56 protein-coding genes, 2 tRNA genes and 1 rRNA gene (1 of these 59 only partly in view) are annotated in these 53,949 nt (G+C 70.1%); 20 read left to right on the top strand and 39 right to left on the bottom strand.

From position 1 onward, the window contains the following. Positions 1-1,206 carry the 3' portion of a methyl-accepting chemotaxis protein gene (locus HNR51_RS22320; RefSeq protein ID WP_182556394.1) on the top strand. The gene continues 447 nt to the left of window position 1, outside the view, so 1,206 of the gene's 1,653 nt are visible here — the last part of the coding sequence; its start codon lies off the left edge, out of view; the stop codon is at positions 1,204-1,206. A 14-nt stretch (positions 1,207-1,220) separates the two neighbouring features. On the opposite strand, the gene ruvC is transcribed toward HNR51_RS22320, so the two are convergent. Together ruvC and HNR51_RS22310 are read right to left on the bottom strand one after the other, a co-directional pair. Continuing rightward, on the bottom strand, positions 1,221-1,790 hold the full coding sequence (ruvC, locus tag HNR51_RS22315; RefSeq protein WP_012452836.1) for a crossover junction endodeoxyribonuclease RuvC: 570 nt from the start codon (positions 1,788-1,790) through the stop codon (positions 1,221-1,223). 89 nt (positions 1,791-1,879) lie between these two features. Further along, positions 1,880-2,509 carry a YceI family protein gene (locus HNR51_RS22310; RefSeq protein WP_182556393.1) on the bottom strand — a complete coding sequence of 210 codons (630 nt, stop codon included), beginning with the start codon at positions 2,507-2,509 and terminating at the stop codon, positions 1,880-1,882. A gap of 87 nt (positions 2,510-2,596) precedes the next feature. On the opposite strand from HNR51_RS22310, the gene ruvA reads away from it, so the two are divergent. Continuing rightward, positions 2,597-3,223 (top strand): Holliday junction branch migration protein RuvA, encoded by a 627-nt coding sequence (gene ruvA, locus HNR51_RS22305; protein WP_012452838.1) that lies wholly within the window; start codon positions 2,597-2,599, stop codon positions 3,221-3,223. A 5-nt stretch (positions 3,224-3,228) separates the two neighbouring features. Here ruvA and HNR51_RS22300 read toward each other — a convergent pair whose 3' ends face one another. Beyond that, a complete protein-coding gene (locus tag HNR51_RS22300; RefSeq protein ID WP_012452839.1) occupies positions 3,229-3,525 on the bottom strand; it encodes a DUF3572 domain-containing protein in 297 nt (98 codons plus the stop codon). Between the two features lie 77 nt (positions 3,526-3,602). Between HNR51_RS22300 and HNR51_RS22295 the strand changes: the two genes are divergently transcribed. After that, positions 3,603-3,983: a response regulator gene (locus HNR51_RS22295; RefSeq protein WP_003599942.1), complete on the top strand. Its 381-nt coding sequence runs from the start codon at positions 3,603-3,605 to the stop codon at positions 3,981-3,983. Positions 3,984-4,038: 55 nt separating this feature from the next. Beyond that, positions 4,039-5,412, top strand: a complete 1,374-nt coding sequence (locus HNR51_RS22290; RefSeq protein ID WP_182556392.1) for a PleD family two-component system response regulator — start codon at positions 4,039-4,041, stop codon at positions 5,410-5,412. Between the two features lie 7 nt (positions 5,413-5,419). On the opposite strand, the gene HNR51_RS22285 is transcribed toward HNR51_RS22290, so the two are convergent. Then, on the bottom strand, positions 5,420-5,902 hold the full coding sequence (locus tag HNR51_RS22285) for an Rrf2 family transcriptional regulator (protein ID WP_012452841.1): 483 nt from the start codon (positions 5,900-5,902) through the stop codon (positions 5,420-5,422). 94 nt (positions 5,903-5,996) lie between these two features. Between HNR51_RS22285 and hmpA the strand changes: the two genes are divergently transcribed. Further along, on the top strand, positions 5,997-7,238 hold the full coding sequence (gene hmpA, locus HNR51_RS22280; RefSeq protein ID WP_182556391.1) for an NO-inducible flavohemoprotein: 1,242 nt from the start codon (positions 5,997-5,999) through the stop codon (positions 7,236-7,238). 28 nt (positions 7,239-7,266) lie between these two features. On the opposite strand, the gene HNR51_RS22275 is transcribed toward hmpA, so the two are convergent. The 6 genes from HNR51_RS22275 to HNR51_RS22250 form a co-directional block, all read right to left on the bottom strand. Next, positions 7,267-7,431, bottom strand: a complete 165-nt coding sequence (locus HNR51_RS22275) for a hypothetical protein (protein WP_182556390.1) — start codon at positions 7,429-7,431, stop codon at positions 7,267-7,269. A gap of 32 nt (positions 7,432-7,463) precedes the next feature. Further along, positions 7,464-7,793 carry a hypothetical protein gene (locus HNR51_RS22270; RefSeq protein WP_182556389.1) on the bottom strand — a complete coding sequence of 110 codons (330 nt, stop codon included), beginning with the start codon at positions 7,791-7,793 and terminating at the stop codon, positions 7,464-7,466. Further along, positions 7,783-8,166, bottom strand: coding sequence for a hypothetical protein (locus HNR51_RS22265; protein WP_152275983.1), 384 nt, complete (start codon positions 8,164-8,166; stop codon positions 7,783-7,785). Before HNR51_RS22265 ends, HNR51_RS22270 begins: the two co-directional genes overlap by 11 nt. Before the next feature lie 192 nt (positions 8,167-8,358). Then, on the bottom strand, positions 8,359-9,336 hold the full coding sequence (gene cysK, locus HNR51_RS22260) for a cysteine synthase A (protein ID WP_012452846.1): 978 nt from the start codon (positions 9,334-9,336) through the stop codon (positions 8,359-8,361). A gap of 338 nt (positions 9,337-9,674) precedes the next feature. Further along, positions 9,675-9,851, bottom strand: a complete 177-nt coding sequence (locus tag HNR51_RS22255) for a hypothetical protein (protein ID WP_012452847.1) — start codon at positions 9,849-9,851, stop codon at positions 9,675-9,677. A 178-nt stretch (positions 9,852-10,029) separates the two neighbouring features. Beyond that, positions 10,030-10,533 carry an META domain-containing protein gene (locus HNR51_RS22250; RefSeq protein WP_182556388.1) on the bottom strand — a complete coding sequence of 168 codons (504 nt, stop codon included), beginning with the start codon at positions 10,531-10,533 and terminating at the stop codon, positions 10,030-10,032. A 491-nt stretch (positions 10,534-11,024) separates the two neighbouring features. Between HNR51_RS22250 and HNR51_RS22245 the strand changes: the two genes are divergently transcribed. Next, a complete protein-coding gene (locus HNR51_RS22245; protein ID WP_182556515.1) occupies positions 11,025-11,303 on the top strand; it encodes a helix-turn-helix domain-containing protein in 279 nt (92 codons plus the stop codon). 9 nt (positions 11,304-11,312) lie between these two features. On the opposite strand, the gene HNR51_RS22240 is transcribed toward HNR51_RS22245, so the two are convergent. Both HNR51_RS22240 and HNR51_RS22235 read right to left on the bottom strand, forming a co-directional pair. Beyond that, positions 11,313-12,554 (bottom strand): NAD(P)/FAD-dependent oxidoreductase, encoded by a 1,242-nt coding sequence (locus HNR51_RS22240; RefSeq protein ID WP_182556387.1) that lies wholly within the window; start codon positions 12,552-12,554, stop codon positions 11,313-11,315. Then, the gene (locus tag HNR51_RS22235; RefSeq protein WP_141950498.1) at positions 12,551-13,540 is read right to left on the bottom strand and encodes a LysR family transcriptional regulator; all 990 of its coding nucleotides are present in this window, start codon (positions 13,538-13,540) and stop codon (positions 12,551-12,553) included. Before HNR51_RS22235 ends, HNR51_RS22240 begins: the two co-directional genes overlap by 4 nt. 207 nt (positions 13,541-13,747) lie before the next feature. Between HNR51_RS22235 and HNR51_RS22230 the strand changes: the two genes are divergently transcribed. Together HNR51_RS22230 and HNR51_RS22225 are read left to right on the top strand one after the other, a co-directional pair. Continuing rightward, positions 13,748-14,794, top strand: a complete 1,047-nt coding sequence (locus HNR51_RS22230) for a class 1 fructose-bisphosphatase (protein ID WP_182556386.1) — start codon at positions 13,748-13,750, stop codon at positions 14,792-14,794. A gap of 29 nt (positions 14,795-14,823) precedes the next feature. Continuing rightward, positions 14,824-15,684, top strand: a complete 861-nt coding sequence (locus HNR51_RS22225) for a phosphoribulokinase (protein ID WP_012452853.1) — start codon at positions 14,824-14,826, stop codon at positions 15,682-15,684. Positions 15,685-15,738: 54 nt separating this feature from the next. Here the strand turns inward: HNR51_RS22225 and HNR51_RS22220 are convergent, their stop codons facing one another. The 4 genes from HNR51_RS22220 to HNR51_RS22205 all read right to left on the bottom strand — a co-directional run bounded on the left by HNR51_RS22220 (position 15,739) and on the right by HNR51_RS22205 (position 19,012). Then, positions 15,739-16,635, bottom strand: coding sequence for a hypothetical protein (locus tag HNR51_RS22220; protein ID WP_182556385.1), 897 nt, complete (start codon positions 16,633-16,635; stop codon positions 15,739-15,741). Between the two features lie 263 nt (positions 16,636-16,898). Continuing rightward, entirely contained in the window at positions 16,899-17,645 is a 747-nt protein-coding gene (locus tag HNR51_RS22215; RefSeq protein ID WP_152275987.1) for a YebC/PmpR family DNA-binding transcriptional regulator, read from the bottom strand. 317 nt (positions 17,646-17,962) lie between these two features. Next, positions 17,963-18,775 (bottom strand): MBL fold metallo-hydrolase, encoded by an 813-nt coding sequence (locus HNR51_RS22210; RefSeq protein ID WP_012452856.1) that lies wholly within the window; start codon positions 18,773-18,775, stop codon positions 17,963-17,965. A gap of 27 nt (positions 18,776-18,802) precedes the next feature. Beyond that, positions 18,803-19,012, bottom strand: a complete 210-nt coding sequence (locus tag HNR51_RS22205; protein WP_182556384.1) for a hypothetical protein — start codon at positions 19,010-19,012, stop codon at positions 18,803-18,805. A gap of 190 nt (positions 19,013-19,202) precedes the next feature. On the opposite strand from HNR51_RS22205, the gene HNR51_RS22200 reads away from it, so the two are divergent. Then, the gene (locus tag HNR51_RS22200) at positions 19,203-19,511 is read left to right on the top strand and encodes a hypothetical protein (protein WP_012452857.1); all 309 of its coding nucleotides are present in this window, start codon (positions 19,203-19,205) and stop codon (positions 19,509-19,511) included. 10 nt (positions 19,512-19,521) lie between these two features. On the opposite strand, the gene HNR51_RS22195 is transcribed toward HNR51_RS22200, so the two are convergent. Together HNR51_RS22195 and HNR51_RS22190 are read right to left on the bottom strand one after the other, a co-directional pair. After that, a complete protein-coding gene (locus tag HNR51_RS22195; protein ID WP_182556514.1) occupies positions 19,522-20,676 on the bottom strand; it encodes a GNAT family N-acetyltransferase in 1,155 nt (384 codons plus the stop codon). Next, positions 20,676-22,052, bottom strand: a complete 1,377-nt coding sequence (locus HNR51_RS22190) for a lipopolysaccharide biosynthesis protein (protein ID WP_182556383.1) — start codon at positions 22,050-22,052, stop codon at positions 20,676-20,678. Before HNR51_RS22190 ends, HNR51_RS22195 begins: the two co-directional genes overlap by 1 nt. A gap of 189 nt (positions 22,053-22,241) precedes the next feature. Between HNR51_RS22190 and HNR51_RS22185 the strand changes: the two genes are divergently transcribed. Both HNR51_RS22185 and HNR51_RS22180 read left to right on the top strand, forming a co-directional pair. Then, positions 22,242-22,511: a BrnT family toxin gene (locus tag HNR51_RS22185; protein ID WP_012452860.1), complete on the top strand. Its 270-nt coding sequence runs from the start codon at positions 22,242-22,244 to the stop codon at positions 22,509-22,511. After that, complete coding sequence (locus HNR51_RS22180) at positions 22,493-22,876, top strand: helix-turn-helix domain-containing protein (RefSeq protein ID WP_141950504.1); 384 nt, start codon at positions 22,493-22,495, stop codon at positions 22,874-22,876. Before HNR51_RS22185 ends, HNR51_RS22180 begins: the two co-directional genes overlap by 19 nt. A 43-nt stretch (positions 22,877-22,919) precedes the next feature. On the opposite strand, the gene HNR51_RS22175 is transcribed toward HNR51_RS22180, so the two are convergent. The 8 genes from HNR51_RS22175 to moaB form a co-directional block, all read right to left on the bottom strand. Beyond that, on the bottom strand, positions 22,920-23,870 hold the full coding sequence (locus HNR51_RS22175; protein WP_239681549.1) for an SGNH/GDSL hydrolase family protein: 951 nt from the start codon (positions 23,868-23,870) through the stop codon (positions 22,920-22,922). Then, complete coding sequence (locus HNR51_RS22170) at positions 23,783-24,928, bottom strand: OpgC family protein (RefSeq protein WP_182556382.1); 1,146 nt, start codon at positions 24,926-24,928, stop codon at positions 23,783-23,785. Before HNR51_RS22170 ends, HNR51_RS22175 begins: the two co-directional genes overlap by 88 nt. Before the next feature lie 188 nt (positions 24,929-25,116). Next, positions 25,117-25,878: an HAD-IA family hydrolase gene (locus tag HNR51_RS22165; protein WP_141950505.1), complete on the bottom strand. Its 762-nt coding sequence runs from the start codon at positions 25,876-25,878 to the stop codon at positions 25,117-25,119. Further along, entirely contained in the window at positions 25,872-26,555 is a 684-nt protein-coding gene (rpe, locus tag HNR51_RS22160) for a ribulose-phosphate 3-epimerase (RefSeq protein WP_182556381.1), read from the bottom strand. Before rpe ends, HNR51_RS22165 begins: the two co-directional genes overlap by 7 nt. Before the next feature lie 204 nt (positions 26,556-26,759). After that, entirely contained in the window at positions 26,760-27,374 is a 615-nt protein-coding gene (locus HNR51_RS22155; protein ID WP_012452866.1) for a GNAT family N-acetyltransferase, read from the bottom strand. After that, the gene (locus HNR51_RS22150; protein ID WP_141950507.1) at positions 27,374-29,731 is read right to left on the bottom strand and encodes an Orn/Lys/Arg family decarboxylase; all 2,358 of its coding nucleotides are present in this window, start codon (positions 29,729-29,731) and stop codon (positions 27,374-27,376) included. The genes HNR51_RS22155 and HNR51_RS22150 overlap by 1 nt, the downstream gene beginning before the upstream one ends. An 84-nt stretch (positions 29,732-29,815) precedes the next feature. Continuing rightward, positions 29,816-30,178: a TonB family protein gene (locus HNR51_RS22145; RefSeq protein WP_152275994.1), complete on the bottom strand. Its 363-nt coding sequence runs from the start codon at positions 30,176-30,178 to the stop codon at positions 29,816-29,818. A gap of 271 nt (positions 30,179-30,449) precedes the next feature. Beyond that, complete coding sequence (gene moaB, locus HNR51_RS22140; RefSeq protein WP_182556380.1) at positions 30,450-31,007, bottom strand: molybdenum cofactor biosynthesis protein B; 558 nt, start codon at positions 31,005-31,007, stop codon at positions 30,450-30,452. A gap of 182 nt (positions 31,008-31,189) precedes the next feature. Here moaB and purB point away from each other — a divergent pair, with 182 nt between their 5' ends. From purB to HNR51_RS22115, 5 genes are all read left to right on the top strand, one after another. Continuing rightward, on the top strand, positions 31,190-32,497 hold the full coding sequence (gene purB / locus HNR51_RS22135) for an adenylosuccinate lyase (RefSeq protein WP_012452870.1): 1,308 nt from the start codon (positions 31,190-31,192) through the stop codon (positions 32,495-32,497). Positions 32,498-32,557: 60 nt separating this feature from the next. Further along, a complete protein-coding gene (locus tag HNR51_RS22130) occupies positions 32,558-33,415 on the top strand; it encodes a D-amino-acid transaminase (RefSeq protein WP_182556379.1) in 858 nt (285 codons plus the stop codon). A gap of 60 nt (positions 33,416-33,475) precedes the next feature. Beyond that, positions 33,476-33,790 (top strand): hypothetical protein, encoded by a 315-nt coding sequence (locus HNR51_RS22125; RefSeq protein WP_152275997.1) that lies wholly within the window; start codon positions 33,476-33,478, stop codon positions 33,788-33,790. A 183-nt stretch (positions 33,791-33,973) separates the two neighbouring features. Beyond that, on the top strand, positions 33,974-35,266 hold the full coding sequence (locus HNR51_RS22120) for an adenylosuccinate synthase (protein ID WP_012452873.1): 1,293 nt from the start codon (positions 33,974-33,976) through the stop codon (positions 35,264-35,266). A 40-nt stretch (positions 35,267-35,306) separates the two neighbouring features. Beyond that, complete coding sequence (locus tag HNR51_RS22115) at positions 35,307-36,788, top strand: histidine kinase (RefSeq protein WP_182556378.1); 1,482 nt, start codon at positions 35,307-35,309, stop codon at positions 36,786-36,788. Positions 36,789-36,926: 138 nt separating this feature from the next. Here HNR51_RS22115 and rpoH read toward each other — a convergent pair whose 3' ends face one another. Next, positions 36,927-37,820 (bottom strand): RNA polymerase sigma factor RpoH, encoded by an 894-nt coding sequence (gene rpoH / locus HNR51_RS22110; RefSeq protein ID WP_012452875.1) that lies wholly within the window; start codon positions 37,818-37,820, stop codon positions 36,927-36,929. A 263-nt stretch (positions 37,821-38,083) separates the two neighbouring features. Further along, entirely contained in the window at positions 38,084-40,093 is a 2,010-nt protein-coding gene (locus HNR51_RS22105; protein ID WP_182556377.1) for a putative bifunctional diguanylate cyclase/phosphodiesterase, read from the bottom strand. Positions 40,094-40,559: 466 nt separating this feature from the next. On the opposite strand from HNR51_RS22105, the gene HNR51_RS22100 reads away from it, so the two are divergent. After that, positions 40,560-40,772: a hypothetical protein gene (locus HNR51_RS22100; protein ID WP_063987184.1), complete on the top strand. Its 213-nt coding sequence runs from the start codon at positions 40,560-40,562 to the stop codon at positions 40,770-40,772. A gap of 72 nt (positions 40,773-40,844) precedes the next feature. Here HNR51_RS22100 and HNR51_RS22095 read toward each other — a convergent pair whose 3' ends face one another. Together HNR51_RS22095 and HNR51_RS22090 are read right to left on the bottom strand one after the other, a co-directional pair. Then, the gene (locus HNR51_RS22095) at positions 40,845-41,294 is read right to left on the bottom strand and encodes a GNAT family N-acetyltransferase (RefSeq protein ID WP_182556376.1); all 450 of its coding nucleotides are present in this window, start codon (positions 41,292-41,294) and stop codon (positions 40,845-40,847) included. A 123-nt stretch (positions 41,295-41,417) separates the two neighbouring features. Beyond that, a complete protein-coding gene (locus HNR51_RS22090; protein WP_373325213.1) occupies positions 41,418-42,419 on the bottom strand; it encodes an RluA family pseudouridine synthase in 1,002 nt (333 codons plus the stop codon). 107 nt (positions 42,420-42,526) lie between these two features. Here HNR51_RS22090 and HNR51_RS22085 point away from each other — a divergent pair. The 3 genes from HNR51_RS22085 to HNR51_RS22075 all read left to right on the top strand — a co-directional run bounded on the left by HNR51_RS22085 (position 42,527) and on the right by HNR51_RS22075 (position 44,808). Continuing rightward, positions 42,527-42,602, top strand: a tRNA-Glu gene (locus HNR51_RS22085). 588 nt (positions 42,603-43,190) lie between these two features. Next, on the top strand, positions 43,191-43,502 hold the full coding sequence (locus HNR51_RS22080) for a hypothetical protein (RefSeq protein ID WP_182556374.1): 312 nt from the start codon (positions 43,191-43,193) through the stop codon (positions 43,500-43,502). A gap of 367 nt (positions 43,503-43,869) precedes the next feature. Continuing rightward, positions 43,870-44,808, top strand: a complete 939-nt coding sequence (locus HNR51_RS22075) for a nucleoside hydrolase (RefSeq protein WP_182556373.1) — start codon at positions 43,870-43,872, stop codon at positions 44,806-44,808. Positions 44,809-44,865: 57 nt separating this feature from the next. Here HNR51_RS22075 and HNR51_RS22070 read toward each other — a convergent pair whose 3' ends face one another. The 9 genes from HNR51_RS22070 to rrf form a co-directional block, all read right to left on the bottom strand. Further along, a complete protein-coding gene (locus HNR51_RS22070) occupies positions 44,866-45,555 on the bottom strand; it encodes a response regulator (protein WP_012452880.1) in 690 nt (229 codons plus the stop codon). A 24-nt stretch (positions 45,556-45,579) separates the two neighbouring features. Beyond that, positions 45,580-48,288 (bottom strand): DUF4118 domain-containing protein, encoded by a 2,709-nt coding sequence (locus HNR51_RS22065; RefSeq protein WP_182556372.1) that lies wholly within the window; start codon positions 48,286-48,288, stop codon positions 45,580-45,582. 20 nt (positions 48,289-48,308) lie between these two features. Then, positions 48,309-48,914, bottom strand: a complete 606-nt coding sequence (locus tag HNR51_RS22060) for a K(+)-transporting ATPase subunit C (RefSeq protein WP_182556371.1) — start codon at positions 48,912-48,914, stop codon at positions 48,309-48,311. Positions 48,915-48,931: 17 nt separating this feature from the next. After that, positions 48,932-51,031: a potassium-transporting ATPase subunit KdpB gene (kdpB, locus tag HNR51_RS22055; RefSeq protein WP_182556370.1), complete on the bottom strand. Its 2,100-nt coding sequence runs from the start codon at positions 51,029-51,031 to the stop codon at positions 48,932-48,934. A gap of 69 nt (positions 51,032-51,100) precedes the next feature. Beyond that, positions 51,101-51,301: a hypothetical protein gene (locus HNR51_RS22050; protein WP_012452884.1), complete on the bottom strand. Its 201-nt coding sequence runs from the start codon at positions 51,299-51,301 to the stop codon at positions 51,101-51,103. A 1-nt stretch (position 51,302) separates the two neighbouring features. After that, the gene (gene kdpA, locus HNR51_RS22045; RefSeq protein ID WP_182556369.1) at positions 51,303-53,018 is read right to left on the bottom strand and encodes a potassium-transporting ATPase subunit KdpA; all 1,716 of its coding nucleotides are present in this window, start codon (positions 53,016-53,018) and stop codon (positions 51,303-51,305) included. Between the two features lie 19 nt (positions 53,019-53,037). Then, positions 53,038-53,127: a K(+)-transporting ATPase subunit F gene (locus HNR51_RS22040; RefSeq protein WP_063987182.1), complete on the bottom strand. Its 90-nt coding sequence runs from the start codon at positions 53,125-53,127 to the stop codon at positions 53,038-53,040. Positions 53,128-53,519: 392 nt separating this feature from the next. Next, positions 53,520-53,596 (bottom strand) — tRNA-Met (locus tag HNR51_RS22035). Positions 53,597-53,649: 53 nt separating this feature from the next. Further along, positions 53,650-53,765 (bottom strand): 5S ribosomal RNA (gene rrf, locus HNR51_RS22030). Positions 53,766-53,949 lie beyond the last annotated feature (184 nt).

The following is a 53,949-nucleotide window of genomic DNA, read 5'->3' as shown; positions in this document are numbered from 1 at the left end:
GGCCGCGACCTCGACGAGGCCGTGACGCTCGCCGCCCAGGAGGCGCAGGCGCAGATCGGGGCCACCGGCGCGGCGATGACGCGGAAGATCTGGCTGATGCTCGCGCTCTCCGCCGCGACCATCGTCGCCGGCTCGGGCGCGGCATGGTGGCTGGCGGGCACCCTCTCGAAGCCCCTCGTCCGGCTGGCCGGCGACACCAGCCGGCTGGCGGGCGGCGACCTCGACGTGGCCTTGCCGGCCACGGAGCGCCGGGACGAGATCGGCGCGATGATCGCCGCGGTCCAGGTGTTCAAGGACAACCTCATCCGCAGCCGCGCCCTCGAAGCCGAGACGGCCTCGGCGGGTGCGGCCGCCGAGCGCCGGGCGATGGTGCGCAGCCTCGCCGACGGCTTCGAGGCGTCGGTCGGGCGCATCGTCGGCACGGTCGGCACCTCGGCCGCCCAGCTCCGGGAGACCGCGCGGACGATGAGCCTCACCGCGCAGCACACCGCCGAGCGCTCCGCCCGGATGAGCGCCGCGGCCGGCGAGGCGGCCGCCAACGTCGATGCCGTGGCGGCGGCGACCGAGGAACTCGGCGCCTCGGTCTCGGAGATCGGTCGCCAGATGCAGGAATCGGCGGCCCTCGCCAACGGGGCGGTGCAGGACGCCGACCGCACCGCCGGCGTGGTGCGGGAACTCAGTGCCGCCACCGCGCAGATCGGCGAGATGGTCGCCCTGATCTCGAGTATCGCCAGCCAGACCAACCTGCTGGCGCTGAATGCGACCATCGAGGCCGCCCGTGCCGGCTCGGCCGGGCGGGGCTTCGCGGTGGTGGCCTCCGAGGTGAAGGCGCTGGCCACGCAGACGACCCGGGTGACCGACGAGATCACGGGGCAGATCGCGCGCATCCAGGGGGTGACGGGTCAGGCGGTGGCGGCGATCGGCGGCATCACCGCCCGTATCGGCGAGATCGACGCGGTGGCGGCCTCGATCACCGGCGCCGTCGGCGAGCAGGGCTCGGCCACGAACGAGATCGTGCACCGCGTCGGCCGGACCGCGCAGGGCACCCGCGCCGTGACCGGCCATGTCGCCGAGGTCGCCGAGGCCGCGGAGCGGACGGGCGCGGCCGCCGAGCACGTGCTGCAGGCGGCCTCCGACATGACCGGTCAGGCCGAGACGCTGCGGCAGGAGGTCGCGCGCTTCCTCGTCAACGTCAGGGCCGCCTGACCGGGCGGCCCACCCTAGCGGTCGAGCCGGGCCAGCGCCGCGGCGATCCGTGCCGCTCCCGGCCCGCTGCCGGCGGCGACGGCGTGGCGGCGGTCGAGGGCGATGGCGCCGCGGTGGCTCGCATGGGTGATGGCGATCGCGAGCGCGTCCGCCGCGTCGGCGAGCTTGAACTCGGCCTTCGGCAGCAGGAACTTCACCATCGCCTGGATCTGGACCTTCTCGGCGTGGCCGTTGCCCGCCACGGTCTTCTTCACGAGGTTGGCGGCGTATTCCGCCACGGGCAGGCCGGCGAGCGCCGGCACCAGCAGGGCCACGGCGCGGGCATGGCCGAGCTTGAGCGTCGCCTGCGCGTCCTTGTTGACGAAGGTCTCCTCCACCGAGACCTCGTCGGGCGCGTGGGTCGTGAGGACGCGGGTCAGGCCCTCGTGCAGCTCGCGCAGGCGCAGCGCCAGCGGCAGGTCGCCGTCGGAGGTGACCACGCCGCAGGCGAGGTAGGACAGCTTGGTGCCCCGCGCGGTGATCAGCCCCCAGCCGGTGCGGCGCAGGCCGGGATCGATGCCGAGGATGCGGACGTCCGTGGTCATGGCCTCGGCCTCCTTCAAACCCGCGATCCGGTACGGCACGTATCGTGAACGGAGCGTTGCCGTAAACCCGCGGCTTGCGCCGCCGCCGCTCACTGAAGCTTGAATTCGCCCTCCAGCCGCAGGGCCACCTCGTCGCCCAGCAGCGGCAGGAAGGCGTTCACGCCGAATTCGGAGCGCTTGATCACCGTCCAGCCGTCGAAGCCGACGGAGTAGATCTTGTCGACCGGGTTGACGCCCGCCTGGTTGAAGGTGGCGTCGAACGAGACCGGCTTCGACACGCCGCGCAGGGTGAGCGTGCCGTTGACCCGCGCCGTGGTCGGGCTCGTCGGCTCGATCGACTGACTCACGAAGGTGGCCTCGGGAAACTTCTCGACGTCGAGGAAGTCGGGCTGCTTGAGGTGGGCGTTGAGCTTCTCGTTGAGCCCGTTGGCGCTGCCGGTGCCGATCTTGACGGACAGGCTGCTCTTGGCCGGCGCGGCGGGATCGAGGACGAGTTCGCCCGACACCTCCGTGAACTGGCCGTAATAGGTCGAGAAGCCGAGATGGCTGAGCGACCACGTGATCTTGCCGTGCACCGGATCGAGCCGGTAGCGCCCGGCCTTCACCTGCCCCGGATCCTTGGTCAGCGCGGGCGCCGCCTCCTGAGCATGGGAACCGCCGGGCGCGGCGAGGGCGAGACCCGCCAGCAGGAGGGCGGCGAGGGCGAGCGTGCGCTTCATGCGGTCACCTTGTCGGTTGTGCCGCCAAGACGGATATGGCCTTAGGCCGGTGGCGGCAACGGACCCTTCGAGGATCGACAGTATCAGATGATCGGCAAGCTCAAGGGGATCGTCGATTCCTACGGAGAGGACTTCGTCATCCTCGACGTGAACGGCGTCGGCTACGTCGTGCACTGCTCCGCCCGCACCCTGCAGCGCCTGCCCAAGCCCGGCGAGGCGACGGATCTCGCCATCGAGACGCATGTGCGCGAGGACATGATTCGCCTCTATGGCTTCCGCTCGGACGCCGAGCGGGAGTGGTTCCGCCTGCTCCAGACGGTGCAGGGGGTCGGCACCCGCGTGGCCCTCGGCGTCCTCTCCGTGCTGGAGCCGGCCCAGCTCGCCACCGCCATCGCCACCGGCGACAAGGGCGCCGTCGCCCGCGCCCCCGGGGTCGGCCCGCGCCTCGCCGCCCGCCTCGTGGCGGAACTCAAGGACAAGGCGCCCGCTTTCGCTCCCGTCGATCCCGCGCTCGTCGCCCTGACCGGGGCCGTCGAGGACAGGACCGCGCCGCAGCCCGTCGCCGACGCGATCTCGGCGCTCGTCAATCTGGGTTATCCCCAGGTTCAGGCCTCTGCCGCCATCGCCGCCGCCCTGAAGGGTTTGGGCGACGGTGCCGAGACCGTGGAGGCCAAGACGCTGATCCGGCTCGGGCTGCGGGAGCTGGCGCGGTAGAAGGCTCAGCCGCCCTCGTCGAAGGGCGGCGGCTGCAGCCGCTGCCAGGCGGATGCGATCCGCTCGGGCTTCACGTCGAGGGCCTCGGCACAGGCCAGCAGCGACGGTTCGTCGCTCATCACGTGATCGAGAACGGCGCCGAGAAACCCCGGATCGTGCAGGCTCTCGCGCAGCGTTCCGGGCTCCAGGCCGCTTGCGGCGACGAATCGGAACAGCCGTTCCTCGTCGGCGGCAAGCCATCCGAGCACCTCGATCGCGAGACGTTCGCTCGCGCCATCACTATGATCAAGTTTGCGTTTCATCAACGAGTGGCAGTTTAAGAGAGTACGAGGGCCGGGCCACGGGGTGGAACGCCATCGCGACCGCGCCGGAGCAGGTCATGAAGAAAACCGTTCTCATCGTTGAAGACAACGAGCTGAACATGAAGCTCTTCAACGATCTGCTGGAGGCGCACGGCTACGCCACGCTCAAGACCGCCAACGGCATTGAGGCGATTGAACTTGCGCGCGCCCACCACCCAGACTTGATCCTGATGGACATCCAGCTTCCCGAAGTCTCGGGCCTGGAGGTGACAAAGTGGCTCAAGGATGACGACGACCTTCGTAACATTCCCGTGATCGCTATCACGGCTTTTGCAATGAAGGGCGACGAGGAACGCATTCGTGAAGGCGGATGCGAGGCCTATTTGTCCAAACCGATCTCGGTTGCCAAGTTTTTGGCAACGGTCCGTCGCTACATTGGCGATGACGGCGCTCCCTGAGACCACTTCGGACTGAATGCCGTCGCGGTCGTGAAGGCCGCGCATCGGAGGAACGATGTCCGCTCGCGTCCTGATCGTGGATGATCTCTACCCCAACGTCCGATTGCTCGAGACGAAGCTGTCTCTCGAGTATTTCGACGTGGCCGTGGCGATGAACGGGCCCGACGCCCTGGCGATCTGCGAGAAGGGTGCCTGCGACGTCGTGCTCCTCGACGTGATGATGCCGGGCATGGACGGGTTCGAGGTCTGCCGCCGGCTGAAGTCGAACCCCGTGACCGCCCACCTGCCGGTGGTGATCGTCACCGCCCTCGACCAGCCCGCCGACCGGCTGCGTGGCCTCGACGCCGGGGCCGACGACTTCCTGACCAAGCCCATCGACGACACCGCGCTGCTGACGCGGGTGCGCAGCCTCGTGCGGCTGAAGGCGGTCACCGACGAGTTGCGCTCGCGCGCCCTGGCGACGCGGGAGATCGGCGGGCCCGATCCCCTGGCGCTGGCTGCCGCCGATACCGGCGAAGGCGCGCGCATCCTCCTCGTGGAGGATCGGCCGAGCGCCATCGACCGCATCGGCACGGCGCTCTCGCAGCACCATCAGGTCACCGTGGAGACCGATCCGCACCGGGCCCTGGTGCGGGCGCCGGAGGGCGGGTTCGACCTCGCCCTGGTGAGCCTCGACCTCGAAGGATTCGACGGCCTGCGCCTGTGCAGCCAGATCCGCTCGCTGGAGCGGACCCGCAACATGGCGCTGATCATGATCGGCGAAATGCACGAGAAGGCCCGCATCACCCGCGGCCTGGATTTCGGCGTCAACGACTACCTGTTGCGCCCGATCGACCGCAACGAACTGATCGCGCGGGTGCGCACGCAGGTGCGGCGGCGCCGCTTCTCGGAGACCCTGCGCGGGGCGCTCCAGGCCTCGATGGAACTGGCGATCACCGACGACCTGACGGGGCTGCACAACCGGCGCTACCTCGACCGGCATCTCGGCCCCGTCTTCGGCGAGGCGGCGCTGCAGCAGAAGGGCCTCGCCTGCCTGCTCCTCGACATCGACCGCTTCAAGTCGATCAACGACACCTACGGCCACGAGGCCGGCGACGAGGTGCTGCGCGCCTTCGCCGAGCGCATCCGCCAGTACGTGCGGCCGATGGACATCCTGGCCCGCTACGGCGGCGAGGAGATCGTGATGGTGGTGCCCGGCGCCGAACTGCCCGATGCCCGCGCCATCGCCGAGCGCATCCGCGAGCGGATCGAGGCGACGCCCTTCGCGATCGACGGGGGAACCCGCGACATCGGCGTGACCGTCTCGGTCGGCGTCTCCGTGCGCCGCACCACCGATACCGGCCCGGCCGACCTGCTCAAGCGCGCCGACACCGCCCTCTACCGCGCCAAGTCCTCGGGCCGGAACCGGGTCGAGGCGGCGGCGGCGTAGCACGACCTCAAACCGATTTTTCCTCGGGCTCGAGCGCCGCCGCGACGCCCGTCGGCGGCGACAGGCCGAGCAAGCGCGCAATCTCGTCACCCTCCGATCCTCCGAGGAGGTCAGCCAGGGTGTAGCGGTCCAGCACCGCCAGGAACGCCGCCAGCGCCTCGCCCAGGGCCCGCCGCAGGCGACAGGGCGCGGTGATCGCGCAGGATCCCGCAGAGAAGCACTCGACCAGCGCAAGGTCGTCCTCGGTCTCGCGCACCACGGCGCCGACGACGATCTCACCCGGCGGCTTGGCGAGGCGCAGGCCCCCGCCCCGCCCCCGGATCGTCTGGATCAGCCCGAGCCGGCCGAGTTGGTGCACCACCTTGGTGAGGTGGCTTTCAGAGATCCCGTAGGCCCGTGCGATCTCGGCGATCGAGCTCTGCTTCGGCTCGCGCAGGCCGACATAGATCAGGGTCCGCAGGGCGTAGTCGGTGTAGCGGGTCAGGCGCATGGCGGTTCCGGGCTGCCCTTAAGATGCATTCCATTTGCATGTTTTCGAGAGGTGCCTTAAAAGATTCATGTCGAATGAATCTTTGGATCCGCCGATGCCCGCACCGCTCTCGCCCCATACCGTTGCCATCATCAAAGCCACCGTTCCGGCCCTCGAAACGCACGGGCTCGCCATCACCCGGCGCATGTACGAGCGGTTGTTCGAGAACGCCGACATCCGCGACCTCTTCAATCAGTCGCACCACGGCGAGACCGGCTCGCAGCCCAAGGCGCTCGCCCTCGCCGTACTGGCCTATGCCCGCAACATCGACAATCTCGGCGCGCTGACGGGCGCCGTGGAACGCATCGCCCAGAAGCACGTCGCGCTCAACATCCTGCCGGAGCACTACCCCCACGTCGCCGATGCCCTGCTCGCGGCGATCCGCGACGTTCTCGGCGAGGCGGCAACGCCCGAGATCGTCACGGCCTGGGGCGAGGCCTACTGGTTCCTGGCCGAACTCCTGATCGGCCGCGAGGCCACGATCTACCGTGATCTCGCCGCCCGCACCGGCGGTTGGAACGGGTGGCGCGACTTCGTCGTGGAGAGCGTCACCTCGGAAAGCGAGACGATCCGCTCCTTCGTGCTGGTTCCGGCCGACGGCGGTCCGGTGATGCGCCACGAGCCCGGGCAGTATCTCGGCTTTCTCGTCGATCTGCCGGGCCGGGGCGTGCTGAAGCGGAACTATTCGATCTCCTGCGCTCCCAACGCGCGCGCCTACCGCATCACGGTCAAGCGCGAGGATGCGGCGGCCCATCCCGCCGGCCTCGTCTCGAACTGGCTGCACGGGTCGGCCCGGCCTGGAACCGTGCTGAAGGTCGCCGCCCCCGCGGGCGACTTCTTCCTCGACCGGCAGACTACCGAACCGGTGGTCCTCGTCTCCGGCGGCGTCGGCCTCACCCCGATGGTCAGCATGCTGGAGAGCATCGCGGCGGAGACACCGGAGCGGCCGACCTGGTTCGTCCACGGTGCCCTCAACGGGCGGGTCCACGCCATGCGCGGGCACGTCCAGGGCCTCGTGGCAAACCGGGACGCCCTCTCGACCCGTACCTTCTACGCCGAGCCGGAGCCGCAGGATCGGCCCGGCGAGCATTTCGACGAGGCCGGGATGATCACGGCTGAGTGGCTCGTCGCGAACACGCCCTCAGCGCGCGCGACCTACTACCTGTGCGGACCCAAGCCCTTTTTGGCCGCTCTGACGAACGGCCTTGCCCGCGCCGGCATCCCGGCGGAGCGGGTCCGGTTCGAGTTCTTCGGTCCCGCCGACGAGCTTCTCGAAGAGCCGAAACAGGCGGCCTGAACGGCGAAGCGCCGATCCCGGCGGCGGCTCAGCCCGCCCCCGGATCGGTCTCGTCGCCCTGCGCCGGCGCGCCGGGCTTGCCGTCGGTCTTCTCGTTCGGGTCCTTGACCGCATCGGGTGCGCTGTTGGCGGGCTTGGTCCCGTCCCGGCGCTCCCGATCCGTGTCGCGATCGTCCCTGTCCTGCCCGCCCATCGTCGCAGCTCCCTCGGAAATCCGCTCGCTCTTCAGGACCGCTTGGCCCGGTCGGGCTCGCCCGCGACGGGCTCTCCTTCCCGCGGGCCGGCCGAGGCCTTGCGGTCGGAATGGCCCCCGGAGGAGCCACCGAGCGCCGGAGGCGTCCGTCCCGCCGCGCCGCTTCCCTGGCCCTCGCCGCCCCACTCGCCGCGCCGCTCGGCATCCGAGCGCCCGCCCGAACCCTGGCCGGTAATCGCCGCCTGCTCCGGCGTCTGATGCCCGCCGCCCGTCGGGTGCGGGCCGCGGGAGCCGACCGCCTCATCGGGCTTGCGGGTCCCGGTGTTGCTCAGATCCTCGTCGGGCCGGTTCTCATTTCCCATCGGACTCTCCCTGAGACGACCCGTGGCGCGGCGCCTCCTCCTGACCGACGGCGGCGGTGGCGCGCTCGATCGCCTCCTGCGCCGCCGCGTCGGGCTGCGTCCGGGAGGACGGATCGGAGATCCGGCGCAGGTTTTCCGGAGGGGTCTCGGCCTCGGTCTGGTCGACCGCGTCCCGGGCTGCGGCGGAGCGATCCGTGCCGGAGGCGATGCGTGCGGTCTCGGCCGTGCCGTCGGGATGGCTCTTCAGATCGCCTTGCGTCCGCGCGGGCACGCCCACGTCGAGGGGCGAGGCGGTGCCGAAATCCTGGCCGTTGCGATCCGCGTCGGCGTCGAACTCCTTGAGCGACGGCCGGGTGCGGGGGGTATCCGTCATCATCATCCTCCCAATCTGACCGGGACAACAATCCGGGACCGGAGGAGTTGCGGCGCGGGACCGTCGCAGGCCCGCGCCGCATCGGAAGACTAGAGCCGTGTCCGACCTGATGGCATCAGGTCGGCGTCTCTAGGTTTTTGTTTTGACGCGCATTCTTTCGACGAACCGGTTTCCACGTCGTCGGAATGCGCTCTAGCCGATGCCCTCGAACAGCACCGAGGAGATGTAGCGCTCGGCGAACGAGCAGGCGACGGTGACGATGCGCTTGCCCTGGAACTCGGGGCGGCCCGCCAGCTCCAGCGCCGCGGCGACGTTGCCGCCGGTCGAGATGCCGCCGGGGATGCCCTCGAACTTGGCGAGGTCGCGCGCCGTGTCGATCGCCTGCTGGTTCGTCACCTTGAGCACGCCGTCGAGGATGTCGGTGTGCAGGTTGTCGGGGATGAAGCCCGCGCCGATGCCTTGGATCTTGTGCGGGCCGGGCTGGCCGCCGGAGATCACGGGGCTGTCCACCGGCTCCACCGCGAACACCTTGAGGCCGGGCAGACGGGGCTTGAGCACCTCGCCGACGCCGGTCACCGTGCCACCGGTGCCGACACCGGCCACGAAGGCGTCGAGCTGCCCTTGCGTGTCGTTCCAGATCTCTTCCGCCGTGGTCTTGCGGTGGATCTCGGGGTTGGCCGGGTTGGAGAATTGCTGCGGCATCACCGCGCCGTCGATCTCGCGCAGCAATTCCTCGGCACGGCCGATGGCACCCTTCATGCCCTGCGGGCCGGGGGTCAGTTCGAGCTGCGCGCCGAGGAAGGCGAGCATCTTGCGCCGCTCCAGCGACATCGTCTCCGGCATGACGAGGATCAGGCGATAGCCGCGGGCGGCGGCGACGAAGGCGAGCGCGATGCCGGTATTGCCCGAGGTCGGCTCGACCAGCGTCCCACCGGGCTTGAGCCGGCCGGAGGCTTCGAGCGCGTCGATCATGTTGACGCCGATGCGGTCCTTCACGGACGAGATCGGGTTGAAGAATTCGAGCTTGAGCAGGATCTCGGCATCGACGCCCCGCTCCTTGGTGAGCCGGTTGAGGCGCACGAGCGGCGTGTTGCCGATGGTCTCGGTGATCGAGCCGTAGACGCGGCCGTGTCCGGGCTTCCGGACGTCCGGGGTCGAGGTGTCTGTCATCGTCTGTCCGCTCCCTGAGCATCCCCGCGCCGGCCCGGCACGGGAGCGCGCCAATACGAAAGGCTTCGGCATCGGTCCGGAGGATGACCGGCATTCGGCAAAGCCGATGCGAAACCAGAAACTTAGCACTCCCGCCATGGCAGGAGCCGCTGCGGCGACGCGTAGCTGATTTCGCAAGCTCCGTCGAGCTTCCCGCCCGGCGGATACCAGCCTTTACACGGAGACCGCACGGCTGAGCTTAAAGGGAGAATTTTATTTTCCTTTTTCGCGCCCGAACGACAGTATTGTCATCCTCGACGCGCCGCCAGGACAGTGCGGTTACGGACCGGGGCCGTGCGTCAGGCCGTGAGCAGGCGGGTCGCGAGAATCAGGATGGCGATGCCTGAGCTGGTCGCAAGGACGGCCAGGGTCGCGGCGCCGTCGTGGTGGGCGCGGAGGAAGTCGTAGCGCGCCGCGGCGGAAGCCGCCGGCCGCACCTTCGGGACGACGCGCTGGTGAACCCGGCCGATCCGCATTCCGTCTCTCCGCCTGAGCGGCCGCGCGGGGCGCGACCGAGGAGGGCGAGAAAACGGCGCAGGGGCCTGACGGAGGGTGAATCCGGATCCGCCTCCGCGAATCGTCGTCAACGGGGTGTTAAAGCGGGGCCGCGCCGGCGCGTTCGAACGGCCGGCGCGCGGTCCGGAAGGCCAGCTGTTACAGGGCCCGGTCAAAGCGCAGTTCGCCGTTCTGGCTGCGGATCACGAGCTGCGAGCCGTCGAGATCCCATTTGCCCGCCGTGCGCAGGGCGATGAGGAAGGCCTGCTCGGACGCCGCCAGCGCCTTGTCGCAGGTCTTCTTGGTCAGCGCCAAGGGGCCGACGGCGAGGTGCTGCTCGCGCAGGGGGAAGGCGGTGGCGGTGAAGGTGTTGCAGCCGCCGTAACCGCGGGCGCGGTACTGGGCATCGATGATGAAGCTCGGGCGGTCCGCGCCGGTGAACGGCTTGCCGTTCATGCTCACCGCGGTCCACATCGAGCCGAGGGGAAACATCTTCTCCGTCGGCTTGGCGCCGGGGACGTATTGCGGCTTCTTCTCCGGCTGCTTGCCGGCGCCGAAGCCGGACGGATTACCGCCCATGCCCATCTGCGCTGCGGCGGGCACGGTCGCGAGCATGCTCGCGGCAACCGCGCAGGCCAGCGTAGCGGTCAGCATCCTGTTCATCGTTCAGCCCCCTTTCCTGCTCGGCTGCTTCACCCCGGAGCCGTCCTTAGGCCGCATGCGCGCGGACACGGCTCTCGACTCTTCGCCCGGGACGACACGGGCGCCGGTCTGAGCGGGCCACGCATCCGAATCCTGGGCGCTAGGGGGAATCGGCACAGATTCAAGCACAATTATGGTCGAGACCGGATCGAGGCCCGGTTCGGCTGCGATCCTGTCGGTTTCCACGCTTCGTCAACCTTGTGCGTCAGGACTCTCCCGCGGGGGAACCGCGCGCGGCGGGCAAAACGCCGTTTCGCACAAGCTTTGCCGAAACGATCCGGCCCCTCGCGCGGTTGAAAGATCGTCGTTGAATGAACGATCGGGGTCGAACGCCCCCTTGCTGCCCTGCGCTGCCCTGTGCTGCGCGGCATGGGGGTGCCGTCACAAGGATCGAGGAGAGCAGTTTGACGGGATCGGACGAAGGAGCGTCGAGCGGCGCCTCGCCCAACACGATGACGGCCGCCCAGTGCCGGGGCGCCCGCGGCCTGCTCGGCTGGTCGGAGGCGGAGCTCGCCCGCCGCTCAGGGCTGGACGAGGGCTTCATCAAGGGTTTCGAGGCCGGCACGGGCGATCCCGCCTCCGGCCAGGTCGAGGCCCTGCGCAGCGCCCTGATGCAGGGCGGCGTCGTCCTCACCAACGGCGCCACGCCGGGCGTCAGGCTCTCGGAGGAGCAGCGCGGCGGCAACGAGGGCACGCGGGTCGATCAGCTCACCACCGAGAACGATCGCTGACGCCCGCCGTCACGCCGTCGCCAGGGCCTTGAGGTCGAAGCCGGGATCGGAGGCCTGTTCGGGCGTCAGGGTCCTGCCGGCGGCCAACAGGCGCCGGGCAGCCATGTGGTCGGCGGCGCGGTCCACCGACTCGACGGCGCTGAGCCTACCGTCGCGGAAGCGGAACACCGAGAAGCCGGCGCTGGCGCGCCGCAGGACGCTGGCGTCGTCCGGCGCGGCGAGCCCGGCGATCTGAAGCTTGCGCGGGCCCTGGTCGCTCCAGAACCACGGCACCGCGTCGTAGGCGGCGGGCCGCCCGATGAGTCGCGCGGCGAGGCAGCGGCCCTGATCGACCGCGTTCTGCACCGATTCGATCCGCACCCGGTCGCCGCCGGGCAGGCCGGCCGCGAAGCGGGTCGGGAAGCGTACGCAGTCGCCGATGGCCGAGATCGCCGGATCGCTCGTCGCGAGGAAGGCATCGACCTCGATGCCGTCGCGCACCGCGAGCCCTGCGTCCTCCGCGAGTTCCTGGTTCGGCACCACGCCGATGCCGACGACGACGAGGTCGGCGGGCAGGCTCTGGCCATCGGCGGTACGCACGGCAGCGACCCGCCCCCCCTCGCCTTCGATGGCGGTGACACCCGCCCCGAACAGGAAGGCGACGCCGGCCTCCTCGTGGAAGGCGCGGAACGCCTGCGAGGTCTCGGGCGAAACCGCCCGCGCCATGACCCGCTCGGCCGCCTCGATCACGGTGACGGAGAGGCCGCGAGCGGCGCAGACCGCCGCGAATTCGAGCCCGATGAAGCCCGCCCCCACTACGACGATCCGGCGGATGCCCTCGATCGCCGCGCGCAGGGCGTCGGCGTCGTCGAGGGAGCGCAGCTGGCGAACGCCCGCGAGATCGGCTCCCGGCACCGGCAGCGTCCGGTTGCGGGTGCCGGTGGCGAGGATGAGGTGGTCGTAGCCGAGCGACCCACCGTCCGAGAGCCGCACCTGGCGCGCGCCGCGGTCGAGAGCCGTCACCCGCGTTCCGGCCCGGTGATCGATGCGGTGCTCGGCGAAGAAACTCTCCTGCCGCAGCAGCAAGCCGCGGGCGTCGGTCTTGCCGGCGAGATAGGCCTTCGACAGCGGCGGGCGCTGATAGGGCAGCGCCGCCTCGTCACCGACCAGGATCAGGCTCCCGGAAAAACCCGCTTCCCGCAGCGAGGCGGCGGCTTGAAATCCCGCCTGCCCCGCTCCGACGATGACGATGCGGTCCATCGCCTCGCTCATTCGCCCGCCTCGGCCGGGCTGCGGATGGCCTTGAGCGACCGACCCGCCGCCGGCTCGTCGGCGAAGAAGCCGCCGGGAATGCTCGGCAGGAAGCGGCGCCCCTCCTGCGCGAGGTAGTCCCAGAACGCGTCGGAGGCGGGCCCGAGCACCTTGTCGGCGCGGCGCACCACGTACCAGTCGCGCCGGATCGGCAGCCCCTCGACGTCGAGAAGGACGAGGCGCCCGCTCGCCACCTCCGCCGCCACCGAGTGTCCGGACAGGAGCGCGATGCCGAGGCCCGCCATCACCGCCTGTTTCAGCGTCTCGTTCGAGCCCGAATCGATCCCGAGCTTGGCCCGGCGGATCATCACGCCGCTCATGAATTCCTCGAACACCGAGCGGGTACCCGAGCCCTCCTCGCGCACGAGGAAGGACTCCTCCGCCAGATCCGCGCGCGTCAGGCCGCGCCGTCCGGCCATCGGGTGGTCGGGCGCGGCGATCAGAACCAGGGGATGGGGCCCGAACGTCTCCGCCTCGATGGCGAAGTCCCGCGGCGGGCGGCCCATGATCGCGAAATCGATGTCGTAGTTGCGCAGCGCCTCGATCGTGTCCTGGCGGTTGCCGACGGTGAGCGAGATCTCGACCTTCGGGTGGCTCTCCATGAACCCGGCGATCACCTGCGGCGCGAAGTACTTGGCCGTCGAGACCACGCCGAGGCCGACCCGCCCGCCGCCGCCGCCCTTGAGCGTCCGCAGCCGGTCGGTGCAGGTTTCCAGCACGGTGTTGATGCTGTTGATCGCCCACAGCATCTCGCGGCCGGCATCGGTCGGCTTGAGGCCGGTCGGCGTGCGGTCGAACAGGAGGAGGCCGGCCTCCTCCTCGAGCTGGCGGATGCGGGCGTAGAGCGCGGCGGAGGTGACGTTCAGCTCCTGCGCGGCCCGCGTCATGGTGCCGAGCCGCGCCACCGCGGCCACCGCCTGAAGCTGCTTGAGCGAGAGATTGCGCATGCCTCGGTTTTAGTTTTTTTGCGGGGCACCACAAGTTTTTTTAGAAAACCTTCGACAGCACTCCCCTGCCGTCTGGCGCTGCCGCCTCGCCACAGCGTATCATAGCTCGGAACAGGCCTGCACGCCTCCGGGCACGCATGGCCGGCAAGAACGCTGCGCAGGACCTCAGGATGTCCCGCGGCCTCGACGGGAGCGAGCCTTAGACCGATGACGAAGCCCAACGGGTCATCCCTCGACGATCATCTCGACGCCGAGGTTGCGCGGGACGCCTCGCTCGCCGACACCGCCGCCACGATCCGGGCGCTGGCCGCCGCCGCGATCGACGTGAGCGAGACCGTGGGCCGCGGGGCGCTGGCCGGCGACCTCGCCGCCCAGGGCGAGCATAACAGCGACGGCGACGTGCAGAAGGCGCTCGACGTGATCGCCCACAAGCGCTTCATGCAGGCGCTGGAAGAGGCTCCCGTGGCGCAGGTCGCCTCGGAGGAGGCGGAGGACGTGGTCTCGCTCAAGCCCGGCGCGCCGCTCGCCGTGGCGATCGACCCGCTCGACGGCTCCTCCAACATCGGCGTCGGCATGGTGGTCGGCACCATCTTCGGCATCCGTCCGGTGACGCCGGGCACGGATGTGAACGCCTCGTTCCTGACGCCCGGCACCACGCAGACCGCCGCCGGCTTCGTCGTCTACGGTCCGGCCACGACCTTCGTCGTCACGCTGGGCAACGGCACCCGCATCTTCACCCTCGATCGCGCGGAAAAGGTCTTCCGCCTGACCCACGACGCGCTGCAGATCGTGCCCTCCGCCAACGAGTATGCGATCAACGCCTCGAACGTCCGGCACTGGGACGGGCCGGTAAAATCCTTCATCGAGGATTGCCTGCGCGGCACCGAAGGCCCGCGCGACCGCGACTTCAACATGCGCTGGACCGCGGCCCTGGTGGCGGATGCGCAGCGCGTCCTGATCCGCGGCGGCGTGTTCCTGTATCCGGGCGACAACCGGAAGGGCTACGCGCAGGGGCGCCTGCGCCTCCTCTACGAGACCGCTCCCATCGCCTTCCTGATCGAGCAGGCGGGCGGCGCCGCGACCGACGGGCAGGCCCGTATCATGGAGCGGGTCGCCACCAAGATCCACGAGCGCTCGCCGCTGGTGTTCGGCTCCACCGAGGAGGTCGAGTGCGTGGCCAAGTACTATGACGGGCGCCAGCCCAGCGCCGGCCGCTCGCCCCTGTTCGGCCAGCGCGGCCTGATGCGCAGCTAGAGCCTCAGCCCCTCGACATCATCCCATCCATGTCGGCGCGTCATCCCATCATCTCGGTCACCGGCTCCTCGGGGGCCGGGACCACCTCTGTCCGCAACACCTTCGAGCAGATCTTTCGCCGGGAGGACGTGAGCGCCGTCTATATCGAGGGCGACGGCTTCCACGCCTACGACCGCGACACCATGCGGTCGATGATGGCGCGCGAGCCGACGCTGAGCCACTTCGCGCCGCGGGCCAACCTCCTGCCGGAGCTGGAGGAGGTGTTCCGCAGCTACAGCGAATCCGGCACCGGCCGCACCCGGCACTACGCCCACGACGACGCGGACGCCGCCCGCTACGGCGTGCCGGTGGGCGCCTTCACGCCGTGGGAGCCGTTCCAGCCGGGCTCGGACCTGCTGTTCTACGAAGGGCTGCACGGCTGCGTCGTCGACAACAACGTCGATCTCGCCCGCTATCCCGATCTCAAGATCGGGGTGGTGCCGGTGATCAACCTCGAATGGATCCAGAAGCTGCACCGGGACCGCTCGACCCGCGGCTACTCGACGGAAGCCGTCACCGACGTGATCCTGCGCCGGATGCCGGACTACGTGCAGACGATCTGCCCGCAATTCTCGTGGACGGACATCAACTTCCAGCGGGTGCCGACGGTCGACACCTCGAACCCGTTCATCGCCCGCTGGATCCCGACCGCCGACGAGTCGATGGTGGTGATCCGCTTCAAGGATCCGAAGGGGATCGACTTTTCCTATCTGGTGTCGATGATCCACGACAGCTTCATGAGCCGGGCCAATTCCATCGTGATCCCCGGCGGCAAGCTCGATCTGGCGATGCAGCTCATCCTGACGCCGATCATCATGCAGCTGGTGGAGCGGCGGCGGCGGCTGGCGTGAGCCTTTCCGTCATCGCAGGCATCAGCGAAGCGACGACGGGAACAAGCACGACATTCAAGCGCCCTCGGCGTCCGACATCTCGACCGATGCGACCGCCCCGTCGCCGTCGAGAAACGCGGCCACGGCTTCCGAGAATTCCGGCGTGCGCAGGTAGCCGTAGGACTTGTGGTGGTTCACGCCGCCGCGCGGGCGCCGGTAGGCGTTGATCACCGGGCGGTCGGTCACGGCGACGCCGGCCGCGTTCGGGGCGTAGGCCTCGGCGAGGGTGGTGCCGACGGTCGCCACATCCTCGCGGTCGCCGAGATTGCTCCAGCGGGCCACGGCGTAGGGCACGCGCAGAGAGCCATGCTCCTCGGCGAGCCGATGCTTGATCTCGGCGAGCCCCAGGGGGGCGCCCATGGTGACGAGATGGTCGATCGGCGGGCATCGACCGTCGCGCTCCAACTGCCGCAGCACGTCGTAGGCGATCAGCGAGCCCATGGAATGGGCGGCGATCAGCAGCGGCCGGCCGGCATGCTGCATCAGCGCGTCCCGCAGCCGGCCGCGGGCGGCCTCGCGGAACGTGCTGTCCTCATAATAGCCCCACAGGTCGTCGAGCCGGTGTTCGATGATGAGGTCGTCGAGGACGAGGTGTCCCGTCTTCTCCTGCGCCCACTCGACGATGCGGTAGAGCCGGTCGGTCAGGGTCGGGGCGCAGATGCCGTCGGCGGTCGGGAACGGCCCTCGCCCCCGTGCCGGATAATACGGCTCCCGGTTATGGTCCTCGGAGAGCGGCGTGTCGTAGCGCAGGTCGGCCCAGTACACGAACTCGAAGGAGAGATCCCGAGGGTCTTCGCCGAGGTTGCGCCGCAGACCCTCGCGGATCGCCGCGGCCCACCATGCCTGCTTCTCCTCCTTCGGCGGCTTGTTGGCGAGGCCGTGGATGCCGAGGATGAGCGGGCGGGCCTGCATCGGTCGCGGAGGGGAGCCTAGCGGTTCGTCGTTCGCCGGCTCGGGACCGGCATCATCGGTCATATAGTGCGCGCGCCTATTCGGCCCGCGCGACAAATCGGCAGCCGGGTTCTCAGAGCCGGAAATCTCCTCCCCGCTTCTCGGAAGCGGAGAGGGCCGGGGGACGAGGCGGGGCGCCGCCTTGGTGTCTCTCACGAGACGCCCGCCGCGCCGTCGCGCCCGGAAGGCAAACGGTCGGTGTCCGGGCGTATTGCGTGGCGCTCTCAGGCGCCCATCTTCTCCACCAGCGCGTCGGACAGGGCGAAGTTGACGTAGACGTTCTGGACGTCGTCCTGGTCCTCGATCACCTCGACGAGGCGGATCAGCTTCTCGCCGGTCTCGTCGTCGACGTCGATGGTGTTCTGCGCCTTCCAGATCAGGCCGGTGCGGCGCGGCTCGCCGAAGCGGGCCTCCAGCGCCTTCGAGACCTCGCCGTAGGCATCCTGGGCGCAGGTGATCTCGTGGCCGTCGGCATCCGAGCGCACGTCGTCGGCGCCGGCCTCGATGGCGGCCTCCAGCATCGTATCGGCATCGGCGACGTCGGCCGCGAAGGCGATCACGCCGACGCGGTCGAATAGGAAGGCGACGGCGCCGGTCTCGGCGAGGCTGCCGCCGGACTTGGTGAAGGCCGAGCGCACGTCGGAGGCGGTGCGGTTGCGGTTGTCGGTCTGCGCCTCGACGATGAGCGCGGCGCCGCCGGGGCCGTAGCCCTCGTAGCGGATCTCCTCGTAGTTCTCGCCGTCGTTGCCCACCGCCTTCTTGATGGCGCGCTCGATGTTGTCCTTGGGCATGTTCTCGGCGCGGGCCGCGAGGATGGCGGCGCGCAGGCGCGGATTCATCGAGGGGTCGGGCGTGCCGAGCTTGGCCGCCACCGTGATTTCGCGGGCGAGCTTGCTGAACACCTTCGAGCGGACCGCATCGACGCGGCCCTTGCGGTGCATGATGTTCTTGAACTGGGAATGCCCGGCCATGGCGGGATGGTCTTCTCGTTCGTGCGGGCGGAGGGCTCCTTCACGGCTGAAGGATCCTCGACGTCGCGCGGGATGTGTCGGGGGCTCCGCTTATAGGCCGCCGCCGCCCCCCGAGGCAACGCGGGGCATGTCTCGGCGAACCGGACCGGCCCGCCGGCGTTCGGTGAGGATGAGGATGGAGCCGCGCAGGCACGACGACAGGGCGGCCGGGCGCCGGAGCGGGGGCGGCTGGCGGTTCGGCCTCGCCGCGCTGCTGGGCGCGCTCGCCGGGGCGACGCTGTTCCCGCGCCCCGCCAAGGGCCGCGACCGAGACGATCTCAGGGCTGATCCTGCTCCAAGAGCGCCCGGTAGCGCGCCGCCGAGCGGCTGACGACGGCGCTCGCATCCTCCGCGATGTGCAGGCCGAAGGCACCGTAGAGGCGTGCGAAGGCCCGTCCCTCCAGACGCGCCGCGATCCGCGCCACGGTGGCTCCCGAGAGCGGCAGCCAGTTCGGATAGCTCCACAGGAAGGAAACGCTCTTCCGATCCGCGCCGGGCTGCACGATGTCGCCCGCGAGCAGCGCGCCGCGCCCCTCCGCCGCGTCCCGCCAATGCAGGACGGTTCCCCCGGGAAAATGGCCGCCGAGCCGCAGGAGGTCGAGGCCAGGGAGGATCGTCCGCTCGTCCTCCTCCCAGAACACCACGCGGTCGTCGGGGCGCATCACCCAGTCGCGGTCGCGGGCGTGAAGGTAGACCGGCGCGTCGAACGCCGCCGCCCAATCGGGCATGGTCGTATAGTAGTGGGGATGCGAGATGGCGATGCCGGCAAGGCCGCCCAGCGCCCGCACCAGTTCCACCGTCGCCGGATCAAGCAGTGCGACGCAGTCCCACAGCACGTTTCCATGCGGCGTGCGCAGCAGGAAGGCGCGCTGGCCGATGCCGAAGCGGGGATGGGTCTCGATCTCGAACAGCCCCGGCTCGACCTGCCGCCACGCATTGGCATGGCTCGCCGCGAGCGCATCCGGCGTGGTCCAACTCTGGCCCGAGGCCGGCACGTATTGCCGCTCCTCGTCGCAGATCGGGCAGCGCGGCGGCGGGGCCGGCCTGTCGGGAAAGCTGGTTCCGCAAGTGACGCAGATCGGGGTCGCCACGGGCCCTCCTCCCGCTCCGCTCCTCGCTCAGCCGCCGCGATAGCCCTGGCCACCTTCGGAGGCCGGCCCCTCGCGCGAAGGGACCTCCTCGTCTCGCTCGCCACCCATGTTTCCCGGCTCGGTCGGCGCCGGGGAACGGTGCCCCGGCACGGGCGCGGAGACCGGTCGCGGCTCGTAGCTGCGGGCGCTCGGGGTCTCGGCGGGATCGTCGGGTCGGGTCGCGTCGGTCGGGCTCAAGGGGCGTCTCCGAAGGCTTTCCCGGGGAAGAGCCGGATGGCGCGGACGGTTCCCGCGGACGGCCTGCCGATGCAGGAACCGGTGTCACAGGTCGGAACCGGTGACGGAGACCGAGAACCGATCTGGCATCCGCGCGGTTCAACGGGCAGAACCAGGGGCACGCCCTCTGGCCCGGACAGGCCCCAAAACGATGCAGCGCCCGCTCTCCCTCCTCAGCCTCGGTCTTTGCCTCGCCGTCGCGGCAAGCCCGGCCTTCGCACAGCAGCGCCCCTTCACCCCGTCGCTCACCTGCAGCGCGGTGCAGGCCCTGGTCGCGCGGGAGCGCCGCGTCGTGCTCGCCACGAGTCCGAACGCCTACGAGGCGGTGCATCTCGACAGCGGCGATTGCCGCAACGAGGTGACCGCACGACCCGCCTTCGAGCCGACCCTCGACGACCCGAACTGCTTCGCCGGCTATCGCTGCGTTCAGCGCAACAACGGCGAGAACTCGGCGCGCTGACGCCGCAGCCTCACCCCCGCCGCAGCAGGCGCTTCGCTTCGGCCCGGGCGCGATGCTCGAACCGGGCGAGGCGCAGGCGCCGCTCCAGGGAGATCCGCCCGGCCCCCGGCGGCAGTGCGATAATCTCGGCGATCGTCTCGCGCTCGGGGTAAAGGCTCTCCAGCGCCGAGCCCGGCATCGTCGCCGAGTCGAGCCGTTCGGCGAAGCCCTCCGCATGGACCGCGCGGACGATGGCATCCTCCAGGACGAGGCCGGGGGCCTGGGCGCGCAGGGTCTCGTCGTAGGCGGTCTTGAGCAGATAGGCGGTCCCGCCGGAGACGAGGGCGAGGCTCGCCGCGACCGTGCGCCCGTCGAGGCGCAGCAGGTCGGCCCGGACGGTCACGGTGCCGCGCTTCCCGCCTCCTTCCGGCCGGAACAGGGCCCGGGCACAGGCCTCTCTTCGCGGGCGGCTCCGCAGGGCCGTGCCGGCCTCGCCCTTCCAGCCGGCCACTTCAAGGGCGAGGAAGTCTTCAAGCGCCCGCTCCAGTTCCAGACCTTCCGTCGCGCTCTCGACGGTGAGCGTGCCCGCTTCCTCCAGCCGGCGGCGGCGGCGGCGCAGATCCTTGAGGCGGCTCTTGTGCGGGTGGCCGGCGAGGAAGGCGTCGTAATCGCTCCGGCGGTCGAGGACCGGGCGCGCGAACGCCACCACGGCGCCGACCTGCCAGCCGGCCCGCGCCATGGCGGCGAGAAGCCCGGTCCCGAGGCGGGTTTCGGTCGCGAGCCATGGCCAGCGCCAGGCCCGTCCGCCGGAGGCGAGGGCGAGCCCGGCCACCAGGGCGTCGAGCCGGTCGACCAGGCCGGGACCGTCGGCGACGAGGGGGGTGGTCTCCGTCACGTAAGGCGAGAGGAAGGGCTGCGCGAGCGTCGCGCCGAGCCCGGCGATATCGGGGCGCAGGCTGAAGGGCAGCAGGGCGGCGATGGCGTCGCCCTCGCGGACGACCAACGCGGCGAGGCGGGGATGGGCGAACCCGTGATCGCGGTGCGCCGCGACGACCGCCCGCGTGTAGAACGGATGCGGCGCGACGGCCCGGAACGCCAGCGCGTCCCAGGCGGCGGCCTCCGCCGCGAGATCGGCGACAGGCTCGACGGAGGTGCGGAGAAGTCCGGTTCCGGCAAGGGCGCGCATCATCGGGCGGCACTCCGCTGGGCAAATCCGACGACCGGCGTCGAGAGGCCGTGAAGGCGCCGCGCACCGAGCGCCAGAACGAGGCCGCGCAGGGTCGTGGCGAGCGCGACCGCCAGGGCCGCCCCGGCGCCCCCGAGCCAGGGCACCAGGACGAAGCAGAGCGCCGCGGCGAGAACCAGCATCGCCAACGTGATGCCGGCGCAGAGCCGCTCGCCGCCGAGCATGGTCAGCACGTCCTCGGCCGGGCCGAACAGGCTCGCCGCGACGCTTCCGCCGACGAGGATCGCCAGCACCGGCAGGCTGGCGCGGAAGCCCTCGCCGAACAGGCCGAGCAGGAGCGGCGCGACGGCGAGGATGCCGAGGCCGACCGCGGCGGTGGCCAGGAAGGTCCAGCGGGCCTGCATGCGGACGAGATGGCCGAGCCCCGCCTCGTCGCCGCGCGCCCGCGACGCGGCGAGGCGCTGGGCGGTGGTGGCGGAGGCCGCGTAATGCACGAAGGCGACGAATTGCTGGATGCGCGTGGCGGCGAAGTACAGGCCGACCGCCTCCGGGGCTGCGAGGAAGCCGAGGATCACCACATCGACGAAGCCGAAGGCGCTGGCGGCGAGGTCGCCCGCCGCGATCGGCAGGCAGGCGGCCAGCCAGAACCGCCAGCGGTATTGGCGCGGGCCCGCCGGCAGGTGGCGGCGCAGGCGTGCCAACAGGAGCCCCGCCTGCACCGCCGCCGCGAGGCCGGTCGCGGCGAGCGTGCAGGCGATGGCGACCCACGCCTCGGCCGGTGCCCCCGAGAGCACGGCGACGACCATGGCCGCCATGATCAGGGCCTGACGCAGCAGGTAGGGCGGCGCGATGGCGAGCAGCGGCCAGCCCTGGCTGCGGGCCACGCCCTCGAGATAGTCCTGAAACGCGAAGAGCGGCACGACAAGGGCGGCGACCAGGATCGGCGTGCCGTAGGGACCGGCGAGGAGGCCGCCCTGCAGCAGGGCTACGGCGAGGCCGGCGAGCGACAGGGCCAGCCCGCCGCCGAGGCTCGCCAGGGCTCCGCCGAGCAGAAAGCCGCGCACGCTGTCGAGCCGGCCCGTGGCCTGGTCGGCGGGCAGGAAGCGGCAGGCGCCCTGGGACAGGCCGAAGGTCGCGCTATGGCCGAGGATGGCGATCCAGACCCAGACGGTGGCGAAGATCCCGTACTCGCCGCCGCCCATCATGCGCGCCATCAGGACCTGCGCCCCGTAGGCGAAGCCGGCCGCGCCGATGCGGACCGCGAACACGCCGAGCGCCGAGACCGCCGCCGTCGCGCGCAGGGCCCGAATCCGGAGCAGGAGGGTGTCGAAGGGGGATGACGGGAGGCCCCCCGCGATCACCTTGTCCGCTGCCATGGGCGCCATCCAAGAGATGCCGTTCGCCCGAATGGCCGACAGGCTTCCCCTCTGCCTATCGGCTCGGCGTTTCGAAGCGGTAAAGTGGATCCGACAAGGCCGGTGGCTCACCACTTCAGAGTTCACGAACGACGCTGTCAGCGTACTTTCCGCTTGCGTCGGGTACGCTGACAGCGCACGTCCTCGTGCATGGACTTCGAGTTCGATCCCGCGAAGGACGCCAGGGTTCGCGCACAGCGCGGATTCGGTTTCGCCGACGCCGTAGCGATCTTCGCCGGCCCGGTGCTGGAGCGGCGCGACACGCGTCAAGAGTACGGGGAAGTCCGCATCATCGCCACCGGTCAGGCGCGCGGCGTCTTCTACACGGTGGTCTACACGGATCGCGGTGCGGTGCGCCGGATCATCACGGCATGGCCCGCCAACGAGAAGGAGCGCGCGGCATGGCACGCATCACGTTAGAGGAAGCGCTGGCACGTTCCTCCACCGTCGATCGCGAGAAACTGGCGACGACATCCGAGGCCGAGATCCGCAACTACATGCGCGACGACGGCTACGATCCCGATGCCCCGATCGAGCCCGGCCGGGTCGTCTATCCGCCGCGCGCCGTACGAGAGCAGTTCGGCCTGACGCAAGCGGCCTTCGCGGCGTGGATCGGCGTTCCGCTGGCGACGCTGCGCAACTGGGAGCAGGGGCGCACGAGCCCCGATCCTTCGGCGCGTGCGCTGATGCGCATGATGGCGCGCGAGCCCGAGGCAGCGCGGCGCGCGCTCGGAAGCGTCACGCCCGATCTGAGACGGTCGCGCGGCCATCGCCCAGAATCGTAGCCTCCGTGCGGGCGGATCGTGCCCGCCCGGCTCGGGGATCGTGTCACTTCCGATCCGCTGTCGAAGCTCCCTCGGACGGACCCTTGGCAGGCGCAGACAGATCCGTCTTCACGGCATCCGCCTTGCCCGTCTCCCTGCCCGCCTCCGGCTGAAGCAGCGACAGGGTGATCGCCCGCGTCGCGTGCTCGGCCATGCAGCGCAGGCCGAGGTCGTTCAGCCGAAAATGACGCCCGAGCATGTGCGCCTCGGTGGTGCGCTGGGTCGAGAGGAAGCGCATCGCCGCGTAGCGGTGCACCAGCGGCACCGCCTCGCGGCGGGCCACGTCCTGCACGGTGCGCACCATCTGCGTGTAGTAGGCGTCGTCGGCCAGACTCTGGGTGAAGACGGGATCGATCAGCACGATGTCGATGCCGTGGGACTTCACCCATTGCACCGAATCGTCGAGCGCCTCGCCGAAGGCCTCGATATCGACGCGGGCGAGGGCGTCGTTGGTGCCGACCTGCCAGACCACGAGGTCCGGCTCCACCTCGGCGACCATGGAGCGGAGCCGCTCGCCCGCCCCGCTCGCCACCTCGCCGGGCAGGCTGCGGGCCTCGACCTCGACCTGAACGTCGGGCAGCGCCTGCTCCAGGGCGTTTTCCAGCTTCACCGGATAGCTCGCGGAGGCGCCGAGCCCCGCCGAGGACGAACCGATCGACAGGACGTGGATCGGCCGCTTCTCCTTGAGCGCGGCCTTGACCGCCTTGAGCCGGGCCAGGGTGTAAAGCTTCGAGCCCGGCACCCGGCATTCGGGCGACAGGCTCTGGTCGAGCGCCTCCACCGGGGATGAGGGCGAAGGGGACGGCGCGGCCGGCATCGGCGCGGCGCCCGATGTCTCGCCGAGCGCGGGCGCGGCGAGAGCGAGGCTCAGGCCGAGCGAGAGGAGGACGGCGTGTCGGCGGGCGCGGCGGCGTCGGGTGCCTTGCGCGTCGGCCGCGGCCTGCGGGAACGCCATTCGACGAACCATGCGGTGAAACCCAGTGCGATCAGGCCGGAGCCTACGACCGAAATGTCAACGAAGATACCGCCACCGGTCTGGAAGCGCACGAACTGTCCGGCGAGGCTCAGCAGCGAACCCATCGAGAACACGGCGAGCGAGTTGCGCCCCAAACCCGACAGAAAGCGGGCGAGCCGCCCGACATGCGGGGCGATGAGGGCGTAGACGCCCTGGAACGCCAGCACCATGCCGCAGAAATGGATCAGCCGGGCGGGCGAAAGGTAGGTCTTGTCGAAGGTGAAGACGAGGCGCGGCTCGGGCGCCAGCATCGGATCGGGCCGCCATTCGAGCACCGCGAGGACGACGCCGACGATGACGATGACGACGCCCAGCGGCATCAGGCGCCGCCACAGCCGCCGCAGCCGCTCGGATTCCCGGCTCGCCTCGTTGGCGAGGAAGCCCAGCACCAGCAGGAGCTGCCAGCAGAGCGGATCGAAGAACCAGTCGCCCTCGCCGGGCCAGGAGGGGAAGTTCCACTCGAAGACGAGGCTCGCCCCGTAGAGCGCGAGCGAGAGCGCCAGCAGCAGGGTCCGGCTCACCCGGCCGATCAGCACCACCGCCGGGGCGATGGCGATCAGCACCACGTAGAGCGGCAGGATGTTGAAGAAGCCGAGCTGGTGGGTGAGCAGCACGACGCCGACCATGGTCTGGATCGGGTCGGCGAAGAAGCCGCCGGCATTGTGCCATTCGAGGATCAGCGGGTTGTCGAGATACAGCGCGCAGCCGGCGATCATCGCCAGCGCGAGCGCCATGATCGTGATCTGCGCCCGGTACACCTCGATGGTGCGCGACAGGAGCCGCAGCACGGTGGTGAGCCGCGGCTCCGGCGTGCCATCGCGCCCGCGGGTGGCGAGCCCGATCGACCAGCCCGCCAGGAACACGAACAGCTCGGCGGCGTCCGAGATGCCGTATTGCGAGAAGGTGTAGCGCTCGAACAGGTTGCCGGGGATGTGGTTGATGAAAATCGTCACCAGCGCGAAGCCGCGCCAGAAATCGATCGCGTTCGGCTCGCGCATCAGGCTCCACGGTCCGGCGGTGTGACGTCGAAGCGGCAGGGTCCCGGCCTCCCGCACGGCGCGCGAGGCGACCGGTGCGGCGCCGTTCCGGGACCCGCGACCCGGAGCGGAAGGCGGCCGTCCTGATAGACTGCGCCGCGGTGGATTGGAAAGCGGCGGTGCGGTGACGAGGGCGCGATGAGCGCGCTTCAAGCCGCGCCGCGCAGATGCCCCGCATGCCAGGTGCGGAGCGCGTCGAGGGTGACGACGCCGTCGGGCCAGACATGGCCCTGAAGATGCTCGTGCGGCGCGCCCGGCTCGCCGAGATCGGAGACGGCGGAGAAGGCGCCGTCGAGCCGGTGGCTCTTCGTGTAGCGGCTGCGGGTGGCGAGCACCGGCAGCCCGGCGGCGAGCGCCGAGCGGATGCCGGCCGCCGAATCCTCGAAGGCGATCGCCTCGGACGGGTCGATGCCGAGGCGGTGGACGGCCAGCGCGAAGATGTCCGGAGCGGGCTTCTTCTGCGCCGCCTCGTCACCGGCGGCGATCACGGCGAAGGGCTGCGCGCCGTCCGGGAAGTTGAGACGGAGCAGGAGGTCGATGTTCGGCCGGCTCGTGGTGGTGGCCACCGCCAGCCGCACGCCGCCGTCCCGCGCCTGCTCGACGAGGCGCCGCACGCCGGGGCGCAACGACAGGCCGCCGCTCTGCGCCAGCTCGCCGTAGAAGCGCGTCTTGAGATCGTGGATCTCCGGCATCCGCGCCTTGAGCGCCTCCGCCTCCTCCGGATGGAAGCGCTCGATGTAGTGGACGAGCCGCTCCTTGCCGCCCATCACCTTGAGGAGTTCGGCATAGAATTCCGGCGACCAGTGCCAGGGCAGGTCCAGCGCCTGAAAAGCGCGGTTGAAGCCCTGGCGGTGGAGGTCTTCGGTCTCGGCCAGCGTCCCGTCGACGTCGAAGATCAGCGCCTTCAGCATCGCACGCCGTCCCGCCCGCCGGCGGCGTCGGCCGCCGCGCGGATCGCCGCGACGTTTTTCGCGTAGTGGTCCGGCCCGCCCTTGAAGGCCGCCGAACCCGCAACGAGGATGTTGGCGCCGGCCTGCGCGGCGGGGCCGGCGGTCTCCGGGGTGATGCCGCCATCGACGGAGATGTCGATGTCTCGGCCAGCCGTCATCGCTTTGACGCGCGCGATCGTTTCCAGCGCCGAACCGATAAAACTCTGGCCGCCGAAGCCGGGATTGACCGTCATCACCAGCACGAGATCGACCATGTCGAGCACCGGTTCGATCATCGAGGCCGGCGTGCCGGGGTTCAGCGCCACGCCCGCGCGCTTACCGAGGCCCCGGATCGTCTGGAGCGAGCGGTGGATATGCGGGCCGGCCTCGACATGAACCGTGATCGCATCGGCCCCGGCCTCGGCGAAGGCCGCGAGGTAGGGGTCGGCCGGGGCGATCATCAGGTGGACGTCGAAGACCTTGTCGGTCCAGGGCCGCAGCGCCTTCACCACCGCCGGGCCGAAGCTGATATTGGGCACGAAATGCCCGTCCATCACGTCGAGATGGATCCAGTCGGCGCCGGCTTGCGCGATCGCCCGCGTCTCCTCGCCGAGCCTGGAGAAGTCGGCGGCGAGAATCGAGGGTGCAAGAAGGGTCATGGAACGGCTCGAAGCGAACAGGGCGCCGCCCCGCGCGAAAACGCGGGCGGCCCTGAGACGGGAGGGCTTTCTGCAACCGATCTAGTGCATCGGGTGGAAAGTTGCGCGCTGCCTTCACGCAAAAAAGCCGGCACGGATGAGGCCGGCCGGCCCACGCCGCCGATTTTTCCCAGGGCAGCGCGCCCGAAACGTCAGGCCGAGCCGTCAGGATGTCGACGAGAACCGCGAGGCGCGCATCCGCTCCGGCCGGTTCCAGGCGGAGGGCTGGTCCTCCGCCCCCGTCCCCAGGGGGCATTGCACGATGACGCTGTCGCTCCAGCGCCCGTACTTGTAGCCGATCGCCGGCAGGTAGCCGACGCGGGCGAACCCGCAAGCCTCGTGCAGGCGCAACGAGGCCTCGTTGCTCGCGTCGATATAGCCGATCATCTGCCGGTAGCCGCCCGCGGCGCAGGCCTCGATCAGCGCCGGCAGCAGTCGGCGCCCGATGCCCGCGTGCAGGTGATCGGGATGGACGTAGATCGAGTGCTTGAGGGCGTAGCGGTAGGCCGGCCGCTTGCGGAACGGCACGGCGTAGGCATAGCCGGCGATCTGCCCGTCCCGCTCGGCGACGAGGTGGGGCAGGCGCTTGCTGCGCATGGTCTTGCGCCGCCGCCGCAGCTCCTCGGGCAGCAGGCGCTCCTCCTCGAAGTCGCCGGTATCGCCGACGCCCTTTCGGATGTGGCGCTCGTAGATCGCGATCATCGCGGCCACGTCGGCATCCGACGAGGGCCGGATCACCACCTCCGCGTGGGACGAGACGGCCGCCGCGCCCTCCGCCATCAGGCGCCCTCGCGCACGACGTAGGTGTGGAAGCGGATGCGCCCGTCCGGGTCGGTCTCGCGGTAGACGCCCTGGATCTCGGCCTCGAAGCCGGGGAACAGGTTGGCGGCGGCCTCGAACATCTTGAAGTAGTCGAGCATGGGTTTCGCCCGCTCATCCAGACGCTCGCCCGGCAGCACGGTGCCGATGCCCGGCGGGTAGACCAGCATCAGGGTCGTGGCGATGCGCCCCTCAGCCTCGGCGATCGGCACGTAGTCGACCCGGTTGCGGGTCAGCATCTGCGCCGCGGCCTTGGGCGCCATCACCATCTCCGGCAGGTGCTCGGGCATGAACTGCTTGCGCTGCAGCGCCGAGGTGCCCGCTTCGCGGTGGAAGCCGTGATAGTCGGCGCAGAGGTCGCGCAGGCCGACGCCGCGGTAGCGCTTGGGCCGCCGGGCCACGAATTCCGGCATCGCCTCTTCGAGGGGCACGTTGTCGTCATGCAGCCGCTTGAAGGCGACGAGGCCGGAGATCAGCGTGCCGGCCTTGGACGATTCGACGCCCGGCGTCAGCAGGAAGAGCAGCGAGTTGAGGTCGTTCTTCTCCGGCACGATCCGGTTCTCGCGCAGGTACTGCGCGACGATCGGCGCCGGCACGCCGTGCTGGGTATAGGCGCCGGTCTTGCGGTCGAAGCCGGGGGTCAGAACCGTGAGCTTGTTCGGATCGGTGATGGCGAAGCCCGGCGCGGAACTTGGTCCGACATGGGTGAAGCCGTGCCAGGACGCGCCCGGGGTCAGCTCCCAGTAGCGGGCATCGGACGCCAGCGCGTCGGTCGGGATCGACTCCCACGGGGTCTCGGCACCGTCGGGACCGGTCACCACGTCGGGCACGAAGGGGTCGAAGAACCAGCGCCGCTTCGGATCGGCCTCGCGCTCCTCGAACTCCTTGCGGATGGCGCGGGCCTTCTTCCGCCACTCGATGCCGAGCCGGATCGTGTCGTCCCACAGCACCACGCCGGAGCGGCCCTTCATCATCTGCGCGCCGACATCGAGCGAGGCGAAGAGCGGGTAGAACGGCGAGGTCGAGGCGTGGACGAGGAAGCTCTCGTTGAGGCGCTTGTGCTCGACGCGACGGGTCTGGCCGCGGATATGGCCGTCGCGGGTGTGGATCTGCGAGGCCTGGGAGAAGCTGGCCAACTGCTTGTGGGTCGATTGCGTGGCGATGATGCCCGGCGAGGTCTCGTCGAGCCCGGTCAGGCCCATGGCGAAGCGGCGCTGGTAGAGCGGGTGGAACTTCATGAAGCCCGCCCAGGCCTCGTCGAACAGGATGTAGTCGCACAGGTGGCCGATCCGCTCGACGATCGCCTGCGCGTCGTAGATCGTGCCGTCATAGGTGCATTGCTCGATCACCGCGCAGCGGAACGGGCGCTCCCTGCGCCACGCCTCCCGGTCCTTCACCAGCGGATTGTCGCGGATCTTCTCGCGGATGCGCCCCTCGTCGAGCGCCTCGTGGTAGATCGGCCCGATCAGCCCGTAGGCGTTGCGGTCCGTCTCCAGAAAGATCGGGATGCCGCCGGCGAGCAGCAGCGCGCCGTGATGGGCGGCCTTGTGGTTGTTGCGGTCGAACAGGACGAGGTCGTCCTCGGCCACCAGCGAGCCTAGCACGACCTTGTTCGAGGCCGAGGTGCCGTTGAGGACGAAGTAGGTCTTCTCCGCCCCGAAGATCTTGGCGGCTTCCTTCTGCGCCTTCAGGGCCGGGCCCTCGTGGGTCAGGAGGTCGCCGAGATCGAGCACCGAGTTGTCGAGGTCGTCGCGAAAGATCGCCTCGCCGAGATGCTCGACGAAGATGCGGCCGATCGGCGAGCGGTTGTAGAAGATGCCGCCGTTATGGCCGGGGCAGGTCCAGAGCTGGTTGCCCTCCTCGGCGTAATCGACCAGCGCGCCGAAGAACGGCGTCTTCAGCGTGTCGGCATACTGCGTCACGCGGGAGACGAGGCCGCGGGCGATGAATTCCGGGGTCTCTTCCGCCAGGAAGATGTAGCCGTCGATGAAGTCGAGCAGCTCGACGGGGATGTCCTCCAGCCGCTTGCGGCGGACCATGATGACGATCGGCATTTCGAGGCCGCGCCGGCGCATCATGTCGATGAGGGCCGCGGCCTTGCCCTCGAGGCCGCGCTTGCCCCAATCCACCACGAGGCAGCCGACCGCCGAGTCGGTCTGCACCGCGATCGAGGCGTCCTCGACGCGCCGGGCCCGCACCACCTCGAACCCGCGCGATTCGACGGCCGCGACGATCTGCTCGACCCGCGCGCCCTCCAGATCATCCGGATCGAAGGCGGGGGTGCACATCAGCACGGTGAAGCGGCGGTGGAAGTCCATGGAGCGGGGCTCTCCTCACGAACGGAAGTTCTGCCTTTCCGGCCCATCCGCGACGATTCGATGACAGCCGACCGCGTGTCGATGTCACCGCAGCGTGAGGGGGAAGCTCAGCTCCGTGAATCCTTCGAGGGTCAACAACCCGGAGGGCGGCGGCGGGAAGGGGGCGGCCGCCTGCACGGCGCGCGCCGCGCGCGCGCCCAGGGCCGCGGGCCCCTCCTCCAGCACGATCCCGCCGAGCGCGCCGTCGGCCTCGATCCGCACCCGGAGCGTCACCTGCCCGCCCCGCCCCGGCGCCGCCGCGCGGTCCGCCATGCCGATGCGGCTGACGACCCCGGCCACCCACGCCTTCGCCCGGCCATCGACCCGCGGCGCGGCGGAGGCCGGCGCGAGCGCAGCGCCCAGCATCAGCGCGGCGAGGACAAGGGGCCGAAGGGGGAGCGGGCGCACGAAAAGGGGACTCCGTGAACAAGAAAGGCGCCTCGCGGCGCCGTCTTTAGAAGGGGACGGCGTCGGCTCCGAGGCCCGGCCGTCCCGAAGCGTAACGCCACCCGCGACCCGAAGTGCCGCCGAATGACAGTGCCGCCGGGTCTTTTCCATCACGATGATCGCCGATTGCGGCCGCGGAGCCAGCTTGGCCGACGCATCGTGCATGCCCGAACGGACGATACGGCCCCTCATCGCCTCCCGTTGCGCCCGCAATGCCGGCGGCCTGGAAGGCTCACAGCGTCGCGGCGGCGCCCCGGCGCAGGTGCTCGTCGAGACGCGGCATGATCTCGACGAAGTTGCAGGGGCGGTGGCGGTAATCGAGCTGGCTCGCCAGAATGCCGTCCCAGGCATCCTTGCAGGCGCCGGGCGAGCCCGGCAGCACGAAGATGTAGGTCGCTCCGGCCACGCCGGCGGTCGCCCGCGACTGCAGCGTCGAGGTGCCGATCTTGTCGTAGGAGATCCGGTGGAACACCGCCGAGAAGCCGTCCATGCGCTTCTCGAACAGCGGCTCGATCGCCTCCGGCGTCACGTCGCGGCCGGTGAAGCCGGTGCCGCCGGTGGTGATGATCACGTCGATCGCCGGATCGCGGATCCAGCCCTCGACCCGTTCGCGGATGGAGACGATCTCGTCCGGCACGATGTCCCGATCCGCCAGCCGATGCCCGGCCTGGCTGAGCCGCGCGGCCAGGGTGTCGCCCGACCTGTCGTCCGCGAGCACGCGGGTGTCGGACACCGTCAGCACGGCGATGGAGAGGGGGATGAAGGCGCGGGGCGTCGGCTCGCTCGTCATGCCGCCGATGTTGTCCTCCGGGCTCGCGCGGTCAACCGCCGCGCGACGTCGCGGCGGCCATGCATAGCCCGGATGCACAGGCCGGATGCACAGCCCGGCGGTGCGGCGCGTTGAGGGGCCGGGCTTCGCCGTGCTACGCGCGCGGCGAGATTTCGCTCAAACGCTGCGCGCCCGAGGCCCCCATGATCCCCCGCTACTCCCGTCCCGAGATGACTGCGATCTGGTCGCCGGAGAGCCGGTTCCGGATCTGGTTCGAGATCGAGGCTCACGCCACGACCGCTCTCGCCAATATCGGCGTCGTGCCGAAGGAGGCTGCCGACAAGGTGTGGGAGAAGGGCCGCGACGCGACCTTCGACGTCGCCCGCATCGACGCGATCGAGGCGGTGACGAAGCACGACGTCATCGCCTTCCTCACCCATCTGGCCGAGATCGTCGGGCCGGAGGCGCGCTTCGTCCACCAGGGCATGACCTCGTCCGACGTGCTCGACACCTGCCTCAACGTGCAGCTCACCCGGGCCGCCGACATCCTGATCAAGGATCTCGACGCGCTGCTCGCCGCGCTGAAGCGCCGCGCCTTCGAGCACAAGCTCACCCCGACCATCGGCCGCTCGCACGGCATCCACGCCGAGCCCGTCACCTTCGGCCTCAAGCTCGCCCAGGCCTATGCCGAGTTTTCGCGCGCCAAGGAGCGCCTGATCGCGGCGCGGAAAGAGGTCGCGACCTGCGCGATCTCGGGGGCGGTCGGCACCTTCGCCAACATCGATCCGCGGGTGGAGGAATACGTCGCCGAACAGATGGGGCTGGCGCCGGAGCCGGTCTCGACCCAGGTGATCCCGCGCGACCGCCACGCGATGTTCTTCGCCGTGCTCGGCGTGATCGCCAGCTCCATGGAGCGGCTGGCGACGGAAGTGCGCCATCTCCAGCGCACGGAGGTGCTGGAGGCGGAAGAATTCTTCTCGGAGGGGCAGAAGGGCTCCTCCGCCATGCCGCACAAGCGCAACCCGGTGCTCACCGAGAACATCACGGGCCTCGCCCGCATGGTGCGCGGCTACGTCACCCCGGCGCTGGAGAACGTCGCGCTCTGGCACGAGCGGGACATCTCCCACTCCTCCGTCGAGCGGATGATCGGCCCGGACGCCACCGTCACCCTCGACTTCGCGCTCGCCCGCCTCACCGGCGTGATCGACAAGCTGCTGATCTACCCCGAGCAGATGCAGAAGAACCTCGACCGGCTCGGCGGGCTCGTCCACTCGCAGCGGGTGCTGCTGGCGCTGACCCAGGGCGGCGTCTCGCGGGAGGACGCCTACCGGCTGGTCCAGCGCAACGCGATGCCGGTCTGGCGTGGCGAGGGCGATTTCCTGACGCTTCTCAAGGCCGACCCGGAGGTGACCGCGGTGCTCAAGCCCGAGCAGATCGAGGAGTGCTTCGATCTCGGCTATCACCTGAAACACGTCGACACGATTTTTTCGCGCGTGTTCGGAGAGGCCTGATCCCGTCCTGCACGGAACCTGCTTCGTGCTCCTCCCGACGACGGACGACTGAGAGAACCGATGAGCCGCACCGCCTATCTCAACGGTGAGTTCCTGCCCCTGGACGAGGCCCGCGTGCCGGTGATGGACCGCGGCTTCCTGTTCGCCGACGGGATCTACGAGGTCGCCGCCGTGCTGCACGGCCGCCTCGTGGACAATGCCGGGCATCTCGCCCGGCTCGACCGCTCGCTCTCGGAGATCGGGATCCGCAACCCGCACTCGGCCGAGGCGTGGGAGCGGCTCGAAAAGGAGCTGGTGGAGCGGAACGGCGTGCGGGAGGGCCTCGTCTACATCCAGGTGACGCGGGGCGTGGCCGAGCGCGACTTCTCGTATCCCAAGGGCGACGTGGCCCCGACCGTGGTGATGTTCACGCAGGAGAAATCCATCGTGAACAACCCGCTGGCCGAGGCCGGCGCCCGGGCGATCACCGTGCCGGACCTGCGCTGGAAGCGGCGGGACATCAAATCGGTGGCGCTCCTCGCCCAGGTCATCGCCAAGCAGCAGGCGGCGGAGGCCGGCGTCGCCGAAGCCTTCATGGTCGAGGACGGGGTGGTGACGGAGGGCTCCTCATCCACCGTTTTCATCGTCACCAAGGGCGGTGCGCTGGTGACGCGTCCGCTCTCCCACGCGGTTCTGCCCGGCATCACCCGCAAGGCGGTGCTGGCGCTGGCCGAAGAGACCGGCCTCGCCTTCGAGGAGCGGCTGATCAACGCGCGGGAACTGCCCGAGGCGGCGGAAGCCTTCTACACCTCGGCCTCCGCCTTCGTAATGCCGGTGGTGGAGATCGACGGAAAGGCCCTCGGCGACGGGCGGCCCGGCCCGGTGGCGCGGCGCCTGCGCGAACTGTACTTCGCCTTCGCCGAGACGTCCGAGTCATAGCCTGACAGGAACGCGAAGGCGCGGGCGTCCGTTGGTTCGCAAAGGACCTTTGAGGACGCGATGACCTTAGCCAGAACGACACTCTGCGCCGCCCTGTTCGCCGCCCTGGCGGGCGGCGTCGCCTTCGCGCAGGATCCTTCCGTGCCTCAGCGCGGCCAGGACAGCGATCCGAAGCTGCCGGCGCCTCAGGAGCAGGTGCCCGAGAAGGTCCGGCCGGAGAGCGACACCACCGGCAGCACGCTCAGCGAAAAGCTCGAGAAGTCGGACGGCGTCATCAAGCCGCCCGCGGGCGTCGATCCCGAGATCAAGACGATCGCGCCCGAGCCGACCCCGAACTCGACCCCCGTGATCAAGCCGCCGGGCAACGCCAAATAGACGGACGGCGCATCAGCCACGCAAGGCGGTCCCCAAGGGTCGGGCCCGCTTCGCTTGACCTGCCTGCCCATATCGCCGAAGACGCGCCCGTATGCTCGGTCCCCGGCCTGATCGCCGGGGTTTTCGCGCGTGGCGCAACCGCTTGGCGCCCGCGCCAGCGATTGCGAGACAGGTCAGACGCGCATGGCGAACGTCGTCGTCGTAGGCGCCCAGTGGGGCGACGAGGGCAAGGGCAAGATCGTCGACTGGCTCTCGGAGCAGGCCGACATCGTCGTCCGCTTCCAGGGCGGGCACAATGCCGGCCACACGCTGGTGGTGGGCGAGGCCGTCTACAAGCTCTCCCTGCTGCCCTCCGGTGTGGTCCGGCCGAACACGCTCGGCGTGATCGGCAACGGCGTGGTGCTCGACCCCTACGCGCTCGCCTCCGAGATCGACCGCCTCGCCGGCCAGGGCGTCACGGTCACCCGCGAGAACCTGCGGGTCGCCGACAACGCCACGCTCATCCTCTCGCTCCACCGCGAACTCGACGCCCTGCGCGAGGACGGGGCGCCGGGCACCAAGATCGGCACGACCAAGCGCGGCATCGGCCCGGCCTACGAGGACAAGGTCGGCCGGCGCGCCATCCGCCTGATGGATCTGGCCGAGCCCGAGACCCTGCCGCCGAAGATCGAGCGCCTGCTCGCCCACCACAACGCCCTGCGCCGCGGCTTCGGCCTCGAGGAAATCTCCGAGACGGCGATCCTCGATGAGCTGACCGCCATCGCCGACCGGGTGCTGCCCTATCAGGACACCGTCTGGCACCTGCTCGACGAGGCGCGCCGCGGCGGCAAGCGCATCCTGTTCGAGGGCGCACAGGGCGCGCTGCTCGACGTCGATCACGGCACCTACCCGTTCGTGACCTCCTCCAACACGGTGGCCGGTCAGGCCGCGACCGGTTCGGGCCTCGGCCCACGCGCCATCGGCTACGTGCTCGGCATCGCCAAGGCCTACACCACCCGCGTCGGCGAGGGCCCGTTCCCGACCGAGCTTCACGACGCCATCGGTCAGCGCATCGGCGAGCGCGGCCACGAATTCGGGACCGTGACGGGGCGCAAGCGCCGCTGCGGCTGGTTCGACGCCTGCCTCGTGCGCCAGACGGTGCAGACCTCCGGCATCGACGGTATCGCGCTGACCAAGCTCGACGTGCTCGACGGCTTCGACGAGATCCGGGTCTGCACCGCCTACGACATCGACGGGCAGCGCTTCGACCATCTCCCCGCGAGCCAGGCGGCGCAGCAGCGCGCCGTGCCGGTCTACGAGACGATCCCGGGCTGGAGCGGCACCACCGCGGGCGCCCGCTCCTGGGCCGACCTGCCGGCCCAGGCGATCAAGTACGTGCGCCGGATCGAGGAGCTGATCGGCGCGCCGGTGGCGCTGCTCTCCACCTCGCCGGAGCGCGACGACACCATCCTCATGCACAACCCCTTCGAGGATTGAGGCCCGGGACGGCGGTTAGAGACAGGCAGATCCGGGCACGATGGCCGACTATTATCCGCTGCTGGCACGCGCGCTCGACGCCCTGCCCGACCGATCCCCGGCCCTGCGCCGAGCGGTGTACGATCGCGCGCGCAGCGCCCTGATCGCGCAGCTTCGCTCGCTCGATCCGCCGGTGCCGGAGGCGGATATCGACCTGGAGCGTCAGGCGCTCGACACGGCCATAGGGCGGCTCGAGGCCGAGTACGAGGCGCCGCCCGCCGCCGCGAGCGCGCCGCAGCCGGCTCCGGAGCCGGCGCCCGCCCCTCCCCCGCCGCCCGAGGCGCCTCGGCCCGAGCCGCTCGCGCCCGCGCCGCTCCCGGCCGAGTTCCTGCCGCCGGCGCTGCCGGAACCGGAGCCGCCGCAGAATTCGGACGGTCCCCTGGTCCTTCCCCCCGCCTCGATGCCGGCCGGGATCGGCGCGGATCTCCCGCCCGCGGAGCCCAAGCCGCCGGGCGAGACCGTGCCCTTCATGCCGACGCCCCGGCGGGCGAAGACCGAAGAGGCGCCGAGGCCCGCGCCGGAGACGGCCGACGGCTTCATCCCGGCACCGTCCTCCGGGGACGCGGCCGCGGACGCGCCGGGTGCGGACCCCACCGCCGAGCCGCCGCCCGAGGCGAACGGTGCCGGCGAGGCCGGCAACGGCCGTCAGCGCCCGCGCATCGACGTGGTGACGCCGCCCGCGGGCCGCTCGCGCCTGCTGCGCAACCTGTTCGTCGGCGGCGTGCTCGCGGCGGTGATCGCACTGATCGCCGTGGCGGCCTTCTTCCTGCGCGACCAGCCCTCCGACCTCCAGCAGAGCACGGCCGAGCAGGAGAGCCCGGCCGAGAAGCCGGACGCGAAATTCTCCGACCGGGTCGGCGCCGAGCACAGCGAGGCCGAAGCGCGGGCCAAGCCGGCGGCTCCGGGCACCGCGCCGGCCCAGCCGGAGGTGACCGTCTCGCAGCGGGCGATCCTCTACGAGGAGAACCAGAGCGACACGCGCGCCCAGCCGATCGCCACCAACGGCAACGCGGTCTGGCGGACGGAGGCGGTGAACGGCGGTCAGGGCGAGCCGTTGCAGACGGTGCTGCGCGTCAACGTGGAGTTCCCGTCTGCGGGGCTGACGCTGGCGATGACCATGCGCAAGAATCTCGATGCGAACCTACCTGCGTCCCACACGATCGAACTCGCCTTCACCAACAGCGGCGAGGCCGGCGCGAAGCGGGCGGTGCAGAATATCGGCCTGCTCCAGCTCAAGGACGAGGAGGCCGCGCGCGGCTCGCCGGTCTCGGGGCTTCCGGTGCGCGTGCGCGAGAACCTGTTCCTGATCGGCCTGTCTTCCCTGAAGGGCGACGTGGACCGCAACACCGAGCTGCTGCTGCACAAGAACTGGCTCGATCTGGCGCTGACCTACGCGGACGGCCAGAGGGCGGTCATCAGCTTCGAGAAGGGCGGCGCCGGCGCCCAGGCGGTGCAGAGCGCCTTCACGCAGTGGCGGGAGTGACACCCGGGCGGGAGTGACCCGGGGTCGCCCCACCGGTCGTCCCAAGCCGCGAAGAAGATGCCTCGAAGAAGCCTCAAAGAAAAAGCCCGGCCATCGTGATGGCCGGGCTTTTCGTTCTCATTCCGGATGCGTGGTCGATCAGGACGCCCGCGCCTCGGCCCGCGGCAGTTCGCGGGTGGCGAGGTTGCGCTTGACCGCCTCCTGCACCTTCTCGAAGGCGCGCACCTCGATCTGGCGGACGCGCTCGCGGGAGACGCCGAACTCGCCCGAGAGATCCTCCAGGGTGATCGGATCGTCGGCCAAGCGCCGCGCCTCGAAGATGCGCCGCTCGCGCGGGTTCAGCACACCCAGCGCATCGCGCAGGGCCGAGAGGCGGTTGCGCCCTTCCTCTTCCCGGGCGAGCACGGTCTCCTGGCTCGGGCTGTTGTCCACCAGCCAGTCCTGCCACTCGCCCTCGCCCTCCTCGCGCAGAGGCGCGTTGAGCGAGGTGTCGCCGGAGAGGCGGCGGTTCATATCGATCACGTCCTGCGTCGGCACGCCGAGCGAGGTCGCGATCTGCTGGACCTGATCCGGGCGCAGGTCGCCCTCGTCGAGGGCCGAGATCCGGCCCTTGGCCTTGCGCAGGTTGAAGAACAGCTTCTTCTGGTTGGCGGTGGTGCCCATCTTCACGAGGGACCACGAGCGCAGGATGTATTCCTGGATCGCCGCCTTGATCCACCACATCGCGTAGGTGGCGAGACGAAAGCCCTTGTCCGGATCGAAGCGTTTGACGGCCTGCATCAGGCCGACATTGCCCTCGGACACAACCTCGCTGATCGGCAGGCCGTAGCCGCGGTAACCCATCGCGATCTTGGCCACGAGGCGCAGATGCGAGGTCACGAGGCGGTGGGCGGCTTCGCGGTCGCCCTCGTCGCGCCAGCTCTTGGCAAGGGTAAACTCTTCCGCCGGCTCCAGCATCGGGAACTTGCGGATCTCATCGAGGTAGCGCGAAAGGCCTCCCTCATTGGCGAGCACGGGCAGAGCGCCGGCCATGTGCACCTCCTTCAACAGCCCCCCTATCGGGCGGGCCCCAAGCGATTGGCCGCTCTCTTGAGCCGGCCACGCCGCTTCCCATCTTTAATAATGGAAATCCGTAATGCCCGGTAGCGACCAAACGCTGTTCACGCGGGGTCTCAACGCGCGAACCGGAGTCCGGGTTTAACCTCGCACGCGTGCACTCGGGTCGCAGTGCCGAAACGCACCTTTCTTAGCCCGCTTCCGACCTTCCGCCGGAACCGTTCTGAGGCACGGGCGCCTCACGCGCCACGCAGGTGGAGGCGGGTCTGGACGTCGGCGCCGGGGCGCGCATCGAGGAAGCGCAGGATGTCCTCGGCGGGCTGCGGGCGGCCGAGATGGTAGCCCTGCATGAAGGGACAGCCCATGCTCTGCAGCGTGGCGAGGTCGTCCGCCGTCTCGACCCCCTCCGCCACCACTTCGAGGCCGAGCGCCCGGCCGAGGCCGAGCACCGCCTGGACGAGGCCGCGCTTGTCCTCGGCCTCGGTGAGCCCGGTGACGAGGCTGCGGTCGATCTTGACCCGCCCGGCCCGCAACTGGCGCAGCGAGGCGAGCGACGAGTAGCCGGTGCCGAAATCGTCGAGCGCCATCCGGATCCCGGCCCGCGACAGCGCCAGCAGCTTGCCCTGCACCGCCTCGATATCGAGTGCCGTCTCCTCGGTGATCTCGATCTCCAGGGCTGTCGCCGGCAGGCCGAGCACCCGGAGCCGGCCGAGGACGATCTCGTCGACGGCGATCTGCGCCATCTCCCGCGGCGACACGTTCATCGCCACCGAGAGGTCGTGCAGGCCCCGATCCCGCAGCGCGCAGAGCATCCCGCAGGTCTGCTCCAGGATGAAGCGCAGGAGCGATTCCGTCAGCCCGGCCATGGCGGCGGCGGCGATCAGGTCGGCGGGCGGCACCCAGCCGTGCACCGGGTGGCGCCAGCGCACCAGCGCCTCCAAGTTGGCCACGCTGCAACCGTCCCGCCCGAAGATCGGCTGGAACCACATCTCCAGCGCCCCCTCGGCCAGGGCCTGCGACAGGTCGCGCTCACAGTCGCGCCGCACCTCCAGGCGCGTGCGCAGGCCCTCGTCGAACAGGCGGAAATGGTTGCGGCCCGAATGCTTGGCCGCGTAGAGCGCCTCGTCGGCGCAACTCAGCAGATGCGTCAGGCTGTCGGCCGGCCGCTGGCAGATGCCGATGCTCATGCCCAGGCGCCGCGTGTCGAAGCTCTCGAACGGCTCGGCCACGGTGCGGATGAGGCGGTCGGCCAGCGCCGACGGGCTCTCGATCACCCGGGTGGTGTCGTAGACGAGGGCGAACTCGTCCCCGCCGAGGCGGGCCGCGTCGCATTCCATCGGCACGGCGGCCCGGATGCGCCGGGCGACCTCGACCAGCACCCGGTCGCCGGTGGTGTGGCCGTAGACGTCGTTGACCGACTTGAACCCGTCGAGGTCGAGCAGCATCAGGCAGACCGGCGCGCCGGACGCCAACCGCTCCTCCGCCCGCTGGACGAAGCCGGCGCGGTTCAGCAGCCCGGTGAGGCCGTCATGCGTCGCCCGCTCGCGCATCTCCTCCGCCAGGGCGCTCGCGCTCGCATGGGCGGCCTTGCGCGCCTCGGCAAGCGCGGTCGCCTCGTTCTTCAGGCGGCTCGTCTCGCGAAATCCCCGCTCCGTCGCGATCGCGCTGCGGATCAACGCGGCGAGGTAGAGCAGGACGGTGGCGGCGAGACAGGTCCGGTCGAACCCGCCGACGGCGAGCAGGCAGCCCGCCACCGACAGCAGCGGCGGCGTGATGAAGCAGATCGGGATGCGCGCGTAGGCGATGCCGTGCGTGACCGCGCCGGCGGTGATGCCGCAGGTGATGGTGAGGTAGAACAGCGTCTGAGGCGCGGTGTAGCCGCCGCACAGGATTGGCAGGAAGGCCCAGACGGAGCCGGACAGCAGCGCGGCGAGGCAGGCCAGCCGCAGGTGCCGGTCGACCGAGCGGGATGCAACCTCGCCAAAGACGGTTCCCCCGTCCGCCGCGATCGCCAGCCCTTCACAGCGCGCGCGGCACAGGCCGAAGCGCAGCCCGTTGACGAGGGTGGAGGCCGAGAACCACAGCGCCCCCGCGGCACCGTGCCCCGAATGCAGCGCTACCAGAAAGCTCGCCAGACCCAGAAGCGCGTTGACAGGCAGCGCCTGCTGCACGCTTCCGCGCACCGCATCGAGTTGATCGCGGCGGATCAGCCTGTCGAGATGCGGCTCGGTGCTCGAACGTGAGCGCATGGCGGGCGAGCCTGGATCGGACGCTTCGGAGTGAAGCGTACTGCCTCTACGCGCAAAGATGTAACAGATGGTTGAAGCGCGCTTCATCGTCGGTTGCGGGTCGAGGCAACGAGATCGAGACGCGAGAACCGAGCTTATCTCGCCCTCCACCTGAAATGACCTTTCGGCAATAGGTGGGGAAACGCGAATCTAAGCGCGGGATCGCGTTTCTGCGTTTGCTCGCCCCGGTGAAGCGCAGCGGAACCGAATCCCCGGGCATCTCGAGGTCTCTGCGCCGAAGCGGGCACCGATACGGCGCGAGAATGAGCGATAAGACTGGGGCTTATCGCTGTCCCGACGGCAGCACGATCAGGCGTGCTTCTAGAGCGGGTGATGCGGCTTCGCAGGTGATTGCAACCCTAAGCCGGTGTTCGACTTAACCCGGCGCGCGGGAGCGCCGGACGCAGCCAATTCCCGAAAGGTCATCATGCACGTCTTACGTTCGATCGGTCGCGCCTGCGGCAACGGTCTGCGCACCGGTGTCGACGGCCTGATCGCGGTTCTCGACGCCCTGACGCTTCGCGTCGGGCGCGCCTCCGACCGCGTCGAAGCCGGTCTTGCGCGGCGCACACCCCAGCTCCGGGCACGCAGGCGGCATGACGGTCCGCAGCCCCTCGATCTGCCCTTCCTCCACCTGTAGCCGCGCGCACCGCCGGGCCGGATCCGGACGGAGCCCCCGTCCCTCTCCGGATGCCTGTCCCGGGGCGAGGCGTCACCCCTTCTTGCGCAACGGCCGCACGAAGCCGCTCGCGCTCGGCACGAAACCTGTGGCGTCGCAGAACTCCGTCAGGCCGTTCCCCTCGGCGGCGGCCAGAAGCTGGATCGCACCGCATCCCGCCATCCGGGCGGCCTGCGAGGCGGCCTTGATCAACTGGCGGCCGATGCCGCGGCGGCGTCCGTCGGGGGCGACGAGCAGCGTCGTGATCTGTGCCATGGGCGCGGCCTGTTCGAGCACCGGGTACCAGTGCAGCACGACGATTCCGCTCGGCGGTCCCCATTCGAGGGCGAGCAGTGCCGTGCCGTGAGCGTGGCGCAGGGCCTCGATCCGCTCGGCCAGCACGGGCGCTGCCACGGGATGGCCCGCGGCACTCAGCAACGCCGCGAGCCCCGGCGCGTCGGCCGGCAGCGCCGAGCGGATCTCCAGTCCGTAGCGGCTTCCCAACAGCGCCTCCGCCCGATGCCGTCGCCCGTTGCCGTCCCCTCGGGCCCGGATGAGGCGGGTGTTTCACGGGAGGCGGCCGGGGTGCAAGGCGGCCCGCCCGTCGCTTTCCGCGCCGTGCCCGCCCTAGCCGAGGGCGGCGAGCAGTCTCGAAAAATCCGCCGGAAGCGGGCTCTCGAAGCGCAGGCGCTCCCCGGAGCGCGGGTGGAGAAAGCCGAGTTCGGCCGCGTGCAGGGCTTGCCGCGCAAGCGCCGTCAGAGCGTCGCGGGCGGGCTCCGCGAGACGGGCCGCTTTGGTCTTGAAGGCGCCGCCATAGACGGCGTCGCCCAGCAGCGGATGGCCGCGATGGCTCAAATGCACCCGGATCTGGTGGGTGCGCCCGGTCTCGAGGCGGCAGCGCAGCAGCGCGGTGACGCCGTCCGCCGCGGGAACGGCCTCGACCCGGTAGTGCGTGATCGCCTCGCGCCCCTCGCCGTCGCGGACTACGGCGATCTTCTCGCGGTTGTGGCGGGATCGTGCGAGGTTCGCCCGGATCGTGCCCGCGCGGGGTTCCGGTACGCCCCAGACCAGGGCGAGATAGGCCCGCTCCAGCGCCCCGCTACGACCGTGATCGGCGAATTGCGCCGAGAGCCCCTGATGCGCGAGATCGTTCTTGGCGACGACGAGCAGGCCGCTCGTATCCTTGTCGAGACGGTGGACGATGCCGGGCCGGCGCACCCCGCCGATCCCTGACAGGCTCGCGCCGCAATGGGCGATCAGCCGGTTCACCAGGGTGCCGTCCTCATGCCCCGCCGCCGGATGCACGACGAGGCCAGCCGGCTTGTCGATGACGATGAGATCCTCGTCCTCGTGGACGACCGCGAGCGGCAGCGCCTCGCCGAGGGGCTCGGCGGGCAGCGGCGCGGGCACCGTGAGATCGATCCGGCTGCCGGCCCCGACCTTGCGGGCGGGATCGCGCACCACCGCCCCGTCGCATTGCACGAGCCCGTCGCGCACCAGCGCCTGGAGCCGGGCACGCGAGAGATCGTCGAAGGCTCGGGCGAGAACGCGGTCGAGCCGCTCGGGGACGCTTCCCTCATCGCGCACGTGGCTGCGCGCCTCGTCCGCGCCGGGGACCGTGGAAAGCACCGTGGAGAGTACCTTGGAGGACACCGTGAGGATTCTCGTCGTTTCGCCCCGGAAAGCGCTTGCGGGGCCGGGGATGCCTCGCTATACGAACCCCCGCCGGCCCGGAAGCTCCCATCGTCTAGCGGTCTAGGACGTCGCCCTCTCACGGCGAAAACAGGGGTTCGAGTCCCCTTGGGAGCGCCAGCACCTCTTGAAGGTGCTGACGCCGAAGAACTCGCGCAAGACATCCAGCTCCTCGCGGCACTTGTACAATGTACGTGTGCGAACGGTGGTCTTGGCCTGCTCAGCGAGGTTTGGTGCCGGAGCCTCAGCGCGGAACGTCAGCCCGGACGCGCAAACTGCGCACCAGCGACGACGCCGAATTCATGGCAGCCGATCGCCCGGCACGGGGCCCTGCCCTCAAGCGCCTCTCAACCGGGTACACATCCGGCGCAGATCATCGTCGATTGTGATACGCGTGAGGCGCGTTCGCTCACACGGAGAGCGAATGTCCGCGCCTCTCGAAGGACTGAGATCCTGGACGCCCTCGTCTGGCTGCGGACTCGGCGTGGACGCTTGACGGTCGACCTCACACGGCTCTGGGCAGCTTGACGGCCCCAGCCGACACCGATCACGCTGTCACAGCCGGAGAAACCTCAGGCGCTACTCGTGCAGGGGCAGATCGACACCCCAAAGCCAACGGCATGCACACATGCGCTGAAGGCCGGACCGTTGCCGACGATCGATTCAGCCTCGATCCGCAACTGAAATGCGGGCATCGAGATCCTAACATTGCTGCCCGAAAGCGACATCACTGACATCGCGTCATCAAACAGGATCAACAAGCAGATGCGTAAACCCGCACGCGTACGGATATTGAATGTTCAGCCCGCCGCACAGGATGCTTCCGGCGCACCGACCTGGAACGTGACGTTCTCCGTCGCCGACGGAAGCAATCATGCGATGACGATAATCGTACCTGTGATCGCAAGTGCTTCCAGCGATCCCGCTGATGTGGTGGCGGTGGGATGGCGCACGATGCAGCATCTCAGCGGAATCATCGCGGCCACGAGCGAATCCTTGCCTCCACCGCAGGCCGATTAGATTTCAAACGTATTCTTTGCAGGGCACAAATCACGACTTGGATCAGCGCCACCCACAGCACAGATAGCAGGTCATATGGTCTGCTGACATGGTCGTGGGACGATCGAGATTGTTTCGAAACCGCGCACCGATCACGATTCGCCAGGACCGTTGGTACCCTGCCGGCACGGCGCCACCGCCAATGGCAGGATAGGGTGTTCGAGCAGGTGCTGCGGCGACCGGCGGTACGGGCGGGGCGAGAGCGACAAGGATCTGCGCTTCGTGAACGCGAAGATGGTGCGCCCTCTCTCGCCGAAACCTCCCGAAGGCCCCAACCTCGTATCACGGAATATCGGCCGGTACCCTGGTCAGGAAGCGAGGCCCGTCGATGGCGATCGAGAGAATATCCAATCTTTTCAATTTCTTCGATCGCAGGCCTGAGGTCATCATCGACACCGATATCGGCGACGACATCGACGATGCATTCGCCATCGTATGGGCGCTCGTATCTCGCCGGCTGACCGTCAGAGCGATCCTTACGGCGCATGGCGACACGGAACTCAGAGCCGCCCTGACGCGCAAACTGCTCCGGAGCTACGGAAAGCAAGAGATTCCGGTCTGGGCCGGCGTTGCGACGCAGACCGACGTGATCTTCACGCAAAAGGACTATGCGGGCGAGGAACGATCGCCTTCATCGGTCGATGGCATTCATGCGACCCTGGACCTGATCAGGAAGCGGCCGAACAGGCTCACCCTGATCGCGCTCGCGCCACTCCACAACATCGGAGCGATGATCGATCGCGATCCCGCAACGTTCAAGACATTGAAGCGGGTCATCGTCATGGGCGGGTCCTTGAGGAGAGGATACAATTCTCCCGCGGGCGAACCGAATCTCTCGCCCCAGGCGGAGCACAACATCCATCTCAATCCGGGCGCGTTCGATCGGCTGCTGCAGAGCGGCGTTCCCATCGTCATGATGCCGCTGGATTCGGTTCAGGCGCGTCCGAGCGGCGCCTTTCTGCACGCCGTCGGGGAGGCGCATCCGGACCTGCACCGGCTCCTCACCCTGTGGCAGCACAACAATCCCTTCCAAGTGACCCGGCCCACGCTGTTCGATGTCGTGGCGATGGCCGCCGCCATCACCCCGCAGCGGTGCCCTCTGATCCCGTTGCGGGTCGGCGTCGATGCGATCGGGATGACGACGGAGAGCGAAGGCGCGGCCAATGTCAGGGCCTGCCTCGCGACGGATCACGAGGAAGCCCTCGGGGCCTTTATGCGCGACCTGTGCCCGTCCTATTCCGGCCCGTCGGCCCTGGCCTTGCGCTGAAGGAACCGCGACGGGTTCGGTGCCGCTTGGCGGCAAGTGCCCCGGATCAGCCGCCCCTCACCCGGCGTCGTCCGGCGCCTTGAGGCGGTAGCCGATGCCGGTCTCGGTCAGCAGGAGGCGCGGGCGCTCGGGGTCGGCTTCCAGCTTCTGCCGGAGCTGGCGCATGTAGACGCGCAGATATTGCGGCTCGGACGAGGCGTTGACCTGGCTCATCAATTGCGCGTGGGTCAGCACCTTGCCGGCATGCTGCACCATGACCCGGAGGAAGTCGTATTCCCGCGGCGTGAGCTTCACCTCGACGTCGTTCACCCGCACGATCCGGCGGATCAAATCGACGCTGAGCCCGTCGACGCGGAAGACCGGCCGCTCGCCCTGGACGGCGAGTTGGTGGCGCAGGGCGGTGCGCAGGCGGGCGAGCAGCTCGGCCATGCCGAAGGGCTTCGTCACGTAGTCGTCGGCGCCGAGATCGAGGGCCTCGACCTTGCCGGCCTCGTCGTCCCGGCTCGACAGGACCACCACCGGCCGGTCGGGATGTCCGGTGCGGATCGCGCGCAGGAGATCGTGCCCGCGCATGTCCGGCAGGCCGAGATCGAGGATGACGAGATCGACCCGCTCGCGCCCGAGCCGGTCGAGGGCGGTGCGCGCGTCCGCGGCCTCCACCACGGCGTAGCCCTGCGTGGCGAGCCCCATCCGCAGCAGCTTGCGGATCGGCGGCTCGTCGTCGATCACGAGGATGGTTGGGCTCATCGGATCGCCGTCCTCATGCGGCCTTCATGCGGCCTGCTGGGCCCGTTCGGCCGGAACGGGCAGGCTCACGGCGAAGGCGGCCCCGCTCCGGTCGCCGCGGTTGGCCGCCGTGACGCGGCCGCCCATCGCCTCGACGAAGCCGCGGGCGATGGCAAGGCCCAGCCCCGTGCCCGCCCGGACCCGGTCGCCCTTGCGGACGCGGTAGAACTTGTCGAACACCCGCTCGACCTCCGCCTCGGGCAGGCCGTCCCCTTCGTCCAGAATGGTGATGCGGACGCATCCCTGCTCGGTCCGGGCACGCACCGTCACGGTTGAGCCCTCGGGAGCGTATTTGGCGGCGTTGTCGAGGAGGTTGACGAGAACCTGCTCGAACAGAACCGGGTCGAGCCGGAGCGGCGGCAGGCCGGGCTCGATCTCGACGCGCAGGCGGTGGCCGGCGAGCACCTTGTCGAGCCGGCGCAGGGCCGTGTCGATGCTCTCGGCGACATCCTGAACGACCATGTTCGGCGCCACCGCCCCCGCTTCCAACCGGGTCATGTCGAGGAGGTTGGCGATGAAGCGGTTGAGCCGCTCCGATTCCGCGATGATCGTCGCCAGCAGCTCGGTCTTGGATTCCGGCGGAAGCGCGGCATCGAGATCGCGCAGGGTGCTGGCGGCGCCGAGCACCGCGGCGAGCGGCGTGCGCAGGTCGTGACTGATCGACGTGAGCAGAGCACGGGCCAGCCGGTCGGTCTCGGCGGCGCGCTCGGCCCGGTCGAGATCGGCGACGAGCCGCACGCGCTCGATGGCGAGCGCCCCCATATCGGCCAGGGCATCGAGCAGGCGCCGCCCCTCCGGCGACAGGATCGGACCGGTGCCGTCCGCGTCGAGGCCGATCACCCCGAGCGTGCCGCGCCCGGTGCGCATGGGCAGGAACAGGCGCCGCGCCCCCGGCAGGGTATCGGCGCCGCGCCCGGCCGGGCGGTCGTTGGCGAAGGCCCACTGGGCCGCGGCGAGGTCGGCCTCGTCCAGCCTGTCCTCGGGCGGGTAGCCCGCCTGAACGGTCACGGCCGGACCCTCGGGCAGGAGCAGCACCACCCGCACCCGCAGCATCGCCGCGATCTGCGCCGAGGTCGCCCAGAGGACGTCGTCGAGGCTGCCGCAGCTCGAGAGTTTTCGCGAGAAGCCGTAGAGGCGCTCGGTCGCCGCCGCCCGCGTCCGGCTGAGCACGGCCGCGCGGCGCGCGCTGGCGGCCAGATTCGAGACGAGGACCGCCACCACGGTGAAGAGCAGGAAGGCCGCGACGTTGGTCGGGTCGGCGATGGTCAGGGTGTAGACCGGCGGCAGGAAGAAGAAGTTGTAGGCGAGCGAGGAGGCCACCACCGCCGCGAGCGAAGGCCCGAGACCGAAGCGCACGGCCACCGCCACCACGGCGGTGAGCAGCATCAGGTCCGCATTCTCGATGCCGGTATAGGGCTGGAGCAGCAGGGCGAGGCCGAGGCCGGCCGCGGCCGCGAGCAGGGCGAGGCCGTAGGGCCGCAGATCCAGCCCCGGTCCGGCGGTGGCCACCGCCCTCCCCCGCGCCGCCGGCTCCGGGCGCAGCGCCTCACCCGGCACCACGTGCACGCCGATGCTGCCGCTGCCGCGCACGAGGTCATGCACCACCGAGCCGTGGATGCGCTCGAAAAGCCAGGAGCGCGTCGCCTTGCCGACGACGATGTGGGTGACGTTGGCCGAACGGGCATAGGCCAGCACGTCCTCGGCCACGCGCCGCCCGCCCGGCAGGGTGACGGCGTCGCCGCCCAGCCGGTCGGCGAGCCGGAGCGCCTCGGCGACGCGGTCGCGCTCGGCCTCGCTCAGCGAGGCGGCGCGGGCGCCCTCGATGAACAGGGCGGTCCAGGGTGCGTGCAGGCGGTCGGCCAGCCGCTTGGCGTAGCGCACGAGCCCGTCCGAACGCGGATCCTCGCTGACGCAGACCAGGAGCCGTTCGCCCGCCGCCCAAGGGCCGGCAATGGCGTTGGCGCGCATATGGCCGAGGAGTTCGTCGTCGACCCGGTCGGCGGTGCGCCGCAGCGCCAGTTCGCGCAGCGCCGTCAGATTGCCGCGGGAAAAGTAGTGCTTCAGCGCCCGCTCGGCGTTCTCGGGCAGGTAGACCTTGCCCTCCTTGAGACGCTGGATCAGGTCGTCGGGGTTGAGATCGACCACCTCGATGTCGTCGGCCCGGTCGAGGACCCCGTCCGGCACGGTCTCGCGCACCCGGATGCGGGTGATCGCGGCGACGACGTCGTTGAGGCTCTCGACATGCTGGATGTTGAGCGTCGTGAGCACGTCGATGCCGGCATCGAGCAGTTCCTCGACGTCGCGGTAGCGCTTGGCATGGCGCGCGCCCGGCGCGTTGGTGTGGGCGAGTTCGTCCACCAGGGCGAGGGCCGGCCGGCGGGCGAGGATCGCGTCGAGATCCATCTCCTCCAGCACCGTGCCGTAATAGGGCACGCGCCGCCGCGGGATCGTCTCGAACCCGTCGAGCAGCGCCTCGGTCTCGGCCCGGCCGTGGGTCTCGACCACGCCGACCACCACGTCGGCCCCGGCCCTGAGCCGGGCGCGGCCGACGGTGAGCATCTCGTAGGTCTTGCCGACCCCCGGCGCGGCGCCGAGGAAGATCTTGAGGCGGCCGCGGGTCCGCTCCTCCCGGCGCGCGGCGTCGAGCAGCGCGTCGGGCGAGGGACGGTTCGGGTCGCGGGCGGGGTCGGGCATCGCGGATCGGGCGGCGGCGCTCAGCGCCGGGCGAGTTCGTCCAGGGCGAGGTTGAGCGCCAGCACGTTGACCCGCCGCTCACCGAGGACCCCGAAGGTACGGCCCTCGACCTGCGCCGTCACCAGGGCGCGCAGGCGATCCTCCGGCATTCCCCGCGCCCTGGCGACGCGGGGCACCTGGAACAGGGCGGCCTCGGGCGCGATGTCGGGATCGAGCCCGGAGCCGCTGGTCGTGACGAGGTCGACCGGCACCGGGACGCCCGGATTCTCGGCGCTCAAGGCGGCAAGGTCGCCCTTCACCCGCTCGGCGAGCACAGCGCTGGTCGGCCCGAGATTCGAGCCCATCGAATTCGCCGCGTTGTAGGGCGCCGGGACCGTCTTGCCGGCATCGGCCGGGTCCGCCGCCGTCGTCGCCGAGGGACGGCCGTGGAAGTAGTGAGCTTGCGAGAAACTCTGGCCGATCAGGGCGGAGCCGACGATGCGGCCGTCGCGCTCGATCAGGCTGCCGGCGGCCCTCGCCGGGAAGATCGCCCCGGCGAGGCCGGTCATCGCCAGCGGGTAGGCGAGCCCCGTGATCGCGGTCAGCGCGGTGAGGAGGACGAGGGCGGGGCGCAGATGCGTGAGCATGATGATGCGATCCGGGATCAGGCGAGGTGAAGGGCGGTGACAGCGAGGTCGATGAGCTTGATGCCGGCGAACGGCACCACGACGCCGCCGAGGCCGTAGACGAGGAGGTTGCGCCGCAGCAGCGCGGCGGCGCCCACCGGCCGGTAACGCACCCCCTTCAGGGCCAGCGGGATCAGGGCGACGATGATCAGCGCGTTGAAGATGATGGCCGAGAGGATCGCGCTCTGCGGCGAGGCGAGCCCCATCACGTTGAGCACCTGCAGCTGCGGGTAGAGCCCCAGGAACATCGCCGGCAGTACGGCAAAGTACTTCGCCACGTCGTTGGCGATGGAGAAGGTGGTCAGCGCACCGCGGGTCATCAGCAACTGCTTGCCGATCCCGACGATCTCGATGAGCTTGGTCGGATCGGAATCGAGATCGACCATGTTGCCGGCCTCGCGCGCCGCGACCGTGCCGGTGTTCATGGCCACGCCGACATCGGCCTGGGCGAGCGCGGGCGCGTCGTTGGTGCCGTCGCCGCACATCGCGACCAGCTTGCCTTGCGCCTGCTCGCGCCGGATCAGCGCCAGCTTGTCCTCGGGCGTGGCCTGGGCGAGGAAGTCATCGACGCCGGCCTCGGCCGCGATGGCGGCCGCGGTGAGCGGGTTGTCGCCGGTGATCATCACCGTGCGGATGCCCATGCGGCGCAGCTCCGCGAACCGCTCGCGGATCCCGCCCTTCACGACGTCCTTGAGGTGGACGATTCCGAGGAGCCGTCCGTCGCGGGCGACCGCCAGGGGCGTGCCGCCGGCCTTGGCGATCTCTTCGGCAATGACGCGCACCTGCGCGACGGTCTCGGTTTCGGCAAGGGTGTAGGAAGGGGCGTAGGCGAGCGCCGCATTCGAGCCGCGCGCGGCGACCGTCTGCGCCGTCACGGCGGCGATGACCGCATCGACCGCACCCTTGCGGATCGAGACGCCGTCGAGATCGACTCCCGACATCCGCGACTGCGCGGTGAACGGCACGAAGCTGGCGGCGAGGCCGGCCATGTCGCGCGCCCGCAGGCCGTAGCGTTCCTTGGCCAGCACGACGATGGAGCGGCCCTCCGGGGTCTCGTCGGCGAGCGAGGCGAGCTGGGCGGCATCCGCCAGATCCGCTTCGGAGACGCCTTGAACCGGGCGGAACGCGGTGGCCTGCCGGTTGCCGAGCGTGATGGTACCGGTCTTGTCCAGCAGCAGGGTATCGACGTCGCCCGCCGCCTCGACCGCGCGGCCCGACAGGGCGAGCACGTTGAAGCGCACCAGCCGGTCCATGCCGGCGATGCCGATGGCCGAGAGCAGCGCGCCGATCGTGGTGGGGATCAGCGTCACGAACAGCGCGACCAGCACGATGACGGGAATCGCGCCGCCGGCATAAGCGGCGAAGCTCGGGATCGAGGCCACGGCGAAGACGAAGACCAGGGTGAGCCCGGCAAGCAGGATGTTGAGCGCGATCTCGTTGGGCGTCTTCTGCCGGGACGCGCCCTCGACCAGGGCGATCATGCGGTCGACGAAGGTCGAGCCGGCGGCGGCCGTGATGCGCACCGTGATCGCGTCGGAGAGAACCTGCGTGCCGCCCGTCACCGCCGAGCGGTCGCCGCCGGATTCGCGGATCACCGGCGCCGATTCCCCGGTGATGGCCGCCTCGTTGACCGAGGCGACCCCGGCGATCACCTCGCCGTCGGAGGGGATCAGATCGCCCGCCTCCACCCGCACCACGTCGCCGCGCTTGAGGCTCGTGCCGGGCACGATCTCGTAGGCGCCGTCCCGCCCGGTCAGGCGCTTGGCCGTCATCTCGGTCCGGGTGCGGCGCAGCGAGTCCGCCTGCGCCTTGCCGCGCCCCTCGGCCAGGGCTTCGGCGAAGTTGGCGAACAGGAGGGTGAACCACAGCCAGAGCAGGATTTGGCCGGAGAAGGACAGGTCCGCGCCGCCCACGGCGAGGTCACCCAGGACCAGCACGGTGGTGAGCACCGCCACGACCTCGACCACGAACAGGACCGGGTTGCGGACCATGGCGCGGGGATCGAGTTTGCGGAACGCGTCGCGGAGCGCGGGCCCGACCAGGGCGGCGCTGAACAGGGAGGGCGTGGAGCGGGACATGAGGATCGTCCGGATGGGATGCATCTGAATCCGGCGAAGGCGCCGGAGCGTCGTTCGGGGCGGGCGCCTTCAGGGCAGCGCCGGCCCGCTCACCGCGGCGGACACGGCGGCGAGCGCCAGGGCGCCCAGGAGGGCGACGCCGAGGAGTGCCAGCACGAGTTCGGAGGTGCGGACCGGCCGCAGGAGGGCACCGTGCCTCCGGTGATGTGGCTGCCGACGCAGGGTCGGATGGGGGCGCGGCACGCGCCGGGAGGAGAGTGCGCGAGGCATCTCAGCCTCCCGCCGCGAAGGTCTGCCCCGCGGCACCGGCAAGGTGCTCGACCACCGGCCCCAGCGCCAAGGCGGGGAAGAAGGTCAGCCCGCCGACGATCAGGATGACGCCGACGAGGAGGCCGACGAACAGGCCGCCATGGGTCGGGAGGGTGCCGGCGGAGGCGGGAAGCGTCTTCTTCGCGGCGAGCGATCCGGCGATCGCCAGGGCCGGTACGATCACCATGAACCGGCCGACAGCCATGCCGAGCGCCAGGGTCGTGTTGTAGAACAGCGTGTTGCCGGTGAGCCCGGCGAAGGCGGAGCCGTTATTGGCCGCCGCCGAGGTGAAGGCGTAGAGGATCTCGGAGAAGCCGTGCGGCCCGGCATTGGCGGGACCGGCGAGGCCGGCCGGCAGCACCGTGGCGAGCGCGGTCAGCCCCAGCATCATCAGCGGCAGGCAGAGGATGGCGAGCATGGCCATCTTCACCTCCTTCGCCTCGATCTTCTTGCCGAGATATTCGGGCGTGCGCCCGACCATCAGCCCGGCCACGAACAGCGCGACGAGGACGAAGACCAGCATGCCGTAGAGCCCGGCACCGACACCGCCGACGATGATCTCGCCGAGCTGCATGTTGAGCATCGGGATCAGGCCGCCGAGTGCCGTGAACGAGTCGTGCATCGCGTTGACCGCGCCGCAGGAGGCGGCGGTGGTTACGACCGCGAACAGGGCCGAGGCCACGATGCCGAAGCGGATCTCCTTGCCCTCCATGTTGCCGGCGGAGAACCCGAGACCGTTCAGCGCCGGGCTACCGGCCGCCTCGCTGGCGTAGGTCACGGCGACACCGGCCAGGAACAGCACGCCCATCGCCGCGAGGATCGCCCAGCCCTGGCGTTCGTCGCCGACCATCCGGCCGAAGACGTTGGTCATCGCGGCGCCGAGCGCGAAGATCGTCACCATCTGCACGAGGTTCGCGAGCGCGGTGGGATTCTCGAACGGATGGGCCGCGTTGGCGTTGAAGAAGCCGCCGCCGTTGGTTCCGAGCATCTTGATCGCGACCTGGCTCGCGACCGGCCCGACGGCGATGGTCTGCCGCGCGCCCTCCAGCGTGGTTGCGTCCACGGACGCGCCGAGCGTCTGCGGCATCCCCTGCCAGACGTAGAACAGGGTCAGGCCGATGCAGAGCGGCAGCAGCACGTAGAGAGTGCAGCGGGTGAGATCGACCCAGAAGGATCCGACCGTCCGCGACGAGGCCCGCGCGAAGCCGCGGGTCAACGCGACGGCGAGCGCGAGGCCGGTGGCCGCCGACAGGAAGTTCTGCGGCGTCAGTCCGAGCATCTGCGAGAGGTACGAGAGCGTGCTCTCGCCCCCGTAATTCTGCCAGTTGGTGTTGGTGACGAAGCTGACGGCGGTGTTGAGGGCGAGGTCCGGCGCCACCGCCGCCTGACCCATCGGGTTCAGGGGCAGCCCGTCCTGCAGCCGCAGGATCGCGTAGAGCGATACGAAGCCGAGCGCGTGGAAGACGAGCATGGCGAGGCCGTAACCGAGCCAAGTCTGCTCGTGCCGGGCATCGATGCCGGCTGCGCGGTAGAGGCCGCGCTCGATCGGAACGAGCACGGGCGAGAGGATTGTGCGCTCGCCGGCGAAGACGCGGGTCATGTAGGCCCCGAGCGGCTTCACGAGCGCCAGCACGACCGCGCAGAACAGCGCGATCTGAAACCAGCCGATGAGTGTCATGGGAGGAGGTCCGGGCCGCTCAGAACCGCTCGGGGCGGACGAGGGCATAAGCGAGGTAGACGAGGAGCCCTGCGGTCACGAGGGCGCCGAGCGCGAGGTCGAACGTCACGGCAAGCCTCCGTCAGAGGCGTGCGCAGAGCGACGCGTAACCGGCCGTCGCCGCGAAGAAGGCGAGGCCGGCGGCGAGGAGAATGACATCGAGCATGGTGCGTCCGTGGCGGTGAAGCGGCCGCGGACGAGTGCGGCCGCCCGGGACTGTGCGCGCGGACCGCGTTAGGGTTCGAGACGGAGACGGACCTCGGCTTATAAGGATCGCATCAGGTTTTTTGCGATTTCGCCGCGCCCAGCCTGAAGATGAGAGACGGCCAAGGCCCCCTCCCCTCTCGGGGTGCGTCGGGGTCGTTGCGCGGGGCCGGGACGCGGGACAGCAAAAAGCCCGCGGACCTTTCGGGTCGGCGGGCTGTGTGTCGGCGTCTGCGCTGGTGATCGCGCGTGGTGTGTTGGTTGCGGGGGCTGGATTTGAACCAGCGACCTTCAGGTTATGAGCCTGACGAGCTACCGGGCTGCTCCACCCCGCGCCGAGGCGCTGATCGTGTGTGTGAGGGAATGTGGGGTGTCTTGTGCTGGGCAGGCCTGGCGGCGACCGACTCTCCCGTGTCTTGAGACACAGTACCATGGGCGCTGGTGCGTTTGACGGCCGAGTTCGAGATGGGATCGGGTCCTGGGCACACCGCTCAGGCCACCAGGCCGGCGCAGCACAAGTTTGGGTTTGTTCGGCAAGCGGTGACCGACAGCCTGTTGGGTGTCGGTGGTCTGTCTCGTGATGGTGTTCTGTTTTGATCCGGACACGGATCATGAGAGCGATCAAGCCTGTCGGGCGATTAGTACCGGTCAGCTCAACGCGTTGCCGCGCTTGCACTCCCGGCCTATC

Source organism: Methylorubrum thiocyanatum (assembly GCA_014138645.1).
GTDB lineage: Bacteria > Pseudomonadota > Alphaproteobacteria > Rhizobiales > Beijerinckiaceae > Methylobacterium > Methylobacterium thiocyanatum.
This window is presented reverse-complemented; position numbering and strand designations above follow the sequence as displayed.

Bases quoted from the DNA above. Each gene is read 5' to 3' on its own strand.
- HNR51_RS22285 (WP_012452841.1), bottom strand. From the start codon at position 5,902: ATGCGCCTGACCCGCTACACCGACTACGCCCTGCGGACCCTGATCTAT.
- purB (WP_012452870.1), top strand. From the start codon at position 31,190: ATGATCCCCCGCTACTCCCGTCCCGAGATGACTGCGATCTGGTCGCCG.
- HNR51_RS22070 (WP_012452880.1), bottom strand. From the start codon at position 45,555: ATGAGCCCAACCATCCTCGTGATCGACGACGAGCCGCCGATCCGCAAG.
- HNR51_RS22225 (WP_012452853.1), top strand. From the start codon at position 14,824: ATGTCGGCGCGTCATCCCATCATCTCGGTCACCGGCTCCTCGGGGGCC.
- rpe (WP_182556381.1), bottom strand. From the start codon at position 26,555: ATGACCCTTCTTGCACCCTCGATTCTCGCCGCCGACTTCTCCAGGCTC.
- HNR51_RS22165 (WP_141950505.1), bottom strand. From the start codon at position 25,878: ATGCTGAAGGCGCTGATCTTCGACGTCGACGGGACGCTGGCCGAGACC.
- HNR51_RS22275 (WP_182556390.1), bottom strand. From the start codon at position 7,431: ATGGGCGGGCAGGACAGGGACGATCGCGACACGGATCGGGAGCGCCGG.
- HNR51_RS22155 (WP_012452866.1), bottom strand. From the start codon at position 27,374: ATGGCGGAGGGCGCGGCGGCCGTCTCGTCCCACGCGGAGGTGGTGATC.
- HNR51_RS22120 (WP_012452873.1), top strand. From the start codon at position 33,974: ATGGCGAACGTCGTCGTCGTAGGCGCCCAGTGGGGCGACGAGGGCAAG.
- HNR51_RS22310 (WP_182556393.1), bottom strand. From the start codon at position 2,509: ATGAAGCGCACGCTCGCCCTCGCCGCCCTCCTGCTGGCGGGTCTCGCC.
- hmpA (WP_182556391.1), top strand. From the start codon at position 5,997: ATGCCCGCACCGCTCTCGCCCCATACCGTTGCCATCATCAAAGCCACC.
- cysK (WP_012452846.1), bottom strand. From the start codon at position 9,336: ATGACAGACACCTCGACCCCGGACGTCCGGAAGCCCGGACACGGCCGC.
- HNR51_RS22125 (WP_152275997.1), top strand. From the start codon at position 33,476: ATGACCTTAGCCAGAACGACACTCTGCGCCGCCCTGTTCGCCGCCCTG.
- HNR51_RS22265 (WP_152275983.1), bottom strand. From the start codon at position 8,166: ATGACGGATACCCCCCGCACCCGGCCGTCGCTCAAGGAGTTCGACGCC.
- kdpA (WP_182556369.1), bottom strand. From the start codon at position 53,018: ATGACACTCATCGGCTGGTTTCAGATCGCGCTGTTCTGCGCGGTCGTG.
- HNR51_RS22130 (WP_182556379.1), top strand. From the start codon at position 32,558: ATGAGCCGCACCGCCTATCTCAACGGTGAGTTCCTGCCCCTGGACGAG.
- HNR51_RS22175 (WP_239681549.1), bottom strand. From the start codon at position 23,870: ATGGCGTTCCCGCAGGCCGCGGCCGACGCGCAAGGCACCCGACGCCGC.
- HNR51_RS22255 (WP_012452847.1), bottom strand. From the start codon at position 9,851: ATGCGGATCGGCCGGGTTCACCAGCGCGTCGTCCCGAAGGTGCGGCCG.
- HNR51_RS22220 (WP_182556385.1), bottom strand. From the start codon at position 16,635: ATGCAGGCCCGCCCGCTCATCCTCGGCATCCACGGCCTCGCCAACAAG.
- HNR51_RS22180 (WP_141950504.1), top strand. From the start codon at position 22,493: ATGGCACGCATCACGTTAGAGGAAGCGCTGGCACGTTCCTCCACCGTC.
- ruvA (WP_012452838.1), top strand. From the start codon at position 2,597: ATGATCGGCAAGCTCAAGGGGATCGTCGATTCCTACGGAGAGGACTTC.
- HNR51_RS22215 (WP_152275987.1), bottom strand. From the start codon at position 17,645: ATGGCCGGGCATTCCCAGTTCAAGAACATCATGCACCGCAAGGGCCGC.
- rpoH (WP_012452875.1), bottom strand. From the start codon at position 37,820: ATGGCCGGCGCTCTGCCCGTGCTCGCCAATGAGGGAGGCCTTTCGCGC.
- HNR51_RS22290 (WP_182556392.1), top strand. From the start codon at position 4,039: ATGTCCGCTCGCGTCCTGATCGTGGATGATCTCTACCCCAACGTCCGA.
- HNR51_RS22115 (WP_182556378.1), top strand. From the start codon at position 35,307: ATGGCCGACTATTATCCGCTGCTGGCACGCGCGCTCGACGCCCTGCCC.
- HNR51_RS22100 (WP_063987184.1), top strand. From the start codon at position 40,560: ATGCACGTCTTACGTTCGATCGGTCGCGCCTGCGGCAACGGTCTGCGC.
- ruvC (WP_012452836.1), bottom strand. From the start codon at position 1,790: ATGACCACGGACGTCCGCATCCTCGGCATCGATCCCGGCCTGCGCCGC.
- HNR51_RS22185 (WP_012452860.1), top strand. From the start codon at position 22,242: ATGGACTTCGAGTTCGATCCCGCGAAGGACGCCAGGGTTCGCGCACAG.
- kdpB (WP_182556370.1), bottom strand. From the start codon at position 51,031: ATGTCCCGCTCCACGCCCTCCCTGTTCAGCGCCGCCCTGGTCGGGCCC.
- HNR51_RS22060 (WP_182556371.1), bottom strand. From the start codon at position 48,914: ATGCTCACGCATCTGCGCCCCGCCCTCGTCCTCCTCACCGCGCTGACC.
- HNR51_RS22300 (WP_012452839.1), bottom strand. From the start codon at position 3,525: ATGAAACGCAAACTTGATCATAGTGATGGCGCGAGCGAACGTCTCGCG.
- HNR51_RS22105 (WP_182556377.1), bottom strand. From the start codon at position 40,093: ATGCGCTCACGTTCGAGCACCGAGCCGCATCTCGACAGGCTGATCCGC.
- HNR51_RS22075 (WP_182556373.1), top strand. From the start codon at position 43,870: ATGGCGATCGAGAGAATATCCAATCTTTTCAATTTCTTCGATCGCAGG.
- HNR51_RS22240 (WP_182556387.1), bottom strand. From the start codon at position 12,554: ATGAGCGAGGCGATGGACCGCATCGTCATCGTCGGAGCGGGGCAGGCG.
- HNR51_RS22270 (WP_182556389.1), bottom strand. From the start codon at position 7,793: ATGGGAAATGAGAACCGGCCCGACGAGGATCTGAGCAACACCGGGACC.
- moaB (WP_182556380.1), bottom strand. From the start codon at position 31,007: ATGACGAGCGAGCCGACGCCCCGCGCCTTCATCCCCCTCTCCATCGCC.
- HNR51_RS22295 (WP_003599942.1), top strand. From the start codon at position 3,603: ATGAAGAAAACCGTTCTCATCGTTGAAGACAACGAGCTGAACATGAAG.
- HNR51_RS22170 (WP_182556382.1), bottom strand. From the start codon at position 24,928: ATGCGCGAGCCGAACGCGATCGATTTCTGGCGCGGCTTCGCGCTGGTG.
- HNR51_RS22230 (WP_182556386.1), top strand. From the start codon at position 13,748: ATGACGAAGCCCAACGGGTCATCCCTCGACGATCATCTCGACGCCGAG.
- HNR51_RS22235 (WP_141950498.1), bottom strand. From the start codon at position 13,540: ATGCGCAATCTCTCGCTCAAGCAGCTTCAGGCGGTGGCCGCGGTGGCG.
- HNR51_RS22200 (WP_012452857.1), top strand. From the start codon at position 19,203: ATGCAGCGCCCGCTCTCCCTCCTCAGCCTCGGTCTTTGCCTCGCCGTC.
- HNR51_RS22050 (WP_012452884.1), bottom strand. From the start codon at position 51,301: ATGCCTCGCGCACTCTCCTCCCGGCGCGTGCCGCGCCCCCATCCGACC.
- HNR51_RS22065 (WP_182556372.1), bottom strand. From the start codon at position 48,288: ATGCCCGACCCCGCCCGCGACCCGAACCGTCCCTCGCCCGACGCGCTG.
- HNR51_RS22250 (WP_182556388.1), bottom strand. From the start codon at position 10,533: ATGAACAGGATGCTGACCGCTACGCTGGCCTGCGCGGTTGCCGCGAGC.
- HNR51_RS22190 (WP_182556383.1), bottom strand. From the start codon at position 22,052: ATGGCAGCGGACAAGGTGATCGCGGGGGGCCTCCCGTCATCCCCCTTC.
- HNR51_RS22195 (WP_182556514.1), bottom strand. From the start codon at position 20,676: ATGCGCGCCCTTGCCGGAACCGGACTTCTCCGCACCTCCGTCGAGCCT.
- HNR51_RS22245 (WP_182556515.1), top strand. From the start codon at position 11,025: ATGACGGCCGCCCAGTGCCGGGGCGCCCGCGGCCTGCTCGGCTGGTCG.
- HNR51_RS22150 (WP_141950507.1), bottom strand. From the start codon at position 29,731: ATGGACTTCCACCGCCGCTTCACCGTGCTGATGTGCACCCCCGCCTTC.